Source organism: Xanthobacter tagetidis, from assembly GCF_003667445.1.
Lineage (GTDB): Bacteria > Pseudomonadota > Alphaproteobacteria > Rhizobiales > Xanthobacteraceae > Xanthobacter > Xanthobacter tagetidis.
Genome location: NZ_RCTF01000006.1, coordinates 1 through 55,535 on the forward strand (window position 1 = coordinate 1; position 55,535 = coordinate 55,535).

Genomic DNA, 55,535 nt, shown 5'->3' on the forward strand with positions numbered 1-55,535 from the left:
GGGCAGCGGAACGCAGAAAACCCGCACCGCCGTCATGCTCCGGCTCGACCGGAGCATCCACGCCCCCTCCCCGCCTCCCGCCCGGCCGCCGGATGGGCCCTCCGGTCAAGCCGGAGGGCGACGGCGGTGAGGGGGGCAGCGGAACGCAGAAAACCCGCACCACCGTCATGCTCCGGCTCGACCGGAGCATCCACGCCCCCTCCCCGCCTCCCGCCCGGCCGCCGGATGGGCCCTCCGGTCAAGCCGGAGGGCGACGGCGGTGAGGGGGCAGCGGAACGCAGAAAACCCGCACCACGTCATGCTCCGGCTTGACCGGAGCATCCAAGCAACCTCCCCGCATCGCGCCCGGCCGCCAGATGGGCCCTCCGGTCAAGCCGGAGGGCGACGGCGGTGAGGGGGCAGCGGAACGCAGAAAACCCGCACCGCCGTCATGCTCCGGCTTGACCGGAGCATCCATCGGCAGCGGATGCAGGCGCAATGGGGGGAATGGGAGCGAGGCGTCGGACGAAGACCCGAGACCGGGCTCGTTGGGGCTCGATCCTTCCGGACATGGCCTGAGTTGGCGCGTGGCTCGTCCACCGCCAACCTCCCACTCGCTATATGGCAGGGGGAGGGCCTTGCAGGCAGGTTGCATCCGAGCAATTATTCCAACCCTGAATCGAACCTGCTTACCAGGGCGGCATTATGGTCAGCGCAATTGGGCTCAGAGTTTATAAGATCGGGGCTCATCCCCGCAGGGACGCTACTCCATTGCCTCTAGTCGATAAAAAGTCGGGCATCGACGTCCCATCATACATAGCCTCTTTCGTTAATCAAAACAAAACACAAAACAAGAAAGACTCAGCCGAACGAAGCTGGTATTTCGAAAAGATGGAGGAAACTAAGCCGGGATGCTGCCGGGGATATATACATTATGGGACCTTTGGGTTTGAAAGCAATTTTGTTGATGGAAAAACAAAAGCCAAAAAATACAAAAGATCTGTAACCGATGTAGAAGAAATACCACTTTATTTTGAGTTTTGGACCTCTAACGACAATCGAACCGCGCTTGCAGCCTTCCAATCTTTTCAGGGGCGTTCTTGTATAAATATTTTATTTTCTGATATACAGGAAGATTTCGAAAAGAAAACTAATAATATACTCACGTTCAAAAAACTACTTCCTAGTGACTCGAGGGGATCTGTATACAATACAGCTCCTGTCAAAAATATAAAACTTATAAAAAGAAATGCTGGAAACGATATTACTGATACATACATAGAGACAGACGGAACGAGTCTTGTCGATTTTGAGATTTCAATATCAGCAAAAAGAAAAAGTAGCCTCGGTGCTCTATCAGACGTCTATTCTCGCTTTAAGAAATCTGAAGAAAGTGCGCTTATTTATGATGGCGTTGAATTTTCAGAGGCATACGCCGAAGTCAGAGTCGGAAATAAATTGAGAAAGATTGGATTATTTGGCGCCCATGGCGATGCAGGAGTTATTGACTTAACAGGACAGGTAAAAAGGGGGATAAATGGCCACCCAACATTTGATTCAATGAAAAATGAAACAAAATCAATCCTCGACTCCATATATAAATCAATTTATGGAGCTAAACGATGAAAATAAATATATACATTATATTTAGAGATCATATAAATACATTTTATGATTATGAATCAAATAGTAAAAGTTTGTTTGATTTTGTACTATTTTATGGACTTCCTATAGTATTATCACTTTTATCTTTTTATTTCTCGATCACAATGAAGTCCGATTATTATAATCTATCTATAACATTTTATGGAATATTTTTAGCTCTTTTGCTAAATATACAAGTAGCGATATTTTCCATTTATCAACGTGAATGGAGGCGCGAAGAAAGTGATAGAGATGAAGAGCGGGTGCGCGAGAAACGAGAAAATAAAAGAATCATACTGACTGAACTGAATTCCAATATATCTTATATGACAGCCCTAAGCTGCATCGCATTGGCCGCATTCTTAGTATTTTATGCTTTGGAAATTAATAATAGTATAACCGCAGCAATTTCGATATTTTTTTACAGTCATTTTATACTAACATTCTTGATGGTAATAAAAAGATCGCATGCGCTTTTTTCGCATGAGTATAAGGTTGATTGATTTTTCGGAATCGAACGCTGATCGGTTGTTGGCTGCCTTCGATTCTCACCAACATGGACCACGTCCCGGCAACCCCCTTTCCACCTCCCCCCCAAACCGCTCACCCCCCATCCACCCCCGCCGCAGCGCACAACCCCCAACCCCCTGAAATCCCACACCCTCCCTCTCTGGCACACCCCTTGCTGAAACGGTTCCAATCCCCCGGCCTCGACGCCGGCGGGGAGGACAAGTCAGCCAAGGGGGGACGCCTTTATGGCCCTCGAGACGTTCTATGAGGTCATGCGGCGGCAGGGCATCACGCGCCGTTCGTTCCTGAAATACTGCTCGCTCACGGCGGCGGCCCTCGGCCTCGGGCCGGAGTTCGCGCCGCAGATCGCCATGGCCATGGAGACCAAGCCGCGCACCCCGGTGCTGTGGCTGCATGGGCTGGAATGCACCTGCTGCTCGGAGAGCTTCATCCGCTCCGCCCATCCTCTGGTGAAGGATGTGGTGCTCTCCATGATCTCGCTCGACTATGACGACACCCTCATGGCCTCCGCCGGCCATCAGGCGGAAGCGATCCTCGACGAGGTGATGACCAAGTACAAGGGCAACTACATCCTCGCGGTGGAGGGCAACCCGCCGCTGAACGAGGATGGCATGTATTGCATCATCGGCGGCAAGCCGTTCGTCGACCAGCTGAAGAAGGTGGCCAAGGACGCCAAGGCCATCATCTCCTGGGGCTCCTGCGCCTCCTATGGCTGCGTGCAGGCGGCGCGGCCGAACCCGACGCGCGCCACCCCGGTGCACGAGGTGATCTTCGACAAGCCGATCATCAAGGTGCCGGGCTGCCCGCCCATCGCCGAGGTGATGACCGGCGTCATCACCTACATGCTCACCTTCGGCCAGTTGCCCGCGCTCGACCGCCAGGGCCGGCCGCTGATGTTCTATTCCCAGCGCATCCACGACAAGTGCTACCGCCGGCCGCACTTCGACGCCGGCCAGTATGTGGAGCACTTCGACGACGAGGGCGCGCGCAAGGGCTACTGCCTCTACAAGGTCGGCTGCAAGGGCCCCACCACCTACAACGCCTGCTCCACGGTGCGTTGGAACGACGGCGTCTCCTTCCCCATCCAGGCCGGCCACGGCTGCATCGGCTGCTCGGAAGACGGCTTCTGGGACAAGGGCTCGTGGTACGCGCGCCTCGCCGACCTCAAGGGCTCGGGCTTCGGCGTGGAAGCCAATGCCGACCAGGTGGGCCTGGTGGCCGCCGGCGTCGTGGGCGCGGGCGTCGCGGCGCATGCCGCGATCTCCGCCCTCAAGCGCGCGCAACACAAGAACACGGACAACGGCACGGACAACGGCGCCGGTAAGGGAGGCGAGCAGTGACCATCCAGACGCCGAACGGCTTTTCCCTCGACACCTCCGGCAAGCGCATCGTCGTCGATCCGGTCACCCGCATCGAAGGCCACATGCGCTGCGAGGTGAACGTGGACGCCAACAACGTCATCCGCAACGCGGTCTCCACCGGCACCATGTGGCGCGGGCTGGAGGTGATCCTCAAGGGCCGTGACCCGCGCGACGCCTGGGCGTTCGTGGAGCGCATCTGCGGCGTGTGCACCGGCTGTCATGCGCTGACCTCCGTGCGCGCGGTGGAAGACGCGCTCGCCATCAAGATCCCGAACAACGCCTTCCTGATCCGCGAGATCATGGCCAAGGTGCTGCAGTGGCACGACCATGTGGTCCACTTCTATCACTTGCACGCGCTCGACTGGGTGAACCCGGTGAATGCGCTGAAGGCGGACCCGAAGGCCACCAGCGTTCTCCAGCAGTCCATCTCGGCCCATCCCATGTCGTCGCCGGGCTATTTCCGCGACGTGCAGAATAGGCTGAAGAAGTTCGTGGAGAGCGGCCAGCTCGGCATCTTCAAGAACGGCTATTGGGACAACCCGGCCTATCTGCTGCCGCCGGAAGCCGACCTCCTCGCGGTGACGCACTATCTGGAGGCGCTCGACTTCCAGAAGGAGATCGTAAAGGTCCACACCATCTTCGGCGGTAAGAATCCGCATCCGAACTATCTGGTGGGCGGCGTGCCCTGCGCCATCAACATGAACGGCGACATGGCCGCCGGCGCCCCGCTCAACATGGAGCGGCTGAACTTCGTGAAGCTGAAGCTTCAGGAAGCCTTCGAGTTCTCCAAGAACGTCTATGTGCCTGACGTGATCGCCATCGCCTCTTTCTATAAGGGGTGGCTCTATGGCGGCGGCATTTCCGGCCAGAACGTCATGGACTATGGCGACTACGAAGCCATCCAGGGCCAGAAGAAGAGCGAGCGCCTGCCCGGCGGCGTGATCCTCAACGGCAAGTGGGACGAGGTGCACCCCATCGACCCGCGCGACCCGGCGCAGGTGCAGGAGTTCGTGGCGCACTCCTGGTACACCTACGGCGAGGGCAACAACGACAAGGGCCTGCACCCGTGGGACGGCGTCACCGACCCGCAGTACAAGCTCGGCCCCGCCGCCAAGGGCACCCGCACCAATATCGAGGCGGTGGACGAGAACGCCAAGTATTCCTGGATCAAGGCGCCGCGCTGGAAGGGCAATGCGGTGGAGGTGGGCCCGCTCGCCCGCTACATCCTCGCTTATGCCCAGGGCGTCGATTATGTGAAGGGGCAGGTGGACGAGGCGCTCGGCACGTTCAACACGCTGGCCGGCACGAACCTGACGCCCAAGCAGGCGCTGCCGACCACCATCGGCCGCACGCTCGCCCGGGCGCTGGAGGCGCATTATTGCGCCAAGATGATGCTGGACGATTTCGACCACCTCATCGCCAACATCAAGGCCGGCGACACCTCCACCGCCAACATGGAGAAATGGGACCCCGCCACCTGGCCGAAGGAGGCCAAGGGCGTCGGCACCGTGGCCGCGCCGCGCGGCGGTCTCGGCCACTGGATCAAGATCAAGGACGGGCGGATCGAGAACTACCAGTGCGTGGTGCCCACCACCTGGAACGGCGGGCCGCGCGATCCCAAGGGCAATATCGGCGCGTTCGAGGCCTCCCTCATGAACACGCCCATGCAGCGCCCCGAGGAGCCGGTGGAGATCCTGCGCACCCTCCACTCCTTCGACCCGTGCCTCGCCTGCTCCACCCACGTCATGTCCCCAGAGGGCGAGGAACTCGCCCGCGTCACCGTGCGCTAGGGAGGCGAAAATGACCGACGCCTCCCTCCCCGCCGCGCCCGCGGCCCCCGCCCGCCCGAAGCCCGGCGCCGATGCCGTCGCCAAGGCCGCGGCAGGCGGGCGCAAGCTCACCACCGTCTATGTCTACGAGGCGCCGGTGCGCCTGTGGCACTGGGTGAACGCGCTCTCTATCGTCGTGCTGTGCGTCACCGGCTACTTCATCGGATCGCCGTTCCCGACGCTGTCGGGCGAAGCGAGCGCGCACTATCTGATGGGCACCATCCGGTTCGTGCACTTCTCGGCGGGCTACATCCTCGCGGTCGCCTTCTTGGGGCGTATCGCGTGGGCGTTCATGGGCAACCAGTGGTCGCGCGAGCTGTTCACCTTCCGCTTCTGGCGCAAGGACTTCTGGCGCGGCTGCTTCACCGAGATCCAGTGGTATGCGTTCCTGAAGCCCCGGCCGCTGAAGTTCGTGGGCCACAACCCGCTGGCCCAGTTCTTCATGTTCTGGGTCATGGTGGTGGGCCTCGCCTTCATGATCGTCACCGGCTTCGCCCTCTATTCGGAGGGCGCCGGGCCGGGCTCGTGGCAGGACGTGATGTTCGGCTGGGTGATCCCGCTGCTCGGCGGCTCCATGCAGGTGCACACGCTGCATCACCTCGGCATGTGGGCGATCATCCTGTTCGTCATCATCCACGTCTATTCGGTGATCCGCGAGGACATCATGTCGCGCCAGTCCATGGTCTCGGCCATGACCTCGGGCTACCGTTCCTTCAAGGACGACGATCCGGAATGAGCAGTCGACCGGCCGGGCGTCAGGGCGCCCGGCCGGTCGTTTGCCTCAGGCGGCGCGGGGCGCCAAGGCGGGGCGCCCGGTCTCTGCGGCGAGGCGCCGGGCGAGCGCCACGAACTCGATCGCCGCGCACAGCATCAGGCCGTAGCCGAACAGCTCCAGGCACTCCTCGCTCATGTCCTTGATGGGGCGCAGATAGTCGTCCTGCATCACGGCCTGCCAGAAGCGGCCCATGCCGAACAGGCGGGAGAACACATAGGTCGTCAGCAGCGAGCCGACGAACAGGCCGAACGCCGTGCTCTCGGTGAACGCCTTCTGCTCGGCGAGGAAGGCCGCGCGGTGCCTGAAGGTGTAGAACAGGCCCGCGGCGATCACCGGCGTGACGGCGATCTGCCAGCCCTCCTCATGCAGCATGTCGAGCCAGATGTCGTTCTCGCGGATCAGCGAGGCGGCGACGAAGGTGGCGAGCAGCCAGGCCGAGCGTGTGAGCGCGGAAATCCTGAGCGCGCAGGAAACGAAGATCGCGGTGATGACGAAGAGGGTGACCGACTGGGCGATCTCCACCAGCGACGTCTCGCCGAACGTGCCGGTGGTCACGGCATCCACATACATGAGCAGGAACAGGAAGGCGGTGATGCCGGCATAGAGCGCGACGCGCAGAATGCCGCGCACGAACGGCTGGTAGTCCTCGGGCAATGGGGAATCTCCGGGCTGATTGCGCAGCGGCCCGACCGCCGCGCCAATGCCCGACACCCCGCCCCCGGAGCCGTCGCCATACTGTCATAATTAGCGAACGCAGGCCATACCGCGTCGCGCCGTCCGGGCTGCCCCGGCGCGCGACGACCGCGCCGCAGCTTGAAACGCGAGGCCCCGCGGGCCTGCGCCATGCCGCAGCGGGCGCGTCGCCGCGCCCGCTTCCCCGTCTCACCGCGGCCCAGGAAAGGCTCCCTCTTCCGGGGCCCGCATCCGGCCGGCGACCGGCGGCCCGTCAGAGCGAGGCGCGCAGCATGGCCTCGTAGTCGGCGGGGCTGGCCTCGCGCGGATTGGTCTTGTGGGTGTGGTCGGCGAGCGCGCGCTCGATGATCTGCGGGAACATCTCGGCGCCGACGCCGATGGCGGCGAGGCCCTCCGGCAGGCCGATGCGCCGGTTGAGCGCACGCACCGCGTCGGGCAGCGACGCCGGGTCGGCGACGCCGATGGCGCCGGCGATGCGGGCCATGCGGTTCTCCGCCTTCACGCTCGGCGCCTCGGCGTTGAACGCCAGCACCACCGGAAGCAGGATGGCGTTGAGCGTGCCGTGATGGGTGCGCGGATCGAGCCCGCCGATGGCGTGGCTGAGGCTGTGGACGCAGCCGAGCCCCTTCTGGAACGCCATCGCCCCCTGCATGGAGGCCGCCAGCATGTGCTTGCGCGCCTCGCGGTCGGCGCCGTTCTTCACCGCCGTCTCGATATGCGCCCAGCCGCGGGCGAGGCCGTCGAGCGCGATGCCGTCGGCCGGCGGGTTGAAGGCGGAGGCGAGGAAGGTCTCGATGCAGTGCGAGATGGCGTCCATGCCGGTGGCGGCGGTGAGGCGCGGCGGCAGGCCGAGGGTCAGCTCGGGGTCGCAGATGGCGAGCTTCGGCACCAGATACGGCGAGAGGAAGCCGAGCTTGCGCCCGTCATCGACGATGATGATGGCGCCGCGCCCCACCTCGCTGCCAGTGCCGGCGGTGGTGGGGATGGCGATCAGCGGCGCCACAGCGGGCGTGATTCGCGCGACGCCGCCCTCGATGGCGGTGTAGGGCAGCAGATCCCCGGCGTGCGTGGCGAGCAGGGCGACGCCCTTGGCGAGGTCGATGGGCGAGCCGCCGCCGATGGCGATGATGCCGTCGCAGCCGCCGTCCTTGTAGGCCGCGACGCCGGCGCGGACCGCCGCCTCGGTGGGGTTGGGCGGGGTGGCGTCGAACACCTTCAGCGCGGAGGGCTCGGGAAACAGCAGCGCGAGACGGTCCACGAGGCCGGCGGCGCGCACGCCCGCATCGGTGACGATGAGCGGCCGCGTGATGCCGAGCCGCGCGCATTCCTGCGGCGCCAGCGCCAGCGCGCCGAAATCGAATTGCACGGTGGTGATGTAGTTGATGATCGCCATGGGCACGTCTCCCCTAATCCTGGTCTTGCCGGCGCGCGAGCCGCTGCCGTCGGACGGCGGGCGAGGCGATCGGAAGGATGGCGCCCGCGCGTTCCGCGCCCTGGTACCGGCAGGGATAGCAGCACCCCATTTTGTATGCAATGCGGTCGGCAACGCCCTAGCCGAGGTCGGGCGGAGGGGGCATGCCCAGCACCGCGAGGCCGTTCAGATAGTGCTGGCTCATGACCTCCGACAACGCCGCGCCGTCGCGCGCGGCGAGGGCGTCCACCATGGCCTGGTGCTCGGCCACGGCCGACTTCCATCGCTCGGGATAGAGCTTGGTCATGGAGCGGGCGCGGTCCACCTGGGGCGCCAGGATGTCCCAAAGTTCGAGCAGCGAGGCATTGCGGGCCGCGCTGACGATGGTGCGATGGATGCGGCGGTTGAGGTCCAGATAATTGGTGAAATCGTTCTCGAAATAGAACGATATCATGCGGTAGTGCATGGCGTGGATCTCGCGCACCTCGGCTTCGCTGGCGCGGGCGCAGGCGAGGCGCCCGCCCAGCGCCTCCAGATGGCCGATGGTCTCCAGCAGGTCCCGCGTCTCGTCCACGTCGATCTCGGTGACGACCGCGCTGCGGTTGGGCGAGAGCCGGACCAGCCCCTCGCTCGCGAGCGTGCGGATCGCCTCGCGCAGGGGCGTGCGGGAAATCCCGAGTTCGGAGCACAGATCCTTTTCCCGCAGCGGCGCACCGGGGGGAAGCCGGCTCGACACGATCATGCCGCGCAGCGCCTCCACGGCGGCGCTGTGAAGCTGGCCGCGCCTTCTGCCGCCTGCCGGCGCCTCCGCACCGGGCGCGCTCGCCTCGTCCAACATGCCGCCTCCTCGCTGCGGCCTAGTTAAGCACGCGACAGGCCGCTGGCAACACGGGGCCGGGCGCGCGCCGGCGCGGTCCGGCCTTGACGATCAAAATCTTGTATGCAATCTCGATGCTAAGGCGCCGGGCGAAGTCCATCGGTTTCCCGACCCGGCCGCCGCGGAGGACGCCATGATGGCTTCGACAGGCGCAGCCGTGAGCGCAAGGAGTCTGCGATGAGCACCGCCGCATCCGCGCCGTCCCAGGCCCCGGCGGGGCCTCAGCCGCTCCAGCGGCTGCGCGTGCTCGATGTCAGCCAGGTGATGGCAGGCCCGTTCTGCTGCATGCTGCTAGCCGACATGGGCGCCGACGTGATCAAGGTGGAGCCGCCCGAGGTCGGCGACCAGACGCGCCGCGCCATGGGCTTCCGCCTGAAGGGCGCCGACAGCGGCGGCTTTCTCGCGCTCAACCGCAACAAGCGCAGCGTCGCCCTCGACCTGAAGACCGAGCGCGGGCGCGACGTGTTCTACGCGCTTGTGCGCACCGCCGACATCCTGGTGGAGAACAACCGGCCGGGCGTGACCGCGCGCCTCAAGATCGACTATCCGACCCTTGCGGCCATCAATCCGCGCCTCGTCTATGCGAGCATTTCCGGCTTCGGCCAGACCGGGCCTTGGGCGCACCGGCCGGGATTCGACCTCATCGCTCAGGCCATGTCGGGCGTCATGAGCGCCACCGGCCTGCCCGGACTGCCGCCGGTGAAGAACACCGTGCCCATCGCCGATCTCGGCGCCGGCATGTTCGCGGTCTACGCCATCCTGAGCGCGATCATCGGCCGGGACGCCACCGGGCGGGGGCAGTATATCGACGCCTCGCTCTACGAGACCGCCGCGGCGCTCTCCATCTGGGAGACGGCGGAATATTTCGGCACCGGCCACGTGCCGAGCCCGATCGGCAGCGCCAACCGCATGAGCGCGCCCTATCAGGCGGTGCAGGCGAAGGACGGCTACCTGGTCGTCGGCGCCGCGAACCAGAAGCTCTGGCTGAGCCTGTGCGGGGTGATGGAGCGGCCCGACCTCGCCGCGGACCCGCGCTTCGCCACCAATGCCGACCGCCTCGCGAACCGGCACGAACTGATCGCCGAGATCGAGCAGGTGTTCGCGACCCGCACCGCCGAGGAATGGGCCGACGCGCTGCTCGCCGCCGGCGTGCCGGCAGCGCCGATCTACACTTATGCCCAGTCGCTTGCGAGCGAGCAGGCCAAGGCCCGCGATCTGGTGGTGGAGATGGAGCATCCCGTCGAGGGGACGATCAAGCTTCTGGGCTTCCCGGTGAAGCTGAGCGACACGCCCCAGCAGTTGCGGCGCCCGCCGCCACTGCTGGGGGAGCACACCGGCGAAATCCTCGCCGAGCTCGGAATGTCCGAGCCGCAGGACACGCCGGCCGCAGCGCCGGCGGGAGCGCCGGTGCCATGAGCGCGCCGGCCGCGGACGACCAGGGCTCGGTCCACTACCGGCGCGACGGCGCCATCGCGCGGGTCGTGTTCGACCGCCCGCACGCCCACAACGCCATGACCTGGACCATGTATGAGCGCCTCGCGGAGATCTGCGCGCAGATCGCCGGCGAGGACAGCGTTCGCGCCGTGATGTTCTCGGCCACCGGAGGCAAGGCCTTCATCGCCGGCACCGACATCGCCCAGTTCGCGGACTTCACAGGGGCCGAGGACGGCCTCGCCTATGAGGAGAAGGTGGCGCGCTTCATCGGCGCGGTGGAGCGCCTGCCCATGCCGACGCTGGCGGTGATCGAGGGCTGGTGCGTGGGCGGCGGCCTCGCCATCGCCGCCGCCTGCGACCTGCGCATCGCCACCCCCGCGTCCCGCTTCGGCATTCCGATCGCGCGCACCCTGGGCAATTGCCTGACGCCCGCGGTCTATGGCCGCCTGATCGCCGAGTTCGGCGTGGGGCGCGTGAAGCGCATGCTGATGTTCGCCGATTTGCTCGACGCCGATGAGGCGCTGACGGCCGGGTTCCTCAGCGCCGTCGTGGCGCCGGACGAGATCGGCGCGCGCGCCGAGGCGCTTCTGGAGCGCATCGCCTCCCACGCACCGGTCACCCTGCGCGTGGGAAAGGAGGCGGTGGCCCGCATCCTTGCCGCGACGACCGCGGATGGCGAGGACCTCGTGCGTGCCGCCTACGGCAGCGCCGACTTCCAGCATGGCGTGCGCGCCTTCCTGGAGAAGCGCAAGCCGGAATGGAGCGGCCGCTGAGGCGGGCCAGCCGTGCGACGCCGGCCGGACCTTGCCACCTCCGGTATCACCCTATGTTGCATACAAAAATTGGCCTTTCCGCTGCATCGTCCGGCCTCGCGGCCGGGCCATGGCCCCGCGCTGCAGCAGCGTTTCCTTGCGCTGCAAAGTGAATGGCCGGCGGGGCCATCCGGCTCCCGGCAGCGGCAAAAGAGGCTTCCCACCCACATTTTTGCATGCAAGAATGATGGTTCTTCACAACCGCCCCTTTGAGGACGGGACAAGAATGACAGAGCGGGAGGGTCCCATGCGCCATTCAGTCCTCCGGGAGCCCCGCGCGGGGTGGCACGACCGGCACCGCCGGGCGCCCGGCGCACGCCGGTGGCCCTGCCCGCGGCGCGCGTGCGGGCGCGGCTGACCCGCCCCGAGACGACCCGCTGCCCGACGGCGCAGCCGCTGCCGGCACATCATGCGATCAGGGATGGCGCAATGCTCCAGTCTTATCGAATCGTCGGGGCCGCCACGGCCGCGATCGGCGCCGCTGCCTTCTACGGCGGCTCGCTCCTTCCGCCGGTGCCGGGACAGAATGTCGGCCCCAACGTCTTCCCCATGGTGACGGGCGGCGGCCTGTTCCTGTGCGGCATGCTGATCGCGCTCGGCGTGGGCCGGCGCTACGAGCAGGAGATCGAGGCCGACGTGGCCGCGCACGCCGCCGTCCATGTCGGCGCCCAGGCCGCAGCCCAGATCGGCGCCCAGGTTGGCGCACAGGCGGGCGCAACTCCGGCGCCGACACAGGTCCGGCACGGGCCGCTTCATGCCCTGCGGGTCCTGGTCCCGCCCGGGCTGCTGATCTTCTATGCGCTCGCCGCCGACAGCCTCGGCTTCGTGCCGACCGCGGCGATCATCGCCCTGACGCTGTGCCGCGCGCTCGGCGCGCCCTGGCGCAGCGCAGTCCTGGTGGCGCTGCTGGCGCCGCCGGCGGTCCACTTCGCCTTCGCCGACCTGCTCCGCGTCCCGCTTCCGCCGGGACTTCTGCCCATGCCCTGGTAGGGAGGCGAACCCGTGTCGAACCTCACGCAAGCCTTCGCGCTCGTCGCCCAGCCCGACGTCATCCTCGCGATCCTGCTGTCGTCGCTCTACGGCATGGTGGTGGGCGCCCTGCCCGGCCTGACGGCGACCATGGCGACGGCGCTCCTCGTGCCCGTCACCTTCTACCTGTCGCCGATCGCGGCCATCGCGGCGATCATTTCCGCCTCGGCGATGGCGATCTTTTCCGGCGACATCCCCGGCGCGCTGCTGCGCATTCCCGGCACGCCCGCCTCCGCCGCCTATACCGACGAAGCCTATGCCTACACCCGCAAGGGGCAGCCGGAGATGGCGCTCGGCATCGGCCTGTGGTTCAGCGCCATCGGCGGCATCATCGGCACCGTCGCGCTGCTGGTGATCGCGCCGGCGCTCGCCGAGTTCGCGCTCAGCTTCTCCACCTTCGAATACTTCTGGATGGCCTGCCTCGGCCTGATGTGCGCCACCATCGTCGCCCGCTCGTCGCCGGTGAAAGCGCTGGCCTCGATGTTCTTCGGCCTGCTGGTGTCCTGCATCGGCATCGACAATCCCGGCGGCACGCCGCGCTTCACCTTCGGCATGACCGACCTCATGGGCGGGGTCGACGTGATCGCCGCCATGGTGGGCATGTTCGCGGTCTCCGAAGTGATGCGCTTCATGCTGGACCAGGCGCCGCCGCCGCTGCCCAAGCGCCGGTTCGGCAGCATCCTCGCCAACCAGTGGAAGCTGACCCTCGAATTTCCGAAGAGCTGGTCGCGCGGCAGCGTCGTCGGCATCATCGTCGGGGTGCTGCCGGGCGCGGGCGCCGACATGGCGGCCTGGATCTCCTACGCCATCGCCAAGCGGTTCTCGCGCGAGCCGAAGAAGTTCGGAACGGGCCATCCCGAGGGCCTGATCGAGGCCGGCGCCAGCAACAATTCGAGCCTGGCGGGCGCCTGGGTGCCGGCGCTGCTGTTCGGCATCCCCGGCGACACCATCACCGCCATCGCCATCGGCGTGCTGTACATGAAGGGGCTCAATCCGGGCCCGACGCTGTTCACCAACAACGCGCCCTCCATGTATGCGCTCTACTTCATCTTCTTCATCGCCAACCTGCTCATGATCCCGCTCGGCATCATGGTCATCCGCATGTCGAGCAAGGTGCTGCGGGTGCCCTATTCCATCGTCATGCCGATCGTCATCCTGTGCTGCGCCGTGGGCACCTTCGCCATCACCAACTCCACCTTCGGGGTGATCGTCGCGGCGGCGTTCGGGTGCATCGGCTTCATCCTCCAGCGGTACGGATTCCCGATCGCCGCCATGGTGCTCGGCATCGTCATGGGCACGCTCGTGGAGCAGTCGTTCGTCGCCTCGCTCATCAAGTCGGGCGGAAGCATCCTGCCGTTCTTCAACCGGCCGGTGGCGCTGGCGCTGGCGAGCATCACGCTCCTGTGCGTCGCCTGGCCGGTCATCGGCTGGGCGCTCCAGCGCTCGCGCCGGCTCAGCTCGGCCGAAACCTGAGGCCGCGCCCCGGCCGCCTCAGGCGGCGGCCGGGAGGGCGATGCGGTAGAAGTCGGCCGCATTGCCGGCGAAGAACCGCGCCTGGTCCGCGCGCGGCAGGTGCGCGAGCATCCGCGCCATGGACCGGACCAGCGCATCGTAGGAGATGCGCAGCCCGGCCACGGGGAAGTTGCTCGCGAACATGCACCGCTCGATGCCGAAGATGGCGATCGCCTCAAGCACCACGCGGCGGTTCGCCTCATAGTCCCAGGCGGTCCCCGGCAGGCCGAACTCGGACACCTTCACGTGCACGTTGGGCGCGCGCGCCAGCGCCTCCATGCCGCGCCGCCAGAGGGCCAGGCCCTCCTCGCTGCGGTCGAGCGGCAGGCCGGTGTGATTGAGCGCGATGGGGGTGCCGGGAAACGCGCGCGCCACCTCCGCCGCCTCCGCCAGATGCCAGAACGGCACCCGCAGGTCGTAGGACAGACCGTGCACGCCGAGCCGCGCGAAGCCGTCGAGCCAGCGCCGGTCCTGCATGGTGCCGGGCGCGCCGGGCACCATGGCGCCGGGCGCAGGCGATGTCACCGGCTTCGAGCGGATGCCGCGCACCAGCGGGAAGGCGGCCTGCGCGGCCAGCACCTCATCGGCGTCGGGCGTGTCGAGCCAGGCATGGGCGACGATGGCATTGGGAAAGCCGTGGCGCGCGCTCACGCCGCTCACCCAGCGGGTTTCCGCGACCGGATCGTCGCGGCGCCATTCCGCCTCGCAGTGGACGGTGGCGACCACCCGGTGGCCGGCGGCGTCGCGGCGATAGTCGTCGGGCAGGTAGTCGCGCCGGATCGCCGCATAGTCGCCCAGGAAGAAGGCTGGCTCGATCTTGTCGCACAGCCAGGGATAGGACCTGTCCGAGAGGTCCCACAAATGATGATGGGCGTCGATCAGCGCAAGCGCGTCCTCCCCGCCGTCCCACCCGCCATGGATCGTGCCCGTCAACCGCGCCTCCCGGATCGTGCCCTTCGGCCGACCTTAAGGCGGCGCGGCGGCGCGCATCGGGAATATTGGTCACAAGCCATGTGCCGGTGGGGCGGCCCCCGCGCGCGGCCGCATTTGGTAGCCTTGCCGCGGCCGCCGGCCCCCGCCGCGCGCACCGCGCCGCGGCCACCCACCGACCAGATCGGGAACCATCCGCGATGTCCTCCGACCCCTTCAAGTTCCACGTCTCCTTCGCCAAGGACGGAAAGTTCGAGCCGCAGGGTCTGTGGTCCCACTTCGAGTACCGCGATCTCGGCATCGCGGCGGCGACCGGCGGGCGCTTCGGCGCCCATGTCATCCGCGCCAAGGAGGCGCGCGAGGGCGGCTTCAAGCGCCACAAGCACGAGCTCGAATTCCAGATGTTCTACATGCTGAAGGGCTGGTTCAAGTTCGAGTGCGAAGAAGGCGGCGTCATCACCGTGCATGCCGGCGACTGCGTTCACCAGCCCTCGCAGATGCCGCACATCACGCTCGCCTGCTCCGACGACCTCGAACTGATCGAGATCACCTCGCCGGCCGAATTCCCCACCATCGAGGTCTGACGCCATGGTCGCCTATGTGATCGTTGAGCCCATGGAGGTGAGCGACGCCGAGGCATTCCAGGCCTACCGTCCGCTCGGCGCCGCCGCCGTGAAGGCGCACCAGGGTCTCTATGCGGCGCGGGGCGCCGACGCGGTCCCGCTCGAAGGCGACTGGACGCCACAGAAGCTGACGCTGCTCCAGTTTCCGTCCCTGGATCTGGCTCGCGGCTGGTACGATTCGCCCGAATATCGTGCGGCGCGCGCGGTGCGCGCGGGCGCGGCGCGGCTGCGCCTCGTCGCCTTCGACGGCACGGGCGGCTGAGGCGCGCCGGGCGGAGACGCCGCCGGGACGCGCCGGAGCGGGAGCCCGGCACGCCCCGGCGCCGCTCACGCCGGCAGCTTGCCTTCCGCCACCAGCAGAGCGCGGTAGGAGCCGTGCTCCACGTCCTCCACCAGGCCCGGCCCCTTCGGGTTCCACCCCAGCATGGCGCGGGCCTTCTGCGCGCTGACGCGGCTGTTGGAGGCGAAGGTGGCCTGGGCCGAGATGCCCCAGTCCTTCAGCGCCTCCTCCATGGGCCAGCTCTCGGTGCGTCCGCCATGGCCGAGCAGCCGGCTGATGGCTTCGGCGATGGTGCGCATGCTGCACTCGCCATTCTCGGCGAAGAACAGCGATCCGGGCGGCGCCATCTCCAGGGCGAGCAGATACAGGTCGACCACGTCGTCGATGTGGACGTTCGACCAGACGTTCTCGCCCTTGCCGATGTGCAGCGCCTTGCCCTTGGCGAGGGCCAGATCGAGCATGCGCGGCACCTGGATCGAGCTTTTGTGAAGGCCGGCGCCCTGGCCGTAGATGAGGGTCGGGCGCACCACCACGCTCCGCACGCCGCGCTGGCCGTAGGACAGCACGAGGCGCTCGACGGCGGCGCGGCCCTGGCGCTCCGGCAGCGCGACGAACGGGGTGTCCTCGTTGAACACCAGATCGCTGCGCTCGCCGCCGCCGCGATCGGCGATGATGCTCGACCCGCTGGTGTGGATGAACGACTTGCCGGTGCCTTCGAGCACCGGGAGGATGGCCTCGACCACGAACGGATCGTCCGAATTCGCGGCGTTGATGACCGCGTCCACGCCGGAGGCGACCTCGGCCAGCGTGCCGAGGGCGACGAGCGAGCCGACCACCGGGGTGACGCCGGTCTCGCGCAGACGCGCGGCGCTCTCAGCGCTCCGCGTCAGGCCGACCACCTCGTGCCCGCGCGCCACCAGCCTGGCGGCGATCGAGCCGCCAATGTACCCGGTCGCACCGGTGACGAAAATCCGCATCGACATAAACTCCAGCCCAAGTTTGCGCACTGGCTTCACTATCGGCGCCGCGCGCGGATTGCTGAAGACCCGGCGACGGCATAGGATTTGTGCGTGCCGGTCACAGGGCGGGAAACAAATCGGGAAATAAAGAATGGCCGACAAATCGGGGGAGATGGAGCTGTTCGTGCGGGCCGTGGCCCTCGGCAGCTTTTCGAGCGCCGCCCGCGCTTTGACCATCACGCCCTCGGCGGTCAGCAAGGCGGTCGGACGGCTGGAGGACCGGCTCGGCGTGCAGCTCCTCGATCGCTCCACGCGCTCGATCCGGCTGACGGCGGAGGGGCAGGTCTATTATCTCGACTGCCTGCGCATCGTGAACGAGATCGACGAACTGGAACGCACGCTGCTCGCCCGCCGCAACGTTCCGCACGGCCGGCTGCGGGTCAATTCCTCGGTCCCGATCGCGCGCCGTCATTTGCTGCCGATCCTTCCCGAGTTCCTCGCGCGCTACCCCGAGATCGAGCTTGATCTGTCGACCAGCGACGAGGTGCTCGATCTGATCGAGAGCAGCGCCGACGTGGCGGTGCGCATCAGCCCGCTGCAGAACTCCTCGCTTCGGGCGCGCAAGATCTTCGACTTCCGCCGCATCGTCGTGGCCGCGCCGGACTATCTCGCGCGCCACGGAATGCCGGCGCGCCCTGCCGACCTTTCGGCCCACAATTGCCTCGCCTTCAATCTGAAGATGAGCCTCAACGAATGGCCCTTCATCGAGGACGGGCGGTCCTTCACCCTGCCGGTGCAAGGCAATTTCCGCGCCGACAAGGGCGACACGCTGCACGAACTGGCGGTGGCGGGGCTCGGCATCGCCCGGCTCGCCAACTTCATGATCGACGATGACCTGCGCGACGGCCGGCTGGTGCCGCTGCTGGAGGACTTCCATCCGAACGACACCATGGGCGTCTACGCGGTGTTCTTCCCGCAGAAGCACATGCCGGCCCGCATCCGCTGCTTCGTCGACTTCCTGATCGAGAAGCTCGGCCGCTATACCCTGCGCGTGCCGCAGGAGCCGGCCCGCCGGCCCGCGTCGCCGGTCGCGCACCGCGTCGCCTGAGGCGCCGCGCGCACGCCTTCGCATCGCCCGCCCGAACCCGCCGACCGGTCACGCCGACCCCGGCGCCGGACGCGCGCCGGCGCTTGCGCGCGCTGTCGCGGCGCGCGCTGTGCCGTATGGGCACAACCCCTGTGACGGCTATGCACGTCAACGGCTGTTATTGTTGCTCCCGCCGTATTCTTGTTGCGGTGCGCCATCAATACAAAGAACACCAAATAGAGAGGAACCCCATGCTCAAGCGCTGGAAGATATTGCTGTGCAGCCTTGCCGTGGCCGCGCTCGGCGGACTGGCCGGGCCGGCGCCGGCCACGGCCGCGTTCCCCGATCGTCCGATCACGCTGATCGTTCCGTGGGCGGCGGGAGGCGGGACCGACTCGGTGTCCCGCATGATCGCCGCGCTGCTGGAGAAGGACTTCGGCCAGCCGGTGAACGTGGTGAACCGCACCGGCGGCAGCGGCGTCGTCGGCCACACGGCGATCGCCCAGGCCAAGCCCGACGGCTACACGATCGGCCTCATCACGCTGGAGATCAGCATGATGCACTGGGTCGGCCTCACCGACCTCACCTATGAGGGCTTCACGCCGCTGGCGCTGATGAACGTGGACCCCGCCGCCATCCACGTGAAGGCCGATTCCAAGTACAAGACGATGGCGGACCTGATCGCGGCCATCAAGGCCAATCCCGGCAAGATCACCTCTTCGGGCGCCGGGCAGGGCGGCGGCTGGCATCTCGCCATGGCGGGCATGCTGCGTTCGCTCGGCATCAATCCGAGCACCGTCACGTGGGTGCCGGCGACCGGCGCCGCGACCTCGCTGACCGACCTCGCCGGCGGCGGCATCGAGTTCGTCTCCTGCTCGCTGCCGGAGGCCGACGCGCTGACCAAGGCCGGGCGCGTGCGCACCCTCGCCTACATGGACGACAAGCGCTCGCCGGTGGCGCCCGACGTGCCGACCCTGAAGGAGGCGGTGAACTCCGAATGGACCCTCGGCCTGTGGCGCGCCATGGTCGGGCCCAAGGGCATGCCGGCGGACATCGCGCAGAAGTACGAGGCCGCCTTCAAGAAGATCTTCGAGAGCAGCGAGTTCCAGGGCTTCATGAAGAACCGCGGCTTCGGCGCGGTCTACATGAATGCCGCCGACCTGAAGGCCTTCATGGCCAAGGACGACAAGGGCGCGGGCGAGGTGCTCAAGGACATGGGCCTCGCCAAATAGGCCCCAAATCCACGGACCGGCCACCTCGGCCGTCCCGGAACGCGGCCCGAGCGAATTGAAACGATTTGATCGGGCAATCGCCCTCTAAAGTATTGGGAGAGAACGCGGTTTCCGTGTTCTCGCATCGAGGGATAAGGCCCGCCGCCCGGCGGGCCTTTTCTTTTGGCCGGACCGAAGGCAGGCCATGCCGATGCCGGCGCGTACCCAACTTGGAAGCTTATCTTCCATTTTTACGGAATCTGATTAGGTTCTTTCCGACCCTTGGAGGGGCGGTCGAACGCGCCCGGTGGCAGGCAAGCAGCCAAGATCAACGCGCGGCGGTCGGAGACCGACCGCCTGGCGCGGGTGGCACGCTCCTTGAATTGAGCACTTCCAGACAGGCGGCGGCAGACCGCCAGAGGAAATGCGAGGGAGGAAAGCGCCCATGGACGGCGAGCGCATACTCGTGCTCGGCATCGGCAACATCCTGTGGGCCGACGAGGGATTCGGCGTGCGGGTGGTGGAGGCGCTCCACGCCGGCCACGACTTCCCCGAGCGCGTCAGCCTGCTGGATGGCGGCACCCAGGGCCTCTATCTGCTGCCCTATCTGGAGGAGGCCGACGGCGTCGTCATCGTCGACGCCGTGGATTACGGCCTGCCCCCCGGCACGCTCCACATCCTCGCCGACGGCGACGTTCCGGCCGTGCTCGCCGCCCGCAAGGTGAGCCTGCACCAGACCGGCTTCCAGGAAATCCTGGCGCTGCTCGCGCTGCGCGGGCACACGCCGCGCCGCATGGTGCTGGTGGGCGTGCAGCCGGCGCTCCTGGACGATTACGGCGGCGGCCTCACCGACATCGTCGCCGCCAAGGTGCCCGACGCGGCGGCCGAGGTGCTGGCCGTGCTGGCGCGCGACTTCGGCGTCCATCCGACACCGCGCCCGGCCCCAGGCCGCGACGCCCTCATCACCCAGGCGGTGGCCCGCGCGCCCTACGAGGCCGGCCGCCCCTCGCCGGAGGAGGCGTGCCGCATCGGCGATCCGCGCGTCCTTGCCGGCGCGCGGGACTGACCGGCCATGTGCATCGGCACCCCCATGCGCCTCCTTGCCCGGGAGGGCCTGTCGGCCCGCTGCGCCGACGCCGCCGGACGGGTCGAGACCGTCGACCTGTCGCTGGTGCCGGAGGCCGCCGACGGCGACCACCTCCTCGTCTTCCAGGGCGCCGCGCGCCGGCTGATGGACGCCGAGGAGGCCCGCCTCGTCGCCGCCGCGCTCGAAGGCGTCGCGGCGCTCATGGCGGGCACCGCCGACGCCGCCGTGATCGACGCCGCCTTCGCCGACCTCGCCCACCGCGAGCCGGCGCTGCCGCCCCACCTCGCCGCCGCCTTCGCCGCCGGCCGAAAGGAAGCCTGATGACCACCCTCGACACTCCTGCGCCCCGCGCGGCCGCCGCTGCCGCCCTCCACCCCTTGGTGCGGCGGCTGATCGAGGACCGCGGCTATGCCTTCGTCGAGACCGACGAGGCGCTGGCCGGCCTCGATGGGCGCGACCATTTCCTGTTCCTGCCGGCCCACGGCAAGACGCACCTGGAGACCCCCGACATCGCCGTGGTGCTGCCGGAACTGATCGCCGCGCTCGGCGGCGCCGCGCAGATCGGCGGCGCGGTGGCCGGGGCGAAGCTCGAAGCCAAGCTGCGCGACCGGCTCCAGCTCGCAGTGCCCGCTTTGGTGGTGGTGCGGCGCGGCGAGGCCATCGGTTCGGTCGCCCGCATGCGCGACTGGGATGAGTATCTCGCCCGGCTCGGCGCCGTCCTCGCCGCCCCCGTCCCCGCGACCCATTGAGGACCGAGCGATGCCCTCCAGCCCCTTCGCCACCCAGCCGCCGGTCGGCTTCGGCCCCGGCAGCCAGATCGGCGCCGACGACGGCCTCGAATATCTGCCGCTGCCCTCGGGCATGCGCACCTTCTCCGCCCACCTGCCCGAGGTGGAGGACCCCGCCCGCTTCGCGCCTGCGCTCCAGGCGGTCGCCGACATCCTCGCCGCGCTGAAGGACTGGACGGCGGGCACCACCGCCACCGTCCCGCTCTCCCATCTCGACGCCGCCAACCGCGCGCTGGTGAACGAGACCTTGGGCGAGGGCGAGGTGGCGGTGAAGGTCGCGGGCGAGGGCCGCGCCGTGGAGATCCAGGAGGCGACCTTCGCCGGCGTCTGGCGCCTGCGCGCCGCCGACGGCACCGAGCGCGTGGAGGTGGGCGCGTTCCCGAAGGGCGCGCTGCTGCGCGCCTTCCCGGCGCGCTGGGAGGTCGATCTTGCGGCTCTGGAGCAGCCCATGCCCGGCATCTTCAACGCCCCGCCGCTGCTGGTGGAGATCGCCCACCGCTCCGCCACCCGCCGGCCGGGCGACGCGCCCCACATCATCAACCTCTCGCTGCTGCCGCACACGCCGGAGGACCTGGCGCTGATCGAGCGGACGCTGGGCGAGGGCGCAACCACCATCCTCTCGCGCGGCTACGGCAACTGCCGGATCGACGCCACCGCGACGCGCGATGTCTGGCGCGTGCGCTACTACAATTCCACCGACATGCTGATCCTCGACACCATCGAGGTCTCCGACGTGCCGGAGGTGGCGCTGGCCGCGCCCGAGGACATCGCCGATTCCGCCGAGCGCCTCGCCGAGGTGCTGGCGGCGATCTCGTGACGGCGTGAGGGCACCATGAACCTGCATCGCGGCTTCGAAGGCTCCTATATGGGCGACAACGCCCGCCTCGCGCCCACCGCCCGGCTGGAGTGCAAGATCTGCTGGCACGTCTACGACCCGACGCAGGGCTGCGACACCTGGGACGTGCCGCCGGGCACGCCGTTCGCGGCGCTGCCGGACCACTGGCGCTGCCCGGTGTGCGACGGCGAGCGCACCCAGTTCATGGTGCTCGACCCCGGCCTGCCGCAGGAGGCCGCGCCCACGCCGGCCGCCGCCGCGCCGCAGGTCGATCCGCGCCTCGCGGCGCTGGTGGCGGCGGCGCCCGGGCGCTTCGAGGCGGCGTTCCGCGAGATCCATGCCGGCAAGATGAAGGGCGTGCCGTTCGTCAACGAGACGCTCTCGGTCAAGGCGCTCGGCTTCCGCATCCATGACGGGCGCGGGCTCGGCGTGCTGGTGACGCCCTGGTTCATGAACCTGATCCTGCTGCCGGGGCCGGACGAGGACTGGTCCGGCGCGAAGACCGGCGAGAAGAGTCTGATGGACTTCGCCTCCGGCACCTACGAGTTCCTCGCCGCCGACCGTCCCGAGACCGGGCCCTACCGGGCCTGCTCGCTGTTCTCACCCATGTTCGACTTCACCTCCATGCTGCAGGCGGTGGAGACCGCCGCCGCGGTGATCCCGGCTTTGCTCGACCCCGCCAACCGGGAGGACGGCACGCGCGCAGGCGAGATCCGCCGCCGCGCGGAGCGGGCGGAGGCCGAGACGGACGACGCGCCGCCGCCCGACGCCGGCGCGGTCCCCGCCGACCTGTCGCGCCGCGCCATCATCTTCGGCCCCCGCGCCGACGCGCCGGAGGCGGACGCGTCATGATCCACGCCCCCGCCGTCCTCGCCGCCATCGCCGTCGCCCCGTCCGCTCCGGACGGAGGATGGCGCGTGGCGCGGCGGATGGCGGCGGACCCGGCGCAGGTGCTGGTCGGCCGCGCGCCGCAGGAGGCGGCGACGCTCGCGCCCTTGATCTTCAACCTGTGCGGCGCCGCTCATGCCCGCGCCGCCGCGGCCGCGCTCGGCCTCGACCGGGAGGAGGACGCGCCCGCGCTCGCCCGGGCGGCGGCGCGCGAGCGCGCCCGCGACCATGCCCGTGCCGTGCTGGTGGAGTGGCCGCGGGCGCTCGGCGAAGCGCCGGACCGCGCCAGCCTCGGCCTCCTCGCCCGTCCGGACGGCGCGCCGGCTTTGGCGCTCGCCCTTGTGGGGGAGGCGCGCGACCTCTGCGCCTTCTCCTTGGCTGAACTGGACGCCTGGCTCGCGGCCGGCGCGACCCAGACCGTCCGCCTCCTCGCCCGCCTGCGCCGCGAGACCGACCCCGCCTTCGGCCGCGCCGGTCTGCCGGTGCTCACGCCGCAGACGCTCGGCGCGATGATGGCCGCTCCGGACGCCGACTGCCCCGACGCGCCCCCTCCCCCCTTGTGGGGGAGGGATGGGGTGGGGGGTGAAGCCGCCGCTCAAGTCCCTGCCGCCATGACTTCAGGCGGCCCGACAGCCCCCACCCTGCCCTCCCCCGCAAGGGGGGAGGGTGGCCGCGGTGCCCCGCCGGCCCAAAGCTCTCCGCCGCAAGCGGGAGAGGGAGACCTCGGCGGTGGACTGGCCCCGCTCCATTTCGAGACCGGCGCGCTGGCGCGCCTTGCGGAGACGCCGCTGTTCCGCGCTCTGCTGGCGCAGGAAGGCCCGACGCTGTTCGCGCGGCTCCTCGCCCGGCTGGCCGATGGCCTCGACGCGCTTTCCGGCGCGGCGGAGCCCGCGCTTTCCGCCCCGCCGGGCGTCGGCCTCGCCTTCGCGGCGCGCGGGCTGCTGGCCCATGGCGCGCGCGTTCACGCGGGGCGGGTCGCGTCCTATCGCGTGGTCTCGCCCAGCGCCTGGAACCTCGTCCCCGGCGGCCTCATGGAGCGCGCGCTGGCGGCGCTGCCGGCCGGAGCGGCGGGGGCGCGGCTCGCGCCGCTGCTGGTGTCGGCGATCAATCCGTGCGTCCCTGTGAGCTTCCCGGCGGCGGAGGCGGCCCATGCATGAGATGGCTTTGTGCGAGAGCCTGCGCAGCGCGATCGAGGAAGCCGCCGTGCGCGAGCGCTTCGCGAAGGTCTCGCGCGTGCGCCTTTCCATCGGCCGCTTCGCGGGCGTCGAGGTGGAGGCGCTGCGCTTCGGCTTCGACATCGTCATGGCCGGTTCGCCCGCGGAGGGCGCCGAGCTGGTGGTGCTGGAGGAGGAGGGCACCGGCTGGTGCTTCGACTGCTGCGAGACCGTGCCGCTGGCGCACCGGCTCGCCCCCTGCCCGCGCTGCGGCGGCGAGCGCCTGGTGCCCAATGGCGGCACGGAGATGAAGATCAAGGACCTGGAGGTCACCTGATGTGCACGGTTTGCGGCTGTGGCGGCGACGGCGCCATCCTCTCCGACGGGCAGAGCAAGCAGACTCTCGCCCCCGACCATGATCACCCGCACGATCACGCGCATGGGCACGTCCACACCCATGCGGACGGCACCACCCACAGCCACGGGCACGGGCACGACCATGTGCATCCGCACGGGCACGCACACACCCACGCGGACGGCACCACGCACGACCACGACCACGGCCACGGCCACCCCCATGGCGGCGGGCACGACCATCGCCACGCCCACGACCACATCCATGAGGGCGAGGCGCGCACGCTGGACTATGGCGCCGGCCCCGCCCGCGCCCATGCGCCCGGCCTCTCCCAGGCGCGCATGGTGGAGATCGAGACCTCGATCCTCGCCAAGAACGAGGCCCTGGCCGCGAAGAACCGCGCCCGCCTCGCCGAGGGCGGCGTGTTCGCGCTCAACCTGCTCTCCGGCCCCGGCGCCGGCAAGACGACGCTCCTGGTGGAGACGCTGAAGGCGCTCGCCGGCCGCCTGCCCGCCGCCGTCATCGAGGGCGACCAGCAGACCGACAACGACGCCCGCCGCATCCGCGAGACCGGCACGCCGGCGGTGCAGATCAATACCGGCAAGGGCTGCCACCTGGACGCCCACATGGTGGGCCATGCGCTCGACAAGCTGCCGCTGCCGCCCGGCGGCGTGTTGTTCATCGAGAATGTGGGCAACCTCGTCTGCCCGGCCGACTTCGACCTCGGCGAGACCCACCGGGTGACCCTGGTGTCGGTCACCGAGGGCGACGACAAGCCGCTGAAATATCCCGATATCTTCGAGAGCGCGGACCTCGTCCTCATCACCAAGGCGGATCTCGCGCCCTATGTGGACACGAACCCGGAGGTGCTGGCCCACAACATCGCCCGCATCAATCCGCAGGCGAAGGTGCTCCGTGTATCGAGCCGCGCCGAGGACGGCCTTGCCTCCTGGCTCGCCTGGCTGGAGGAGGCCCGCGCCGCCCGCCTCGCCCGGCTCGCGGCGGCGGCGGAAGCCAAAGCCGGCGCGCTGCGCGCGGCCGCGGGGGGTGCGCGATGACCCGCCGCCCCGCCATCCTGGTGGTGGACGACGAGCCGCGCTCGGTCGAGGTGATCGCGCGCGTGCTGGAGGAGGAGTTCGACGTCTTCACCGCCCCCGGCGCGGAGGAGGCGCGGCGCATCCTGGAGCACGAATGGATCCAGGTGATCTTCTGCGACCAGCGCATGCCGAAGACTTCCGGCGTCGCCCTGCTCACCGAGGTGCGCGAGCGCTGGCCCGACATCCTGCGCATCATCGTCACCGGCTACACCGAGCCGGACGACATGATCTCGGCCATCAACGAGGCCGGCATCTACCAGTTCATCACCAAGCCCTGGCATCCGGACCAGCTTCTGCTCGCCGCGCGCAACGCCGCGCATCTGTTCCACCTCCAGCGCGAGCACGAGCGCCTCAGCCTCGAAATGAGGCTCTCGCTGCCGGCGGCGGAGGCGCGCATCGCCGCGCGCCGGGCCGAGGTGGCGCAGAGCTTCCATTTCGACGCTTTGGTGCGCGCCCCCGGCAGCCCGCTGAGCGAGGCCTGCCTCAAGGCCGCGCAGGTGGCGACCTTCGACGTTCCGGTTCTGGTGGCGGGCGAGACCGGCACCGGCAAGGAGCTGCTGGCGCGCGCCATCCACTATTCCTCGCTGCGCTCCGAGAAGCCGTTCTTCGCGGTGAATTGCGGGGCGATCCCGGACGAGCTGCTGGAATCCGAGCTGTTCGGCCACAAGAAGGGGTCGTTCACCGGCGCCCACGTCACCCGCATCGGCCTGCTCGACCAGGCGGACGGCGGCACCATCCTCTTGGACGAGATCGGCGACGTCTCGCCCGCCTTCCAGGTGAAGCTGCTGCGCTTCCTCCAGGAGGGCGAGATCCGCCCGGTCGGCTCCAACGAGGCGAAGCGCGTGAACGTGCGCGTCATCGCCGCCACCCACCGCGACCTGCACGGCGAGGTGGGGCGCGGCCGGTTCCGCGAGGACCTCTATTACCGCCTGTGCGCCATGGTGCTGACCCTGCCGCCGCTGCGCGAGCGGCGCGCCGACATTCCGGTCCTGGCGCAGAGCCTGCTCGACGCGCTCGCCGCCCAGCACGGCAAGAAGGCGCGCGGCTTCACCGAGGAGGCGCTCGCCTGCATGCAGGCCTATGACTGGCCCGGCAACGTGCGCGAACTGCAGAACGAGGTGACGCGCATGCTGGTGCTGGCGCGCGCGGAGCTGCTCTCCGCCGATCTGCTCTCGCCCCACGTGGTGCGCGACGCCGCCGCCGCGACGCGTGCCGACCGCGATGTGGCCGCCGCCATCGCGGTGCCGGATACCGGCCCGCTGAAGGACCGCGTCGAGCGCATGGAGGCCACCATCCTGATGGAGACGCTGGTGCGCTGCCGTTGGAACAAGAGCCGCGCGGCGGAAGAGCTCGGCCTCTCCCGCGTCGGCCTCAGAGCCAAGCTCGACCGCTATGGCATCGCCCGCGGCGGCGCCTTCGCGAAATCGCATTGAGGGGGGACGAATGCCGGCCGCCCGTCCTTCTTGCTCCACGCCCCTCCCCGGCCCTCCCCCGCACGCGGGAGAGGGGGAACGCCGCTCGAAGACCCTTTAGGAGCCCTGCCATGTGCCTCGGCATTCCCGGACAGATCGTCGCCGTCGCCGACGCGGACGCCATGCTCTGCACCGTCGACGTCTCGGGCGTGCGGCGGGCGGTGGACGTGGCGTGCGTCGCCGCGCCCGGGCGCCCGCTCGACGAGCTCGTCGGCGCCTGGGTGCTGGTGCATGTGGGCTTCGCCATGAGCGTCATCGACGAGGACGAAGCCGCCGCCACGCTGAAGGTGCTCACCGAGATCGGCGAGGCGGAGGCCGAGATGGCAGCCCTGCGCCTCGGCCTCGACCAGAACGCGACCATCTGAGGAGACGCGCCATGCGCTACGTGGACGAATTCCGCGACCCGGCGCTCGCCGCCGCGCTCGTGAAGGAGATCGGCGCCGTGTGCGCGCGGCTGGAGCGCGGGCGCGACACGCCGCTCACGGTGATGGAGGTGTGTGGCGGGCACACCCACGCCATCTTCCGCTACGGGCTCGAAGGGCTGCTGCCCGACCTCGTCGAGTTCGTGCACGGCCCCGGCTGCCCGGTGTGCGTGCTGCCCATGGGGCGGGTGGACGACTGCGTCGCCATCGCCGAGCGCGCGGAGGTGATCTTCGCCACCTTCGGCGACGCCATGCGCGTGCCGGGCTCAAGCAAGAGCCTGCTCCAGGCCAAGGCCGAGGGGGCGGACGTGCGCATGGTCTATTCGCCGCTCGACGCATTGGCGCTGGCCAGGAAGAACCCGGACCGCGAAGTGGTGTTCTTCGGCCTCGGCTTCGAGACCACCATGCCCTCCACCGCGCTCACCGTGCTGCGCGCCGCGCGCGAGGGCACCTCCAACTTCTCCCTGTTCTGCAACCACATCACCATCATCCCGACCCTGCGGGCGCTGCTGGAGCAGCCGGACTTCGGCATCGACGGCTTCATCGGGCCGGGGCACGTCTCCATGGTGATCGGGACCGAACCCTACCGCTTCATCGCCGAGGAATTCGGCAGGCCGCTGGTGGTGGCGGGCTTCGAGCCCATCGACCTCCTGCAGTCGCTCCTCATGGTGCTGCGCCAGATGGAAGACGGCCGCGCGCGGATCGAGAACCAGTATGCCCGCGTGGTGCCCGACGCCGGCAACCCGGCGGCGCTCGCGGCCGTGCAGCAGGTCTACGAGCCGCGCGAGAGCTTCGAGTGGCGCGGGCTCGGTTCCATCGCCGGATCGGGGGTGCGGCTGCGCGAAGCCTATGCCGGCTTCGATGCGGAGAAGCGCTTCGCGCTCGCCGCGGCGCAGGTGGCGGACCCGGCCCAATGCCGCTGCGGCGCGGTGCTCACAGGGGCGGAAAAGCCCTGGGCCTGCCCGGAATTCGGCACCGGCTGCACGCCGGAAACCCCGCTTGGCGCGCTCATGGTGTCCTCGGAAGGGTCCTGCGCGGCCTACTACCAGTATGGCGGCATGCGGGGGGCGGCAGCGTGAGCGCGCCATTCGCCTCCTCCCGCCGCGCATTGCCCGCGCGCGTAACGCTGGCCCATGGCGGCGGCGGCAGCGCCATGCGCGACCTCATCGACGGCGTGTTCCGCGCCGCCTTCGCCGACGACGGCGCGCTCCCTGCAGCCGAGGACCAGGCGCGCTTCGACCTTGCCGCGCTCGCCGCGAAGGGCGACCGGCTCGCCTTCACCACCGACGGCTTCGTGGTGGACCCGCTGTTCTTCCCCGGCGGCGACATCGGCACGCTCGCCGTGTGCGGCACCATCAACGACCTCGCCGTGGGCGGGGCGGTGCCGGTGGCGCTCTCCTGCGCGGCGATCGTCGAGGAGGGGCTGCCGGTGGAGGTGCTCCGGCGCGTCGCCGCCTCCATGGCGCAGGCGGCGCGGGCGGCGGGGGTTCCCATCGCCACCGGCGACACCAAGGTGGTGGCGCGCGGGGCGTGCGACAAGCTGTTCGTCACCACCACCGGCATCGGCGTGGTGCGCGCCGGGCTCGACATCGGCATCGACAAGGCGCGGCCGGGGGACGTGATCCTGGTCAACGGGCTGCTGGGCGACCACGGCGCCGCCATCCTCAATGCGCGCGGCGACCTCGCCCTGGAGACCGCCATCGAAAGCGACTGCGCCGCCCTCGACGGCCTCGTCGCCGCCCTGATCGCGAGCGCCCCCGGCATCCGCATGATGCGCGACGCGACGCGCGGCGGCGTCGCCGCGGTGCTGAACGAGCTGGCCGAGGCGAGCCGCGTGGGCGTGAGCGTGCGGGAGCTGGACCTGCCGATCCGCCCCGAGGTGACGGGCTTCTGCGAGATCCTCGGCCTCGACCCGCTCTACCTCGCCAACGAGGGCAAGCTGGTGGCCGTGGTGCCGGCCGAAGAGGCGGACGCCGCGCTGGCGGCCCTGCGCGCCCATCCTCTGGGGCGGGGGGCGGCGGCCATCGGGCGGGTGAGCGACGGCCGGCCGGGGCGCGTGGTCATGGAGACGCGCTTCGGCGGCGCGCGGGTGGTCGACATGCTGGTGGGCGACCAGCTGCCGCGGATTTGTTGAGCGGGCGGGGCGTGGATGCTCCGGACAAGGCGGGAGCATGACGGCGGTTGGGCGGGCCGCCGCAGGCTCTGCGTCACCAACCTCGCCCCTCGCACCACCGTCGCCCTCCGACTTGATCGGAGGGCCCATCGCGCGGTGGGGTGTGATGCGGGGCGGCGGGCATGGATGCTCCGGTCAAGCCGGAGCATGACGGCGGTTGGGCGGGCTGCCGCAGGCGCTTCGTCAACGTCCTCGCCCCTCACGCCTTTCACCGTCGCCATATCCCGGCTTGATTCACTGCCGTCATCCCCCGGCTTGTCCGGGGGATCCACGCCGCGACTGGGCCGGCGCCGCGTTTTCCGGGCGCCGGGGAGCGGCAGGGTGGATGCCCCGGACAAGCCGGGGCATGACGGCGGCTTATGGGGATGCGGCTGGGCTTTTTCTGGCGGACTTTCAACCGCTGTCCTCGCCCTTCTCCCCGCCGTCGCCCTCCGACTTGATCGGAGGACCCATCGCGCGGTGGGGCGCGATGCGGTGAGGCGGGCATGGATGCTCCGGTCAAGCCGGAGCATGACGGCGGTTGGGGGACGCCCCCCTCACCCGCCGTTGGCGTTCACGCACTGGTTCACGCGCTCCCACGCGTCGGCGGAGCGCTTGCCGAGGTTCACCTTGCCGTCGTCCTCGCTGTCCATCAGCGACCATGTGAAGACGCCGGCGTTGGCGATGTCGGACACCGCCCCATAGTCCAGCAGGAACCACAGGCGCGCTCCGTTGGCCTCGGCGGTCACCGACCAGTCCGCCACGCCCTTCGGCTTGCCCGGAATCGCAACCACGGACCGCGGCCACTTGCCCTTGCGGCCCTCCCCCTTCATGCTGATGTAGGTGTGGCGGTCAGAGCGCATGGCGAGGATGTCCTCGCGACCGCCCGCCCTGCGCACCGCGCGGCAGTTGACGATGGTCTTCGACTCGCGGGTGGCCGTGAACTCCCAGCCGTCGAAGCCCGCGCCGAAGGGCTTGGTCTGCGCCTGGGCCACGGCCGGCGCCAGAGCCGGGGCGAGCAGCCCCGCGGCAAGCGCGAGGGCGGTCAGTACGTTGCGTCGCATGTCAGCTTCTCCCCTGGGTGGGCGCCGGAGGGCGCCACCGCCGTCAGTCCCAGATCTGGAATTCGTTGGCGCCTTCGCCGCGGGCACGCGGGTCGCCCATCATCACCCCACCGTGGCAATTGCCGTTGGCATCCACCGCGATCCAGGCATGGCCGGCATAGGTGCTCTGGGTCGCGTTGCTGTCAGGCTTCAGGCGGTGATAGGCCTTCCACTGGCCGTTGAAGTCGATCCACATGATGTCGAGCGGCACCTGCGTGCCGTTGTAGAACAGCACCTTCACCGGCACGTTGGTCGCGGGCGAGCGCACCGAGCCCGGCGGCGGGCAGCCGCGGCCCACGTCGGGGGCCGGGGGCGGGGGCGGCGGCGCGGGAGCGCGGTTCGGCTGAGGCGCGGCGGCCACCTGCCGCTTGCCCTGGTTGCGGGCGCACTGGCGCGCGAGGTCGATGGCCGCGGCCGCGCCATCGAGGTTGAACACCTGCAGGCCGCGGTCGAGATTGACGGCGAAGTCCGGCGCGTTGCGGAAGGCGTCGAGCTGGTCGCGGTCGATGGCCATGGAGGCCCAGCCGTCGCCCTCGGCGGCGAAGGCGCCCATCTCGGCCGCGTCGCCGAAGCCGTAATAGCCCTGCACCTTGCCGCGCCGGCCGTAATAGGGCACGCCGATCTGCCAGGAATTGCCGTCCGTGGCGATGCGGAACTGCACTTGGCCGTTGTCCGTATCGGCGGCGCAATAGCCGAACATCGGCCCGACCCACACCGACACCACGTTCCACCGCCCGGCGTTCTGATAGGCCTTCTCGTCCTGCGCCGCAGCCGGCACGGCAAGCCAAAGCCCCGCGAGGGCGAACAGCCCCGCGGCCAAAATGGAACGCCCCCGCATGGCTCCGCCCCCGGAAATGTCTGAAAAAGAGACTTCAACAAATCGTTATTTACAGTCCCCTCCCCTGTCAAGCTGGCGCCTTCGAAGCACTCCTGAAGAAAAGCGGCCATATCGGCCGGCCCACTTCTTCTGCCACGGCATGGAAAGGCCAGGGGCGACACGGAGCCGCGCGGTCCGCTATCCTCGCCGGAGGCATCCGAGTACGCGGGAGGAACAGGCGTGAGCGGCGATCGGCAGGACCGCCAATGGGATGACGGCAGGTGGCGCGCCGCGGGCATCGGCCGGCGCGCCTTCCTCAAAGGCGCGGGCGCGGCGCTGCTCGCCGGCCCCGCCATCGCGCGCCCCGCCCTCGCGCGCCCCGCCGCCTATCCGGCGCCCGAGCGCGAGCTGATGGTGCCCGTTGCGGGCGGGCGCATCTATGTGCGGGTCAACGGCGCCGGGCGCGGCCTGCCGCTTATCGCGCTCCATGGCGGGCCGGGCGGCACCCATTCATCGCTGCTCGATTTGCTGGAGCTGGCGGACGCCCGCCCGGTGATCCTCTACGACCAGCTGGACGGCGGCCGCTCGGACCGGCCGGACGATCCCGCCAACTGGCACGTCGCCCGCTTCGTGGACGAGATCGAGGCCATCCGCGCGGCGCTCGGCATTCCCCGCTGGCATGTGCTCGGCCACAGCTGGGGCGGCACGCTGGCACTCGAATACGGCGCGCGCCGGCCGCCCGCGCTCGCCGGACTGGTGTTGGCGAGCCCGCTCGTCTCCACGGCAAGCTGGATGGCCGACGCCAATGCCCTGCGGAACCAGTTGCCGGCGCAGGCGCGCGACGATCTCCTGCGCTGCGAGGGCGAGGCGCCGCCGCCGCAGGACGCCTGCGAGGCGGCGAGCGCGCTGTTCTACGGCGCCTTCAACCTGCGCGGGCCGCGTCCCGCCGCCATGACCGCCTACCGGAATCCGGACGACCGCGGCTTCAACGGCAGGCTCTACGGCACCATGTGGGGTTCGAGCGAATTCCGCTCCACCGGCACCTTGAAGGACTATGACGGCACGCCGCTGCTCGCCCGGCTCGACGGGCCGCGCACCCTGTTCCTGGTGGGCCAGTATGACGAGGCGCGGCCGCAGACCATCGCGGACTTCGCCGCGCGCGTGCCCGGCTCGGAGTACGGCGTCATCCCCGGCGCCGCCCACGGCACCTTTATCGACCGGCCGGACGAGACCGTCGGCCTGCTGCGCGCCTGGCTCGCGCGGCAGGACGCGCTCGGCTGAGGGGAGATCAGGCGATCTCCTCAAGCGCCATGAGCGACTCCGGCAGCACCTGCCCGCCGTCGATCACCAGCGTCTGGCCGGTGATGTAGGCCGCCTCCTCGGAAGCGAAGAACAAAGCGGCGTTGGCGATGTCGTCCACGCTGCCGAGCCGCTTCAGGGGAATGGAGGCCTCCATCTTCTCCAGATAGTCGGCACCGAGGCCGTCGAGGCCCTCGGTGCGGATGTTGCCGGGCAGCACCGCGTTCACCGTGATGCCGAACGGCGCCAGCTCCAGGCAGGCGGTGCGGATGAAGCCGAGCTGCCCCGCCTTCGAGGCGCCGTAATGCGCCCAGCCGGGATAGCCGGTGATCGGCCCGGTGATGGAGGAGGTGACGACGATGCGCCCCCAGCGCGCCGCCTTCATGGCCGGCAGCACCGCCGCCACCGAATGGAACGTGCCCTTCAGGTTGGTGCCGATCACCTGGTCGAAGTCGGCATCGGTCATCACGTCGAGCTTGGCCGCCGGGAAGATGCCGGCGTTCGCGCACAGGATGTCGAGCCGGCCATACCGCTCCAGCGCCGCGGCGGCGAACGCGGCGCAGGCCGCCCGATCGGCGACGTCGGCCGCGAAGGCCGAGGCGTTGGGGCCGATCTCGGCCGCCGCCGCTTCCGCGTCGGCGAGGCGCCGCGCCACCACCAGCACGTTGAGCCCGGCCGCGCCGAAGCGCCGGGCGATGCCCCGGCCGATGCCCTTGCTGCCGCCCGTCACCACCACCGTCCGCCCTTCGAGCGCCTTCAGCATCGGATTGCTCCTCTTTCCCGCCGGCCGGTTCTTGTGCGGCCCCGCGCTCTGGCGCGATATTGGGCATGCCCAAGAGTGCATCGACGGATCGAACTTGTGAAGGAGCCTGGATGACGATGGCTGAGCGCGCGCGGACCAGGACCGGCCCACCCCGCACAGGGGCCGGCCATGCTCTATGACGACGCCTTCCTCGCGCGCATCGGCGCCGGGCTCGGCGCGGCGCTGCCGCTGTGGGACCTCGCGCCGGACACGCGGCTGGAGCTTCTCACCATCTCCGAGAACGCCACCTTCCGCGCCACCGGCACCGGGCAGGGCGACATCGTCTTCCGCGTCCACCGGCCCGGCTATCACTCCCGCGCGGAGATCGCCTCGGAGCTCGCCTGGATCGCGGCGCTGCGGGCCGAAGGCGTGGTGACGACGCCGCGCCCCTTGCCGCTGAAGGACGGCAGCCTGATCGCCGACCTTGAGGATGGCGGCACGGTGCGCCACGTGGTGGCGTTCGAGTTCTTCCCCGGCCGGGAGCCCGGCGAAGGCGACGCGCTGGAGGGCTGGTTCCGCGAGCTCGGCGCCATCCATGCGCGCCTGCACGCCCATGCCCGGCGCTGGGCGCGGCCGGACGGTTTCTCCCGCAAGGTCTGGAACTTCGAGAGCACGCTGGGCGCCGCGCCGCTCTGGGGCGACTTCCGCGCCGGCCTCGGTCTCGATGCGCCGGGCCGCGCGCTGCTGGAGCGCACGGCCGGCATGCTCCGGCGCACGCTCGCGCCTTTGGAGGCGCCGGAGAATTTCGGCCTCATCCACGCCGACCTGCGCCTCGCCAACCTTCTGGTGGACGGGGAGCGCCTGGCGCTGATCGACTTCGACGATTGCGGCTTCTCCTGGTTCCTCTACGACTTCGCGGCCGCCATCTCCTTCATCGAGCACGAGCCTTTTGTGCCCGCGCTGCGGGCGGCGTGGCTCGACGGCTACCGCGCGGTCTCTCCGCTCGGGCCGGAGGCGGAGGGCCAGCTCGATCTTTATGTCATGCTGAGGCGCATCCTGCTCACCGCCTGGATCGCCTCCCATGCCGAGACGCCGACGGCGCAGGCCATGGGCGTCCCCTACACGGAAGGCACGCTCGCACTGGCGGACGCCTTCCTCGGCCGCCACGGCTGAGCGCGGCGCAGGAGCCGACCATGGAGCGCAAGAAGGAGATCCTCGCCCTCAACGCCTTCGCCCCCGCGCCGGGCGCGGACCTCGTCTCCGCCGGGCTGGGCGAAGACTTGGCGCACAGGGTCGAGCGCCGCCGGCGCAGTTTCGGCGCCACCTCGGTGCTGTTCTATGACCGCCCGCTGCATGTGGTGGCCGCGCGCGGCGCGACGCTCACCACCGCCGACGGGGCGCGCTATCTCGACCTCTACAACAACGTTCCCTCGGTGGGGCACGGCCACCCGAAGGTGGTGGCGGCGGTGCGCGCGCAGGTGGGGCAGCTCAACATCCATTCGCGCTACCTCATCGACGTGGTCGACGATTATGCGGAGCGGCTGCTGGCGCACTTCCCGGCGCCGCTGGCCAATGTCGCCTTCACCTGCACCGGCTCGGAGAGCAACGACCTCGCCCTGCGCCTCGCCCGGCTCGCGAGCGGCGGCAGGGGCGTGGTGGTGAGCGAGAGCGCCTATCACGGCAACACCGCCGCCGTGACCGAGGTCTCGCCCTCCTCCTACCGGAAAGGCGGCCCGCCTTCCTTCGTGCGCACCGTGCCGCCGCCCCACCCCGCGCACTATGGGGCGGACGTGGCGGGCGGGTTCGCGCGGGCGGTCGCCGCGGCCATCAACGCGCTGAAGGCGCACGGGCACGGCTTCGCGGCGCTTCTGGTGGACACCATCTTCTCGTCCGACGGGGTGCATGCCGATCCGCCGGGCTTTCTTGCGCCGGCGGCGGCGGCGGCGCGGGCTGCGGGCGGGCTCTTCATCGCCGACGAGGTGCAGCCGGGCTTCGGCCGCACCGGCACGAACATGTGGGGCTTCGCGCGCCACGGCGTGGTGCCGGACATCGTCACCCTGGGCAAGCCCATGGGCAACGGCATCGCACTCGGCGCCGTGGTCACGCGGCCGGACCTGCTGGCGCCGTTCGCCGACGCCTTCGGCTATTTCAACACCTTCGGCGGCAGCCCGGTGGCCTGCGCCGCCGGGCTCGCGGTGCTGGAGGCGCTGGCCGAGGACGGACTGATGGAGAATGCGCGAACCGTCGGCGCCCGGATCGCCGCGCGGCTGGCCGACCTGCGCCCCGCCTGTCCCGCCATCGGCGAGGTCCGCGGCGCCGGCCTCTATCTCGGCATCGACATCGTGGCGCGCGCGGACGGCCGCCCCGACCCCGAGGGCGCGAGCGGCCTCATCAACGCCTTGCGCACGCGCGGCATCCTGATCGGCGCCGCCGGCCCGCTCGGCCACACCCTGAAGGTGCGCCCGCCGCTGTGCCTGACAGCGGACGAGGCGGACAGCTTCATCGATGCGCTGGGGGCGATCCTGCGGGGGTGAAGGCGCCGCCGGACACAAGGCGCACCCACTGGTCTCCCGCGCGCCCCTCCCCCGTGTGGGGGAGCGAGACCTTCGGTCCAGGCCGGGGACGCGACTTGGCGGCGACCCGGAACGCAAAAAGCCCTTCCCCCCCCCGCGGGAGGAAAGGGCTCTGCGCATCCGGATCTTCGCCCGCCGCGCGGGCCGATGCTCAGCGGGTGGGGACCGGCTTCTCGCCGCGATAGTCGTAGAAGCCGCGCTGCGTCTTGCGGCCGAGCCAGCCGGCCTCGACATACTTCACCAGCAGCGGGCACGGGCGGTACTTGGAATCCGCGAGCCCCTCGTGCAGCACCTGCATCACGGCGAGGCAGGTGTCGAGGCCGATGAAGTCGGCGAGTTGCAGCGGCCCCATGGGGTGGTTGGCGCCGAGCTTCATGGCGCGGTCGATGCTGTCCACCGAGCCGACGCCCTCATAGAGCGTGTAGATCGCCTCGTTGATCATCGGCAAAAGGATGCGGTTGACGATGAAGGCCGGGAAGTCCTCCGCCACCGCATAGGTCTTGTGCAGCCGGGTGACGAACTGCTTGGAGCTCTCGAAGGTGTCGTCGTCGGTGGCGATGCCGCGCACCAGCTCCACCAGTTCCATCAGCGGCACCGGATTCATGAAGTGAATGCCGATGAAGCGCTCCGGCCGGTCGGTCGAAGCGGCGAGGCGGGTGATGGAGATGGACGAGGTGTTCGAGGCGAGCAGCGCCTCCGGCTTCACCACCGGGCAGAGCGAGGCGAAGATCTTGCGCTTCACCTCTTCCCGCTCGGTCGCGGACTCGATCACGAGGTCGCAGTCGGCGAGGTCCTCGACCCGGTCGGCGGCGGCGATGCGGCCGAGCGCCTGCTGGCGGTCGTCCTCCGAGACGGTGCCCTTCGACACCTGCTTGGCCATGTTGCCGTTGATGGTGGCGAGGCCGGAGCGGATGCGGTCCGGATCGGCGTCGTTGAGCGCCACGTCGTAGCCCGCCAGCGCGCAGACATGCGCGATGCCGTTGCCCATCTGGCCTGCGCCGATGACCCCGACCTTCTTGATCTCGAGCGGCATGGTTCTCTCGTTCTGCCTTGTTGCCGATGACCGGAGCGGGCGTGCCCGAAACTGCGGCCGGCCGCAAAGGCCGGCCGCAGCCAGTTGTATCCTATCCCTTGACCTTGGCGATCTCGGCCTTCAGCTCGGGGATGACGGTGTTGATGTCGCCCACGAGGCCGTAGTCGGCCACCTGGAAGATCGGCGCCTCCTCGTCCTTGTTGACGGCGACGATGACCTTCGAGTCCTTCATGCCGGCGAGATGCTGGATCGCGCCGGAGATGCCGAGGGCGATGTAGAGCTCGGGCGCCACCACCTTGCCGGTCTGGCCCACCTGCCAGTCGTTCGGCGCGTAGCCAGCGTCCACCGCGGCGCGCGAGGCGCCCACCGCCGCGCCGAGCGCATCGGCCAAGGGCTCGATCAGCTCGGCGAACTTCTCGCGCGAGCCGACCGCGCGGCCGCCCGAGACGATGATCTTCGCCGCCGTCAGCTCGGGACGGTCGGAGGCGGCGATCGCCTCCTCGACGAACACGGAGACCGCCGGATCGGCGGCGGCCGCAACAGCCTCCACAGGCGCGGAGCCGCCCTCGCCGGTGGCGGCGAAGGAGGCCGTGCGCACGGTGACGACCTTCTTGGCGTCCGACGACTTCACGGTCTGGATCGCGTTGCCCGCATAGATCGGGCGCTCGAACGTGTCGGGCGCGTCGACCTTGATGATGTCGGAGATCTGCATCACGTCGAGCAAAGCGGCGACGCGGGGCAGCACGTTCTTCACCATGGCGGTGGAGGGGCCGACGATGGCGTCGTAGCCGGGAGCCAGCGAGACGACGAGCGCCGCCAGCGGCTCGGCCAGACGGTGCGCATAGAGCGCGTCGTCCGCCAGCAGCACCTTCTCGACGCCGGCGAGCTTGGCCGCCGCATCGGCGACCGCCGTGGCGCCCTGGCCGGCGACCAGGATATGCACCGGCGCGCCGAGCGCGGCGGCGGCGGTGAGGGCCTTGGCGGTGACGCCGTTGAGAGCCGAATTGTCGTGTTCGGCGATGAGCAAGGTCGCCATCAGATCACCCCCGCCTCGTCCTTGAGCTTGCCGACGAGCTCGGCCACCGACCCCACCTTGACGCCCGCCTTGCGGCCCGCCGGCTCGGCGGTCTTGACGACGGTGAGGCGCGGGGCGACGTCGACGCCATAGGCGTCCGGCGTCTTCTCGTCGATGGGCTTCTTCTTGGCCTTCATGATGTTCGGCAGCGAGGCGTAGCGCGGCTCGTTGAGGCGCAGGTCCGTCGTCACGATGGCCGGACCCTTGAGGGTCACGGTCTGCAGGCCGCCGTCGATCTCGCGGGTCACGGCGAAGCCGCCGTCCTCCACCACCACCTTCGAGGCGAAGGTGCCCTGGGGCCAGCCCAGCAGCGCGGCCAGCATCTGGCCGGTCTGGTTGCAGTCGTCGTCGATCGCCTGCTTGCCGAGGATGACGAGGCCGGGGGCCTCTTCGCCCACGACGGCCTTGAGGATCTTCGCCACCGCCAGCGGCTCGACCACGCCGTCCACCTTCACCAGGATGCCGCGGTCGGCGCCCATGGCGAGCGCGGTGCGCAGCGTCTCGGAGGCCTGCGCCGGGCCGATGGAGACGACCACCACCTCGGTGGCCTTGCCGGCTTCCTTGAGGCGCAGCGCCTCTTCCACGGCGATCTCGTCGAACGGGTTCATGGACATCTTGACGTTGGCGAGCTCCACGCCCGACCCGTCCGACTTCACCCGGACCTTCACGTTGTAATCCACCACCCGCTTCACGGGCACCAGGATCTTCATCGAGGCGTGCTCCCCATCTCCCGACCTGAGGTCCGGCTGCGCGCGTGCGCCGAACATATATCCGCGGGCTCAAGGCCCGCTGCGTGCCGTCGCGGGCACCGCGGCCCCGAAGTCCGCGCGTCCGCTTGCGACCGGCATAAGCGCGCCGGGGGCGGTCGTCTGGTCTTGGGGAGAGGCGGGCCGGACCATCGGACGCCGGCAGCCTCGCCGGCATCCGAGAGACCCGCGCTCCAGGGCGGAACCCTCGTCATCTCAAGGCTCCCTGCAATGCAGCAAAACCTTGGGGCCGGCAACGTAGGAGCGGCCAGAATGAGTGTCAACGCTCGCCTTCCCGCATGCCGCGCGGCGTCGGGACGCCCGAAGGGTCGCGGTCGAACAGCGCCACGCCGGGCCGGCGCATGACCGACACCAGCACCGCGCCGGCGACGAAGCCGCCGATATGGGCCCACCAGGCGGTCTCCTCGTCGCTCGCCGCCACCACCTGGTAGACCTGGAGCGCGATCCACAGGCCGATGACCCAAAAGGCGGGCACCCTGAGCGGCAGCTTCATGAACACCAGCGCCCACAGGCGCACATGGGGGTGCAGCACCAGATAGGCCGCGATCACCCCCGCCACCGCCCCGGACGCGCCGATGAGCGGGGCTTCCGAGCCCGGCTGCGCGACCACGTGCGCGGCCCCGGCGAGAATGCCGCACAGGAGGTAGAAGGCGAGAAACCGCCCGTGGCCGAGCGCATCCTCCACATTGTCGCCGAACACCCAAAGGAAGGCCATGTTGCCGACGAGGTGCAGCCAGCCGGCATGCAGGAACATGTAGCTGACAAGCGTGAGCGCGGAGGGAAGGCGCTCATAGCCCTCGGGCAGCACCGCCGCGCCCGTTACCACCGCCGGGATGGTGCCGTAGGCGAGCACCCCCGCCTCGCTCACCGCGCCGAAGCCGCCGTGCTGGAGCACCACGAACACGAACAGGTTCAAGCCGATCAGCGCCCATGTGACGTAGGGGCGCACCACGTGCTCCAGCGGATTGGTGTCGTGCAGGGGAACGAACATCGGCGCGGATCATCCCGGCGGGCGGCGGCGCCGCGGCCTCAAGGCCCAACGTGAGCAGGATAGCGGAAGCCTCGGCGCCGCGCCAAGGCTCTTGCCGTTCCGGAAGCCGATGCGGAGCGCCCGCTACCGGCTGGCGCCCGGCACCCAGAGCACGTCGCCCTTGCCGCGGTCGTTGGCGTAGCGGCCGGCGACGAACAAAAGGTCCGAGAGCCGGTTCACATAGGCAATGGCCGGGGCGCCCACGGCCTCCCCCTCCGCATGGGACAGCTCCACCATGTCGCGCTCCGCCCGCCGGCAGATGGTGCGGGCGAGGTGCAGATGGGCCGAGGCCGCGCTGCCGCCCGGCAGCACGAAGGAGGTGAGCGGCGAAAGCTCAGCGTTGAGGGTGTCGATGTCGGCCTCCAGGCGCTCCACCTGGGACGGGACGATGCGCAGCGCGGCGCCGGGGGCCTCGCCGTCCGCCGGCGGCGTGCACAGGTCCGCGCCGAGGTCGAACAAATCGTTCTGCACCCGCTCCAGCAGGCGCGAGAGCGCCGGCTCGCCTTCAAGGTGCAGCCGGGCGATGCCGATGGCGGCGTTGGCCTCGTCCACCGCGCCATAGGCGGCGACCCGAAGGTCGTACTTGCGCACCCGCGCGCCGGTGCCGAGCCCGGTGGTGCCGTCGTCGCCGGTGCGGGTGTAGATCTTGTTGAGCTTCACCATGGCCGCGACTCAGCGCTGCATCGCGAAGATGGTGATCATGATGAGCACCAGCGCCCCGAACTGGAACAGCACGCGCAGGCGCATGAGCATCTGCGAGCGCTGCGGCGAGCCGCCCGAGGCGAAGTTGAACAGGCCGAGCAGCAGCACCCCCGCCACCAGGAACAGCGCGAAGGGGATGAAGAGATAGATGGACCAGTGGAGCATGGGACACCCGTGGGCGGCGCGCCGTCAGTTCATCACTGCGATCGCCGCATTGAGGGTGGAGGCGTAGCACAGCCAGGCCAGATAGGGCAGCAGCAGCCACGCGGCGATCTTGTCCACCTCCCGCGCCGCCTTGATGGCGAGCGCCAGCGTGGCAATGAGCAGCAGGATGATTGCGAGCGCCGGCCAGGGCGCCTGGAGGCCGAAGAACACCGGCGACCACGCGGCATTGAGCGCGAGCTGCGCCAGGAATAGGACGATGGCGCGCGTGCGGCCGGGCGTTTGCGGCGGTTTGCCCCACAGACGCAGCAGCGCCACGCCCATGAGCGCGTAGAGCGTGGTCCAGGCGATGGGGAACAGCCCGTTGGGCGGGGTCCAGAACGGCTTGGCGAGCCCCTGATACCAGCCGGGAATCTGCGGCGTCGTCACCGCCGAGCCCGAGAGCGCCACGGCGGTGATGAGGCCCGCCACGGCGAAGAATCGGATGAGGCGGGTGTTCGGAGCGGTATCGGCAGCCATGTTCGCCTCAGGCCGCGATATGCCGCTCGATCTCGTCGACCGGCAGCTTCACAAGGTCCTTGGCCAGTTCGCCGTCCACCACCGCCTTCACCTGCGCGCTCATGGCCTCGCGCAGCGTGCCGAGCGCCTTCGGCGGGGCGACGATGAGGATGCGGCCGGTCCCGCTCTGCACCAGTTCCGCCAGCCGGTCGGCGAGACGGCGCAGGAATTCGGCCTCGGCGATGGCGTGGAGGTCCGTGGCCTCGACCGCGCTGCGGGAGACACCCTTCGATTCGTGAACGCGGCCGGGCCGGTCGGTGCCGAGCTGCGAGGTCGGCGCGCTGGGGGCGGTGATGGTCTCCAGCACCTTCAGCCGCGGCTTCGGGGCGATGCCGCTGTCGGCCAGAAGGAGCGCCTTCGCCCCGTCGCACACCAGAACAAGGCGGTTGGCTTTGTCGGCATTCGGCATGGGTCTTCACCTCCCTGGTCGTTGGTCCGGGTTCCGCCGGGCGCGGTTCCCGAAAACGCTGGACGTTGCACTGTCGACGTTTCCCCGTCGAACTCTCATGTCGTCACCGCAGCCCGCGCCGAAGCGCGAAGCGGGGACCGGCGCGGCGCCGCCTTCTTAAGGTGTGCCGCAATCGCCCGCATGCAAGGTCTATCATGCAGGTGTGTGAATGCGACGCATTGACCGAAGGCCATGCCTTGCCGGCTTGGCCGGCTCATGAGACGATTTCACGACATCGGAGCCGCGCCGCCGCGGCAGCCGACGCCGCACCGACGGCCCGGAGGATTTGAGCCCATGCCCGTTCTCGTCCGCTTCCTTCTGCGCCACGCGGCCATCGGCATGGGCGTCGCCGCGGTGTTCGTCGGCGCGCTCGCCGCCTTCGACGTGTTCCATCTGGGCGCGCTCATGAGCGGCTCGCCGGATGGGCTTCTGGCGCTGGCGGTGCTCACCTGCGCTCTGGGAATCACCTTCGGAAGCGTGCAGATGGGCTTTGCCGTCATGCTGATGGGCGAAGACGAGCAGCCGCCGAATGGCCGGCGCGCCCCGCTCAACCGCCTGCGCCCCATCCCGGTCCGGGTGCGCGCGCGGCGCTGAGGCCCCGCCTTCCCTTCCTCCGCTTCCCCTTCATTTGCAGTGCCGCCCGACGGCCGGGCGGCGCGTGACGGCCATGCGCCGGCCGCGCTTTTGCTTTCACGGCTTTGCCGCTAAAGGAGGGCGCACGCCCCCGAACCCGCGCGCAAGGCCCCGCCCCATGTCCTCCCCCGCCTCCCAGGAAACCGTCCTCATCGTCGACTTCGGCAGCCAGGTGACGCAGCTCATCGCCCGGCGGGTGCGTGAGGAGGGGGTCTATTCCGAGGTGGTGCCGTTCCAGAAGGCGCAGGAGGCGTTCCGCGCCCTGAAGCCCAAGGCGGTCATCCTTTCCGGCGGCCCGGCCTCTGTGCCCGACGGCGACAGCCCGCGCGCGCCGCAGGAGGTGTTCGAGGCCGGCATCCCCGTGCTCGGTATCTGCTACGGGCAGATGACGATGGCCGAGCAGCTGGGGGGACAGGTGGAGAGCGGCCATCATCGCGAGTTCGGCCGGGCGACGTTGCAGATCGAGAGCACCTCCGACCTTTTCGACGGTCTTTGGCACCCGGGCGAGGGCCACACGGTGTGGATGAGCCACGGCGACCGCATCACCGCTTTGCCCCCGGGCTTCAAGGTGAAGGGCACCTCTGCCAACGCCCCCTTCGCCCTCATTGAGGACGAGGCGCGCCGGTTCTACGGCCTCATGTTCCACCCCGAGGTGGTGCACACGCCGGACGGCGCGCGCCTGCTCTCCAATTTCGTGCGCAAGGTGGCCGGCCTCGAAGGCACCTGGACCATGGGCGCCTTCCGCGAGCGCGCCATCGCCCGCATCCGCGCGCAGGTGGGCACGGGCCGGGTGATCTGCGGGCTGTCCGGCGGGGTGGACAGCTCCGTCGCGGCGGTGCTGATCCATGAGGCGATCGGCGACCAGCTCACCTGCGTGTTCGTGGACCACGGCCTGATGCGCCGGGCCGAGGCGGACGAGGTGATCTCGCTGTTCCGCGGCCACTACAACATCCCGCTGGTGCACGTGGACGCCTCCGACCTGTTCCTGAGGGAGCTGGAGGGCGTCGAGGACCCGGAAGCGAAGCGCAAGACCATCGGCCGGCTGTTCATCGACGTGTTCGAGGCGGAAGCCAAGAAGGTGGGCGGCGCCGACTTCCTCGCCCAGGGCACGCTCTACCCGGACGTGATCGAGAGCGTCTCCTTCGCCGGCGGCCCCTCGGTGACCATCAAGAGCCACCACAATGTGGGCGGCCTGCCCGACCGCATGAACATGAAGCTGGTGGAGCCCCTGCGCGACCTGTTCAAGGACGAGGTGCGCGCGCTCGGCCGCGAGCTCGGCCTGCCGGAAAGCTTCGTCGGCCGCCACCCCTTCCCCGGCCCCGGCCTCGCCATCCGCTGCCCGGGCGCGATCACGCGCGAGAAGCTCGACATCCTGCGCCAGGCCGACGCCATCTATCTGGAAGAGATCCGCTATGCCGGCCTCTACGACGTGATCTGGCAGGCCTTCGCCGTGCTGCTGCCGGTGCGCACCGTGGGCGTGATGGGCGACGGCCGCACCTACGACCACGTCCTGGCGCTGCGCGCCGTCACCTCCGTCGACGGCATGACCGCCGACTTCTACCCCTTCGACATGGCCTTCCTCGGCCGGGTCGCGACCCGCATCATCAACGAGGTCAAGGGCGTCAACCGCGTGGTCTACGACGTCACGTCGAAGCCGCCGGGGACCATCGAGTGGGAATGATCTGAGGTCGCTTTCACCCCAGCCGAGCCACTCTGTCGGTATGGCGCGGGATGGTCGATACGCGGGCTTTCGCTGCCAACAGGCCGTTCTTGGTAGGGCCTTTCAATTCCGGCCGCCTGAACTCGGCCCACGGCTCATCAGTGCGGTCGAGGGGGCAGAGCGGCTTGGCGCCGTCCACTTTTCCGGGGGCGCCGCGCACCTGGAGAGGACGGATGAGCGGTTTTCAGTCCATGAGAACCGAGATCTCACCCGCAACGTCTGAAGCGGTCCGTCTGAGCTGCTTCAGCGTCTGCACCGTTCTCCGCGCGCCCTCCTCTCCGAGGAAGAACATGTGGTTGCCCGGCAGCGTCGTGCTCAGCCGCTGGGCGGCGTGTCCGACCTGCTCGACCAGCAACGCCCATTTCTCGTCAGGAAGCGCGGCGAGCTTGTCCGCTTGCGAGAAAACGAGACCTTCGCACAGCCGCAGGGTGATGTAGACGCCCCAGGTGGAGCGGTCCGTGAGCGCGTGGCGGGCGTCGATCGCGGAAGCGTGCGTCATCAGGGCGAGTGGCGGAAAGGCGCGATATTGGGCGGTGCCGACCTCGCGCGCGTCTCCGGCCGGGTCGGGAACGAAAGCGCCGTCCCGGTAGCGCATGGCCGAGGCGGCCAGCCCGACCGGGAAATCGCCGGTCATCTCGCGGGCGAACAGGTCGGCATCGAGCACCGCGTGGCCGGCAGCCGCGTTCTGATCCGCGAGGCATCGGAGCAGCCAGTCGAGATAGGCGCCCCTGATCGCGGCGAGGCCGTTTGCGGCTGGCTTCATGTGGTCGAGGCCGGGCAGGGTATGGGGCAGCGCCGATGCCGCCGCCATCGCGATGAAAAGCTCGATGCCCTTTCCCCTGCCGCGCAGCGCGACATGAAGCGGCTCGGCAATTCGCCCCGCCATGCTCCAGCCGAGCACGATGGCATTGGCCGGCAGGCCATTGCGGTCCATGTGGCGGGCGATGATCTCGGCGCTCTGCTCCGCCCAGTCGGTGACCGAGAACAGCGGGAATGCGGTGTCGAACACACCCCTGCTGTCGATGGGATAGGACAGGACCAGCGACGGGAAGCCGTCCTCATGCAGCCAGTGGCACAAGAAATCGGTGGCCCTTCCCCCGGGTGGTCCGTAGGCGATGCGGCCGAGCACCCCTCCCCCTGTGACGAACACCACGAGGGGATGATCCGGCCGCCCCGGCTCGAACCGCACCAGAGCCGGATAGCCGGCCGCCTGCGTCAATTCCTCGCCGGGATAGAGCATGGGGGATCTCGTCTGTGCTTGGGCCGGAGCGCGCCCTGTCGCGGCCAAGGCTACGCCGAGCATCGCGACTTGACGACGATTGAGGTCGCAGACACCCACCTCGAACCTCCATGTCGCGTCCGGCCATCGGCGCCCATTAGCCCACGTTGCGGCGCGTCGCATAGCCCGCAGGCAGATCCTCCGGCGCGCAGGCGATCACGCTTTCGTCGTCGCGGCCGCACTCCTCCACGAAGGTGATATCGGCGAACTCGTCGACGAGCAGGGTCGGATAGGTCGGCCCCGCGTCGCGATACTGGCGCATCAGGTCGATCTTTTCGTTCTGGAAGCCGATGATCTTGTTCGGTTCCTGCTCGATCCAGCGCGGGAAGAAGGTGGCGCCGTGGGCGCGGTTCTCATTGAGATTGTAGGCGACGCTCACGCAGGTGCCGGTCGGCTCGTGCCAGGAGACCTTGTACACGCCGTCGGCGAGGCGGACGATGTGGACCTCCTGGCCCTTCACCCAGCGCCCGCCCACCAGGCCGCCATGCACGCGGTAGTCGATGGTGCGGTCGTTCTTGAAGTACATCTCATACTGCCAGCCATTGGCATAAGTATAGATGATGTGCTTGCCCACGAAGGCGGCGATCTCCGCCGGATGGGTGGAGTCGAATGCGTCGGTCATGGCTTTGCCTCTCCCTGGCGCCGGGCTGATGCCCCGACCACCGGCTGTTGACGTGGGGTGGATGGGGACGCTTACGTGAACCCGTATTCGCGCCAGCGCCGACGCACGCGGTCGACGATGTCCGCCGGATAGCCGTGGCGGAACGATGCCCGCATCGGCAGGGCTTCGCCCCATTCGTCCGGGGCAAGGCCGTTGTAGACGATCTTGCCGGTGTGGCCCGAGGCCTTCTCGCTCCTGCGCAGATAGGCGAGGAGCGGCGCGGCCTCGATGTCATCGAACACGGCATGGCCCAGCAGCGGGTGGCAGCGGGTGGCGAAGGCCCAGACCAGCTCCTTCAGGTCGGTCGGATCGACGTCGTCATTCAGCACGATCACCTTGGGGATCACCGCCCCCGCCTTGCTCGCGAACACCACCTGCCCGATCCGCCGGCAGAGCGCCTCGCTCTCGCCGACGCCGCTGCGCCGGCGCCAGTCGCGCGGAACAGTGACCACCAGCCAGTGCAGCGCCGACTGCAGCGGGATCCAGGCCGCGGTGGCCGGGATGCCGGCCTGGCGCAAATCGTGGAGGAGCTGGGCCGCGCTCGGCAGGCCCCAGGCGGTGTGGTTCTCTTCCACCGGCTCGCCGGCGACGACGACCGGCAGGATGGCGTTGTCGCGATGGCTGATGGCGCAGACCCGGTAGGTGGGCCGGCGCGCCGGCGTGTCGAGAGGGATGTAGCCGGCGAACTCGCCCATGGGGCCTTCCTCGACCAACTCGTCGAGATGCAGATGGCCCTCGATCAGAATCTCGGCGCTGGCGGGAGCATCAAGCTCGACCGTCCTGCACCGAACGGTCCTGATCGCGCGCCCCATCAGCGCGCCGAGGCGCCCGCTCTCGTTGACATGGGCCGGCAGCGGCATGCCGCAGATGAAGGGAACGGAGGGCTCCACCCCGAGCGCCAGCGCGAACGGCATCGGCCTGCCCAGATCCGCCCAGGCCTGCGCCACCATGCCGAGGTGCTGCTCCGGCGCCACGATCCCTGACAGGCGCTTGGCGTCGACCACCATCATCCGGGCGATGGACCAGTTGGTCCAGGTTCCGTCCGGCGTGCGCGCGACGATGCAGCCGAAGGTGTTGAGATAACGCCCGCCGTCCCCATAGTGCAGCAGCGGCGCGGGAAGCGCGGAAAGATCCACCGCGTCCCCGGTGAGCATGTTCTCGAACACCGGCGCATCGTCCACGACCACTGGATCGATGGCCGGCCTGTCGAGGCTCGCGACAATGGCCTCGGCGATCGCAAGGCCGCCCGTGGTCGGCGGCAGCTCCAGCGCGACGGCAACGCGAACGAGCTCCATGCCGGGCTGCGCGCTGGTGCCGCCCGGCGCACCGAGGATGCGGAAGCCACCGGGGTGGTCGGAGAGAACGTTGAACAAAGGCGCCGGCGCCCCGGTCTCGATGCAGCGCCGGATGACGGCGCCGAGTTCCAGATCGAGGGAGACCGGCGCGTCGATCTCCTGGATTTCCCCGAGGCCGCGCAGGGCCTCGACATAAAGGCGCAGGTCGGTGAGGGGCATCAGGCGTCGCCCCCGGCGCGAGCGGCGACGGGAGGAGCTGCGTCCGGCTGGCTGCCCCATCGATTCCCGGAGGCGCCGCTGATCCCGACGATCATGCGCCCGCGTGGCGCAGGAATGACGTTCTGTTGCATGGCGCGCATCCGGTCCCGGTTCGATTGAACGGAGCCTAGCCGGCGGGGCACGGCGCCTCATCGTCAGAACTGGCTATGCGGGAACGCGACCGGCGGGCCGGCGGATGTTCCTTCAGCGCAACTGCGGCACAAGCGCCCCGAGCGTCGCCATGGTGCGCTCGAAGTCGCGCAGATTCTCCGCTTCCGACTTGGCCAGGATCGAGCGGATCTGGCTGCGGACGGTCATGAGCGAGACCCCGCGTCCGCGCGCCACATCCTCGGCGCTGGCGCCGCCGCTGAGCGCGATGGCCACCTCCGCCTCGGCCCGGCTGAAGCCGAACATCTCGCACAGCATGTCCGCCTGCGGCACCGCCTTGCGATTGAGGGGGCGCAGGATGATGAGGGCCAGGGGCTCCCTGGCATCGCCTTCGTCCCGCCCGCTCACGTCATTGGCAAGGCCCAGCGGCGCCGGGGCGACCATCAGCGCCACGACCGCCCCGTTCCGCGAGGTCACGCGCATGGCGCCTCCCGAGCCCCCGGATGTGGCCGAGGCGACGAGCCGGCGGAGCACGCCGGCCTCTTCGCGGGACATGGCCGCGAGGTACACGCCGCTGCCGGCATAGGGGCCGGAGCGCAGGGAGAACAGGCCGGAATCGGGCCCGGCCAGGTATCTGCGGGCGAGATCGTTGATGAAGCGGATCTTCAGTCCCGCATCGACGACACTCACGCCCACGGGAAGCGCGTCGAGGGCGGCCCGCGTCAGGGCGACCGCCTCGTCCTCCCGCCCCAGCCGTGCGCGCAGCTCGATGGCGCGCTGGACGTGCGGCATGAGGGTCCTGAGCAGGCGGACATGGATTTCGTCGAATGCGCCGGCGTCGTCGCCGCGGGACACCAGTATCGGTGTCGCCTCGGTGATGCCGGCCATGCCGCCGATCACATGGCGCCGCTCGTGATGCCGAGCGAAGTCGAAGTAATATTCGCTGCGGAGGAGTTCGGTTTCGGCGACCAGCTCGGCGCCGAGCTTGGCGTTGCCGAGGTGGTGGGCCCGCGCTGTCGCAAAGTCGTAGCGGGCCTTGGCGGCGTAGGGGTCCCTGGCGTGGAAATAGGCCGAATAGGCGCTCTCGCTGCCGTCGGGCGGCATCAGCAGGTTGCGCGGCCCCCCGGAACCTCCGAGGACCAGCACAGCGCGCCGGGCATCCATGATGCGGCAGATGCGGTCGCCGACGTCCAGCCAGCTGCCGTCCCCGGCGCCGGCCTGATAGATGGCGCCGACGCAGTCGGCAAGATCACGCTCCGTGTCTTTCATCATGGGGCGGCCCCGAACGTAGCCGGAGAATGGCTGAGAATCTCAGCCCGTTCAACGCATCCCGGCCAGTGCGACAGGGCGTGGACCGGGGGCGGTGTTGAAAGCGACGTCATCCCCCTGCAATCACGGGGCGATGGTCAGATCGGTGAGGGGCACCGCCTGGCAGGCGAGGCAGGTGCCGGCATCCGCCGCCACCGGCACGCGGTGGGCGACCTGGCCGTCCATCAGCGCGACGGCGCAGCTTTCGCATTGGCCCACCCGGCACCCGCTGCGCAGCTGGATCCCCGCCGCCAGCGCCGCATCGAGCAGCGAGCCGGCTTGCGGCGTCCACTCGAAAGACCGGTCGGCTCCCATCACGCTCACGCGCCGCGGTGCGAGACGGGGCGGCATCTCGGCGGCGACCGAAAAAGCCTCGGTGAAGATGTCGAAGCCCGGTAACCCCCATCGCATCAGAGCGTGCCGCATGGCGGCGATGAAATCCGCAGTTCCGCAGATATATGCGATCGGCCTGCCCGCCGGCGCATCGGGCAGGGCACCGCTGGCGCGCAGGGCGTCGATGTCGAGGCGCCCCGCCACGACCCGGTGCGCTGCGCGGTCCTGTGCATCGGGACGTGAATAGGCCGTGATCCTGCGCAGCGACGGAATACGCGCCGCGAGGGCATCAAGCCGGTCGGCGAGCGGGTGTTCGGCGCGGCGGCGGCAGCCGTGCAGCAGCAGGACATCTCCGGCGCGTCCCACCGGCGCCTCCGCGAACGCTTCAAGGAGCGACACGAACGGGGTGATGCCGATGCCGTTGGCGATCAGCAGAAGCGGACGGGCCCCGTCGAGCGGGAGCGTGAACACGCCGGAGGGCGGCTCCAGCAGCAGCGTGTCGCCGGCCGCAAGCTCCTGGATGCGGTGAGAGAGAAAGCCGGCTTCCCCGCCATCCGCACACGCCGGATTGCGCCGCACGGCGATGGAGAAGGTCCGCGGCGCGGCGGGCGGCCCGGTCAAGGAATAGGCCCGCGCCGGACCGCCCGGCTTCAGGCGCACCACCACATGCTGACCCGGCAGGAAGGCCGGCAGCGCGCCGCCGTCCTCCGGCACCAGCGTCAAAGCGCGGGTCTGGGCATCCGCCGCATGCGCGGCGGCGACGATGAAGCGGCGCTCACCCTGCCATCGGCCGCGATTGGCCTCGGGCAGCGGCACGATCTCGCAGCGCACCGCCCGGAGCGGCACCGAGCCGCTGACCGGATCGCGGGCGGCATCGCTCAGGGCGGCATTGATGTTTGCGGTGTCCGGCCCATGGCTGCCGGTGCCGGCCCGGCCGAGCGGGCCGCACGCCTCCCACCAGCCGAAATCGGCCACCACGATCGCATCACCGAGCGCCTGGTTGATGCGCACCCGCAGGCGCGCGCCCCCGACCCGCGTGCGCACCTCAGCCCAATCGCCGGCCGCAAGGCCGCGGGCGGCGGCGAGGTGAGGGCTGATCTCGACCACGGGATCGGGTGCCTTGCGGCGCAGGGATGCCACATGGCGATGGGAGGTGTGGACGAACCATCCGCTCTTGGCGGTGGTGAGGATCAGCGGCAGCGCCGCGTCCTCGTCGGCATAGGGCTGCACGAAATCGGGCAGCGGATCGTGGCCGTGCTCCAGCAGGCGCTCGCTGTAGAGCTCCACCCGGCGGGTCGGGGTATCGAAGCCGCGCACCGTGCCATCCGCCTCCTGCGCCGCAAACTTCGCATGGGCGAACGGCTGCGGCACGCGCACCCCGTCCGGCGTGCCGCGCAGGTCTTCCACCGTGAGGCCGAGCGGCTGCAGCTGGTAGTTCCAGCCGGCCTCGATGTCGCCGCCGAAGAACTGGGCTGCCATGCCGAGGCGCGTCGCCAAGGCCATCACGATCTCATGGTCCGCCCGGCTCTGCCCCAGGGGTTCGAGCACCTTCCGGCGGAACTGGATGGTCTCCGCCGCCGCCTGGGTGATCTCGAAGCCGATGCGCAGGCCGTCGCGCTCCCAGGGCATGTTCACCGGAAGCACGATGTCCGCACGCGCGGCCGTGGGGTTCATGAACATGTCGGCGTGGACGTGGAACTCGAGCGCATCCAGCGCCGCGAGATTGCGCGCCGTGTCGGCCTGCGACACCACGAAATTGGTGCCGAAGCTCATCAGCGCGCGCACCTTGTAGGGCACGCCGTCGATGGCGGCGCGGGCGAAGTCGCGGGCGGTGATCCAGCCGTGAGCGGGCGGGCCCAGCGGCAGATCGGCAAGGCCGAGCGCCTTCTCCTTCTGTCCGGGCGGCAGCAAGGCGAGGTCGTTCAGCGTGTTGGCCGGCGGCGGCACGGTCCAGACGTTGCCGCCCTCCCGGTCGCAGGAGCCGACGAGGGCGAACAGGGTGGCGATGGCGCGCTCGGTCTGGGTGGCGTTGGCGTGCTGGCCGACGCCGGTCCAGGTGTAGTAGGCGGCACGCGGCGCCCCCTCCAGCAGCGCGTAGAAGGCTTCCACCTCTGCCGCGCCCAGCCCCGTCAGGGCGCAGACGCGGGCGAGCGAATACAAGCGGGCGCGCTCGGCGAGGCGGCGGAAGACGGTCTCCGCCTCGATCACGCGGCCGTCCGGACCGCGCATCCGAACCGCCCCGTCGAGCAGCCAGCGCGCCGCATCTTCGGGCGCGCGGGCGGTGTCGCAGGACTGCGGACGGCCTTGCGCGTCCAGCACGAGGAAGTCCTCCCCCTCCCCCGCGCCTGCCGCCTCGGCGCGCAGGAACCGCCCGGTTTGTGTGTCCACAAGCAAGGCGGCATTGGTCCACGTCCGCACGAAGCGGTCGGCGAAGCGCCCGCTCTCGATCAGATGGTGGATCGCGCCCATGGCGAGGGCCGCGTCCGCACCCGGCCGCATCCGCAGCCACAGGTCCGCCTGCTGGCCTGAGCCATCGGGCTTGGGGTCGATCACCACCACCTTCGCGCCGCGCCGGCGGGCCTCCGCGACCCGGCTCGCCTGCGCCAGCCAGGTCCGCGCCGGATTGTGCCCCCACAGGACGATCACATCGGCATGGTCGTAGTCCGGCACGCCGAGCCCGCGCCCGAACGTGAGCGCGTGGGCATAGTCCTTGTGCCAGCCGCACACCTCGATGGCATAGATGAGGTTCGGGCTGCCGAAGCAGCGCACGAAGCGCTCGATCCATTCATAGCTGTCGACGATGGGCGAACCGCTGAAGGTGGTGGCGGCGAACGCCACCGCCTCCGCGCCGGATTGGTCCCGGATGGCGCCGAGACGGCCTGCGATCTCGTCCAGCGCCTCGTCCCAACTGATCTCCTCCCAGCGCGCCCCATCGCCCTTCGGGCCAATCCGGCGCAGCGGCGTGGTGAGGCGGTTGGGGCTGTGCACCAGCTCCGGCGCGGCGCGGCCCTTGGCGCACAGCGCACCGCCGGTGGGATGGTCCTGGCGCGGCTCGACACCGACCATCCGCCCGTTCTCCACCAGCGTGATGGAGCCGCAGCGCGAGCGGCAGAGGGTGCAATAGCATTTGTGTCGTTCAGCCATGGTCCGTCTTTCGCGCGCTGAAGGGCGCGCGGCTTCTCCGGCCGCGAAGACGGCCGTCGGATGGAGCGTGAGGGTCGGGCGCCTGATGCGGCGCGGTGCGAGCGCTCTAGAACAGCATCGGCGCATCCGCCGGCCAGGAGGCGACAACCGGGTCTCCCGGCCGCAGGTCGTCGCGGCCGCTGTCGGCATTGTGCAGATGCGCCGCAAGCCTCGCGCCCGAGGCGGTGCGCACCACGACCTCGGTGAGGGCGCCGCGATAGATCACGTCCTCCACGGTCGCCTCCAGAGTGCACGCGCCGCCCGGCGCGGGGGCACCCCGCTGCAGGCTGACATGCTCGGGGCGGATGGCGAGCGCCGATGCGTTGGACGGCGCGTCCGCGTTCCCGAAGGCGAAGCGCTCACCGCTCTCGCTCCGGAACCGGCCCGGGCCGTCCAATCCGCCGGGAAACAGGTTGGTGCGGCCGATGAATTCCGCGACGAAGCGCGTCGCCGGCCGCTGGTAGATCTCGCGTGGGGTGCCCACCTGCTCCACCCGCCCCGCCGACATCACCACGATGCGATCGGCGACGCTGAGCGCCTCGTCCTGGTCGTGCGTGACGAAGATGGTGGTGAGCCCGAGCGCCGACTGCAGCCGCTTCAGTTCGGTGCGCACCTCGGTGCGCAGTTGCGCGTCGAGGGCGGAGAGCGGCTCGTCGAGCAGCAGCACCTCGGGCTTGTAGACGATGGCCCGCGCCAGCGCGACCCGCTGCTGCTGGCCGCCGGAGAGTTCCTTCGGCAGGCGGCCGGCGAGGTGCGCTAGCTTCACGAGGGACAGCACCTCGTCCACCCTGCGCCGCGCCTCCTCGCGGTCGACCTTGCGCATCTGAAGCCCGAAAGCGACGTTCTCCGCGACGCTCATGTGCGGGAACAACGCATAGCCCTGGAACACAAGACCGGCGTCGCGCAGGTACGGCGGCAGGTGGGTGACCTCGCGCGTGCCGAAATGGATCGAGCCGGCGCTCGCGGGGGTGAGACCGGCGATCATGCGCAGGGTCGTGGTCTTGCCGCAGCCGGAGGGGCCGAGAAAGGCGATGAACTCGCCTTGGCCGATCTCCAGCGAGACCCGGTCCACGGTCACCAGCGCGCCGTGGCGCTTGATGAGATCCCGGATGAGGATGTTCGACATCTGAGCCCCTTCAGAATGCGCGCGCGAGCTTGAAGTAGCGGTCGGTCAGGACGAGGCCGGCCGAGATGACGGCGATCTGGACGGTCGCGACCGCGGCGATGGTCGGGTCGATGCTCCACTCCAGATAGTTGACGATGACGATGGGCAGGGTCGTCACCCCCGGCCCGACCAGGAACAGCGACTTCTCCAGGTCCACGAACGAGGCGATGAAGGCGAACAGCGCCCCTGCCACCACGCCTGGGCGGATGAGCGGCCAGGTCACGAGGCGGAACGCCGTGAGCGGCCGCGCGCCCATGGTGAGGGCGGCCTCCTTCAGCTGCGGGTCGAGACCCACCAGCGAGGCGGTCACCAGCCGCACCGTCCACGGCAGCGCGATCAGGCTGTGGGCAAGGGCGAGGCCCCAGAAAGTCATGGCCACCTGCACGCCGCTCGCCAGTTCCACCTCGATGAGGAACATGTAGAGCGCCGCGCCGGCGACGATGCCGGGGACGATGAGGGGCGCGAGCAGCAGCGACTGGATCGCCTCGCGTCCCGGGAAGCGCCCGCGCGCCAGCACCAGCGCCGCCGGCACGCCGGCGATGAGGCTCACCAGTGTCGCCACGACTCCCAGTTTCAGGCTGGTGACGAAGCCGTCGCGGAACTGCGGCATCGCCGCGGCGGCGCGGTACCAGTCCAGGGTGTAGCCCGTGGGCGGAAAGCTGATGATCTTGTTTTCAAAGAAGCTGATCCAGACGATGGCGACCAGCGGAGAGAGCACCATCACGAAGGCGGCGACGCAGCCGCCGACCATGACCGGCCGGAACGATCCGTCCGACAGGGAGCGCGGAGAGGGGGAGCGCGTGCCGGCCATGATCAAAGCACTCCGTAGCGCTTCTGCAGCGCAAGGCTGGAGGCGACGCTCAGCACCAGCGTCACGGCCATCAGCACCAGAGCGATGGTGGCGGCGAACGGCCAGTTGTACACCTTGATCGCCTGCTCGAAGACCTTCGGCGCCATCATCTGGAATGACGGGCCACCGATGAGGACCGGCGTCGCATAGGCGTTCATCGCCAGCACGAAGCACAAGAGGCAGCCGGAGAAGATTCCCGGCATGGCGAGCGGAAGGGTCACGCGGAAGAACGCCGTCCACGGCGGCGCACCCATGGTCTGGGCGGCTTCCTCATAGGCCGTGCCGATGTTCTCGAACACGCTCTCCAGCGAGATCACCATGAACGGCAGCAGCACGGCGATGAGGCCGATCACCACCGCCGATCCAGTGTAGAGAATGCGGACCGGCTCGGCGATCAAGCCGGCGGACAGCAGCGCCGAATTGATCAGTCCCTTGTCGGCGAGCAGAACCATCCAGCCCGCCGCGCGCACCGCGTTGCCCATGAGCAGCGGAATGATCGTGGCGAGGATAAGCACCGTCTTCAGGGCGCGGCTCTCGACCCGGCTGATGACGAACGCTGCGGGGACGCCGAGGACCAGGCAGATGGCCGTGCAGCTGAGCGCGACCACCAGCGTGCGGGCGAGGATCATCAGATAGAACGGCTCGCCGAAGAAGCGGGCATAGTTTTCCAGCGTGAAGCCCACGAGGTCCGGTGAAGCGGCATCGAAATGGGCGACACTGGTGCGGGCCATGAGGGCTAGCGGCAGCACCAGCCCCGCCAGCACCAGCGTCAGGCTGGGAAACAGCAGCCAGCCGGCGCTGGACCGCCGGCGCCGGCGGTCCGTGGCGCCCGGCGCAGGCAGCCCGCCGGTCAGGCTGTCTTCGCCGGTGAGGGCGAGCGCGCTCACGCCTTGAATTCCTTGTTCCACCACTCGATCCACTGGGCGTCGCTCTTCGCCGCATAGGGGTAGTCGACGAAATTGAGCTTCGCGATCTGGTCGGCGGTGAATTCGAGGCGCTTGCGATCCTCCACGGGGACGTCGGCATTGTCGGTGGCGACGGCATAGGAGGTGGCGAGGGAGATGGCGCCCATGGGCTTGGGCTGGAGCATCGCCTCCAGATAGGCGTAGGCGCCGTCCACGTTGCGCGCCCGCTTCGGAATGCCCGCGCCGAACGAGATGGCGACGGCCCCTTCCTTCGGATAGGACCAGCGCAGGGGCAGACCTT

Annotated in this window: 54 protein-coding genes (1 of these 54 running past the window's edge); 29 read left to right on the plus strand and 25 right to left on the minus strand. The window is 69.4% G+C overall.

Going from position 1 to position 55,535, the window contains the following annotated elements; all coding sequences use genetic code 11:
* Nucleotides 1–684 precede the first annotated feature (684 nt).
* From D9R14_RS22890 to cybH, 4 genes are all read left to right on the plus strand, one after another.
* Nucleotides 685–1,605: a hypothetical protein gene (locus D9R14_RS22890; RefSeq protein ID WP_147452992.1), complete on the plus strand. Its 921-nt coding sequence runs from the start codon at nt 685–687 to the stop codon at nt 1,603–1,605.
* Between the two features lie 773 nt (nt 1,606–2,378).
* Complete coding sequence (locus D9R14_RS08770) at nt 2,379–3,494, plus strand: hydrogenase small subunit (RefSeq protein ID WP_121622953.1); 1,116 nt, start codon at nt 2,379–2,381, stop codon at nt 3,492–3,494.
* Nucleotides 3,491–5,305 (plus strand): nickel-dependent hydrogenase large subunit, encoded by a 1,815-nt coding sequence (locus D9R14_RS08775; RefSeq protein ID WP_121622954.1) that lies wholly within the window; start codon nt 3,491–3,493, stop codon nt 5,303–5,305. Before D9R14_RS08770 ends, D9R14_RS08775 begins: the two co-directional genes overlap by 4 nt.
* A gap of 10 nt (nt 5,306–5,315) precedes the next feature.
* Entirely contained in the window at nt 5,316–6,080 is a 765-nt protein-coding gene (cybH, locus tag D9R14_RS08780) for a Ni/Fe-hydrogenase, b-type cytochrome subunit (RefSeq protein WP_121622955.1), read from the plus strand.
* 45 nt (nt 6,081–6,125) lie between these two features.
* Here the strand turns inward: cybH and D9R14_RS08785 are convergent, their stop codons facing one another.
* The 3 genes from D9R14_RS08785 to D9R14_RS08795 form a co-directional block, all read right to left on the minus strand.
* Nucleotides 6,126–6,773, minus strand: coding sequence for a hypothetical protein (locus tag D9R14_RS08785; RefSeq protein ID WP_121622956.1), 648 nt, complete (start codon nt 6,771–6,773; stop codon nt 6,126–6,128).
* Between the two features lie 292 nt (nt 6,774–7,065).
* Nucleotides 7,066–8,205: a 4-hydroxybutyrate dehydrogenase gene (gbd, locus tag D9R14_RS08790; protein WP_121622957.1), complete on the minus strand. Its 1,140-nt coding sequence runs from the start codon at nt 8,203–8,205 to the stop codon at nt 7,066–7,068.
* A gap of 157 nt (nt 8,206–8,362) precedes the next feature.
* Nucleotides 8,363–9,061, minus strand: a complete 699-nt coding sequence (locus D9R14_RS08795) for a GntR family transcriptional regulator (RefSeq protein ID WP_121622958.1) — start codon at nt 9,059–9,061, stop codon at nt 8,363–8,365.
* 216 nt (nt 9,062–9,277) lie between these two features.
* Between D9R14_RS08795 and D9R14_RS08800 the strand changes: the two genes are divergently transcribed.
* The 4 genes from D9R14_RS08800 (at nt 9,278) to D9R14_RS08815 (ending at nt 13,848) form a co-directional block, all read left to right on the plus strand.
* Nucleotides 9,278–10,516: a CaiB/BaiF CoA transferase family protein gene (locus D9R14_RS08800; RefSeq protein WP_121622959.1), complete on the plus strand. Its 1,239-nt coding sequence runs from the start codon at nt 9,278–9,280 to the stop codon at nt 10,514–10,516.
* Complete coding sequence (locus tag D9R14_RS08805; RefSeq protein WP_121622960.1) at nt 10,513–11,307, plus strand: enoyl-CoA hydratase/isomerase family protein; 795 nt, start codon at nt 10,513–10,515, stop codon at nt 11,305–11,307. The genes D9R14_RS08800 and D9R14_RS08805 overlap by 4 nt, the downstream gene beginning before the upstream one ends.
* 468 nt (nt 11,308–11,775) lie before the next feature.
* The gene (locus D9R14_RS08810; protein ID WP_121622961.1) at nt 11,776–12,336 is read left to right on the plus strand and encodes a tripartite tricarboxylate transporter TctB family protein; all 561 of its coding nucleotides are present in this window, start codon (nt 11,776–11,778) and stop codon (nt 12,334–12,336) included.
* 12 nt (nt 12,337–12,348) lie between these two features.
* Nucleotides 12,349–13,848: a tripartite tricarboxylate transporter permease gene (locus tag D9R14_RS08815; protein ID WP_121622962.1), complete on the plus strand. Its 1,500-nt coding sequence runs from the start codon at nt 12,349–12,351 to the stop codon at nt 13,846–13,848.
* A gap of 18 nt (nt 13,849–13,866) precedes the next feature.
* Here the strand turns inward: D9R14_RS08815 and D9R14_RS08820 are convergent, their stop codons facing one another.
* The gene (locus D9R14_RS08820) at nt 13,867–14,820 is read right to left on the minus strand and encodes an amidohydrolase family protein (protein ID WP_121622963.1); all 954 of its coding nucleotides are present in this window, start codon (nt 14,818–14,820) and stop codon (nt 13,867–13,869) included.
* Between the two features lie 197 nt (nt 14,821–15,017).
* Here D9R14_RS08820 and D9R14_RS08825 point away from each other — a divergent pair, with 197 nt between their 5' ends.
* Together D9R14_RS08825 and D9R14_RS08830 are read left to right on the plus strand one after the other, a co-directional pair.
* The gene (locus D9R14_RS08825) at nt 15,018–15,401 is read left to right on the plus strand and encodes a cupin domain-containing protein (protein ID WP_121622964.1); all 384 of its coding nucleotides are present in this window, start codon (nt 15,018–15,020) and stop codon (nt 15,399–15,401) included.
* Between the two features lie 4 nt (nt 15,402–15,405).
* Complete coding sequence (locus tag D9R14_RS08830) at nt 15,406–15,702, plus strand: DUF1330 domain-containing protein (protein WP_121622965.1); 297 nt, start codon at nt 15,406–15,408, stop codon at nt 15,700–15,702.
* A 65-nt stretch (nt 15,703–15,767) separates the two neighbouring features.
* Here the strand turns inward: D9R14_RS08830 and D9R14_RS08835 are convergent, their stop codons facing one another.
* Complete coding sequence (locus D9R14_RS08835) at nt 15,768–16,703, minus strand: NAD-dependent epimerase/dehydratase family protein (RefSeq protein WP_210210829.1); 936 nt, start codon at nt 16,701–16,703, stop codon at nt 15,768–15,770.
* 127 nt (nt 16,704–16,830) lie between these two features.
* Between D9R14_RS08835 and D9R14_RS08840 the strand changes: the two genes are divergently transcribed.
* From D9R14_RS08840 to hypE, 14 genes are all read left to right on the plus strand, one after another.
* Nucleotides 16,831–17,787, plus strand: coding sequence for a LysR family transcriptional regulator (locus D9R14_RS08840; protein WP_121622966.1), 957 nt, complete (start codon nt 16,831–16,833; stop codon nt 17,785–17,787).
* 230 nt (nt 17,788–18,017) lie between these two features.
* A complete protein-coding gene (locus D9R14_RS08845; RefSeq protein ID WP_121622967.1) occupies nt 18,018–18,998 on the plus strand; it encodes a Bug family tripartite tricarboxylate transporter substrate binding protein in 981 nt (326 codons plus the stop codon).
* 424 nt (nt 18,999–19,422) lie between these two features.
* Nucleotides 19,423–20,043, plus strand: a complete 621-nt coding sequence (locus tag D9R14_RS08850; protein WP_121622968.1) for a HyaD/HybD family hydrogenase maturation endopeptidase — start codon at nt 19,423–19,425, stop codon at nt 20,041–20,043.
* A 6-nt stretch (nt 20,044–20,049) separates the two neighbouring features.
* Complete coding sequence (locus tag D9R14_RS08855) at nt 20,050–20,385, plus strand: HypC/HybG/HupF family hydrogenase formation chaperone (protein ID WP_121622969.1); 336 nt, start codon at nt 20,050–20,052, stop codon at nt 20,383–20,385.
* Entirely contained in the window at nt 20,385–20,813 is a 429-nt protein-coding gene (locus D9R14_RS08860) for a thioredoxin domain-containing protein (protein WP_121622970.1), read from the plus strand. The genes D9R14_RS08855 and D9R14_RS08860 overlap by 1 nt, the downstream gene beginning before the upstream one ends.
* 10 nt (nt 20,814–20,823) lie before the next feature.
* Nucleotides 20,824–21,669, plus strand: a complete 846-nt coding sequence (locus D9R14_RS08865) for a hydrogenase expression/formation protein (protein WP_121622971.1) — start codon at nt 20,824–20,826, stop codon at nt 21,667–21,669.
* Nucleotides 21,670–21,684: 15 nt separating this feature from the next.
* Nucleotides 21,685–22,539 (plus strand): [NiFe]-hydrogenase assembly chaperone HybE, encoded by an 855-nt coding sequence (gene hybE / locus D9R14_RS08870; protein ID WP_121622972.1) that lies wholly within the window; start codon nt 21,685–21,687, stop codon nt 22,537–22,539.
* Complete coding sequence (locus D9R14_RS08875) at nt 22,536–23,732, plus strand: nickel-dependent hydrogenase large subunit (RefSeq protein WP_121622973.1); 1,197 nt, start codon at nt 22,536–22,538, stop codon at nt 23,730–23,732. Before hybE ends, D9R14_RS08875 begins: the two co-directional genes overlap by 4 nt.
* The gene (locus D9R14_RS08880; RefSeq protein ID WP_121622974.1) at nt 23,725–24,066 is read left to right on the plus strand and encodes a hydrogenase maturation nickel metallochaperone HypA/HybF; all 342 of its coding nucleotides are present in this window, start codon (nt 23,725–23,727) and stop codon (nt 24,064–24,066) included. Before D9R14_RS08875 ends, D9R14_RS08880 begins: the two co-directional genes overlap by 8 nt.
* On the plus strand, nt 24,066–25,142 hold the full coding sequence (hypB, locus tag D9R14_RS08885; protein WP_121622975.1) for a hydrogenase nickel incorporation protein HypB: 1,077 nt from the start codon (nt 24,066–24,068) through the stop codon (nt 25,140–25,142). Before D9R14_RS08880 ends, hypB begins: the two co-directional genes overlap by 1 nt.
* Nucleotides 25,139–26,614, plus strand: a complete 1,476-nt coding sequence (locus D9R14_RS08890) for a sigma-54-dependent transcriptional regulator (protein ID WP_121622976.1) — start codon at nt 25,139–25,141, stop codon at nt 26,612–26,614. The genes hypB and D9R14_RS08890 overlap by 4 nt, the downstream gene beginning before the upstream one ends.
* Nucleotides 26,615–26,724: 110 nt before the next feature.
* Nucleotides 26,725–27,018 (plus strand): HypC/HybG/HupF family hydrogenase formation chaperone, encoded by a 294-nt coding sequence (locus D9R14_RS08895; protein ID WP_121622977.1) that lies wholly within the window; start codon nt 26,725–26,727, stop codon nt 27,016–27,018.
* An 11-nt stretch (nt 27,019–27,029) separates the two neighbouring features.
* Complete coding sequence (hypD, locus tag D9R14_RS08900) at nt 27,030–28,154, plus strand: hydrogenase formation protein HypD (RefSeq protein ID WP_121622978.1); 1,125 nt, start codon at nt 27,030–27,032, stop codon at nt 28,152–28,154.
* On the plus strand, nt 28,151–29,209 hold the full coding sequence (gene hypE / locus D9R14_RS08905; protein WP_281041997.1) for a hydrogenase expression/formation protein HypE: 1,059 nt from the start codon (nt 28,151–28,153) through the stop codon (nt 29,207–29,209). Before hypD ends, hypE begins: the two co-directional genes overlap by 4 nt.
* 575 nt (nt 29,210–29,784) lie before the next feature.
* Here hypE and D9R14_RS08910 read toward each other — a convergent pair.
* Entirely contained in the window at nt 29,785–30,291 is a 507-nt protein-coding gene (locus D9R14_RS08910; RefSeq protein WP_121622979.1) for a hypothetical protein, read from the minus strand.
* A 43-nt stretch (nt 30,292–30,334) separates the two neighbouring features.
* The gene (locus tag D9R14_RS08915; protein WP_147452993.1) at nt 30,335–31,168 is read right to left on the minus strand and encodes a VHL beta domain-containing protein; all 834 of its coding nucleotides are present in this window, start codon (nt 31,166–31,168) and stop codon (nt 30,335–30,337) included.
* Between the two features lie 219 nt (nt 31,169–31,387).
* Between D9R14_RS08915 and D9R14_RS08925 the strand changes: the two genes are divergently transcribed.
* Nucleotides 31,388–32,428 (plus strand): proline iminopeptidase-family hydrolase, encoded by a 1,041-nt coding sequence (locus D9R14_RS08925; RefSeq protein WP_210210830.1) that lies wholly within the window; start codon nt 31,388–31,390, stop codon nt 32,426–32,428.
* A gap of 7 nt (nt 32,429–32,435) precedes the next feature.
* Here D9R14_RS08925 and fabG read toward each other — a convergent pair whose 3' ends face one another.
* A complete protein-coding gene (fabG, locus tag D9R14_RS08930) occupies nt 32,436–33,209 on the minus strand; it encodes a 3-oxoacyl-ACP reductase FabG (protein ID WP_121622981.1) in 774 nt (257 codons plus the stop codon).
* Nucleotides 33,210–33,377: 168 nt separating this feature from the next.
* On the opposite strand from fabG, the gene D9R14_RS08935 reads away from it, so the two are divergent.
* Nucleotides 33,378–34,361 carry a phosphotransferase enzyme family protein gene (locus tag D9R14_RS08935; RefSeq protein ID WP_121622982.1) on the plus strand — a complete coding sequence of 328 codons (984 nt, stop codon included), beginning with the start codon at nt 33,378–33,380 and terminating at the stop codon, nt 34,359–34,361.
* 20 nt (nt 34,362–34,381) lie between these two features.
* Nucleotides 34,382–35,722: an aspartate aminotransferase family protein gene (locus tag D9R14_RS08940; protein WP_121622983.1), complete on the plus strand. Its 1,341-nt coding sequence runs from the start codon at nt 34,382–34,384 to the stop codon at nt 35,720–35,722.
* 190 nt (nt 35,723–35,912) lie between these two features.
* Here the strand turns inward: D9R14_RS08940 and D9R14_RS08945 are convergent, their stop codons facing one another.
* From D9R14_RS08945 to D9R14_RS08980, 8 genes are all read right to left on the minus strand, one after another.
* On the minus strand, nt 35,913–36,794 hold the full coding sequence (locus D9R14_RS08945) for a 3-hydroxybutyryl-CoA dehydrogenase (protein WP_121622984.1): 882 nt from the start codon (nt 36,792–36,794) through the stop codon (nt 35,913–35,915).
* A gap of 91 nt (nt 36,795–36,885) precedes the next feature.
* Complete coding sequence (locus D9R14_RS08950; RefSeq protein WP_121622985.1) at nt 36,886–37,830, minus strand: electron transfer flavoprotein subunit alpha/FixB family protein; 945 nt, start codon at nt 37,828–37,830, stop codon at nt 36,886–36,888.
* Nucleotides 37,830–38,579 carry an electron transfer flavoprotein subunit beta/FixA family protein gene (locus D9R14_RS08955; protein ID WP_121622986.1) on the minus strand — a complete coding sequence of 250 codons (750 nt, stop codon included), beginning with the start codon at nt 38,577–38,579 and terminating at the stop codon, nt 37,830–37,832. Before D9R14_RS08955 ends, D9R14_RS08950 begins: the two co-directional genes overlap by 1 nt.
* A 316-nt stretch (nt 38,580–38,895) precedes the next feature.
* Nucleotides 38,896–39,627, minus strand: coding sequence for a rhomboid family intramembrane serine protease (locus tag D9R14_RS08960; RefSeq protein ID WP_121622987.1), 732 nt, complete (start codon nt 39,625–39,627; stop codon nt 38,896–38,898).
* Nucleotides 39,628–39,750: 123 nt separating this feature from the next.
* The gene (locus tag D9R14_RS08965; RefSeq protein WP_121622988.1) at nt 39,751–40,329 is read right to left on the minus strand and encodes a cob(I)yrinic acid a,c-diamide adenosyltransferase; all 579 of its coding nucleotides are present in this window, start codon (nt 40,327–40,329) and stop codon (nt 39,751–39,753) included.
* Between the two features lie 9 nt (nt 40,330–40,338).
* Nucleotides 40,339–40,533, minus strand: coding sequence for a twin transmembrane helix small protein (locus D9R14_RS08970; RefSeq protein WP_121622989.1), 195 nt, complete (start codon nt 40,531–40,533; stop codon nt 40,339–40,341).
* Between the two features lie 24 nt (nt 40,534–40,557).
* Nucleotides 40,558–41,049: a TspO/MBR family protein gene (locus D9R14_RS08975; protein ID WP_121622990.1), complete on the minus strand. Its 492-nt coding sequence runs from the start codon at nt 41,047–41,049 to the stop codon at nt 40,558–40,560.
* 7 nt (nt 41,050–41,056) lie between these two features.
* Nucleotides 41,057–41,497, minus strand: a complete 441-nt coding sequence (locus tag D9R14_RS08980) for a host attachment protein (protein WP_121622991.1) — start codon at nt 41,495–41,497, stop codon at nt 41,057–41,059.
* A 333-nt stretch (nt 41,498–41,830) separates the two neighbouring features.
* On the opposite strand from D9R14_RS08980, the gene D9R14_RS08985 reads away from it, so the two are divergent.
* Together D9R14_RS08985 and guaA are read left to right on the plus strand one after the other, a co-directional pair.
* Nucleotides 41,831–42,130 (plus strand): hypothetical protein, encoded by a 300-nt coding sequence (locus tag D9R14_RS08985; RefSeq protein WP_121622992.1) that lies wholly within the window; start codon nt 41,831–41,833, stop codon nt 42,128–42,130.
* Between the two features lie 157 nt (nt 42,131–42,287).
* Nucleotides 42,288–43,850 (plus strand): glutamine-hydrolyzing GMP synthase, encoded by a 1,563-nt coding sequence (guaA, locus tag D9R14_RS08990; protein ID WP_170168559.1) that lies wholly within the window; start codon nt 42,288–42,290, stop codon nt 43,848–43,850.
* Between the two features lie 223 nt (nt 43,851–44,073).
* Here the strand turns inward: guaA and D9R14_RS08995 are convergent, their stop codons facing one another.
* The 9 genes from D9R14_RS08995 to D9R14_RS09035 all read right to left on the minus strand — a co-directional run.
* On the minus strand, nt 44,074–45,129 hold the full coding sequence (locus tag D9R14_RS08995) for a hypothetical protein (RefSeq protein ID WP_121622994.1): 1,056 nt from the start codon (nt 45,127–45,129) through the stop codon (nt 44,074–44,076).
* A 136-nt stretch (nt 45,130–45,265) separates the two neighbouring features.
* A complete protein-coding gene (locus D9R14_RS09000) occupies nt 45,266–45,790 on the minus strand; it encodes a phenolic acid decarboxylase (protein WP_121622995.1) in 525 nt (174 codons plus the stop codon).
* Between the two features lie 71 nt (nt 45,791–45,861).
* Nucleotides 45,862–47,343, minus strand: coding sequence for a UbiD family decarboxylase (locus D9R14_RS09005; RefSeq protein ID WP_170168560.1), 1,482 nt, complete (start codon nt 47,341–47,343; stop codon nt 45,862–45,864).
* Nucleotides 47,344–47,586: 243 nt separating this feature from the next.
* The gene (locus D9R14_RS09010) at nt 47,587–48,762 is read right to left on the minus strand and encodes a PAS domain-containing protein (protein WP_121622997.1); all 1,176 of its coding nucleotides are present in this window, start codon (nt 48,760–48,762) and stop codon (nt 47,587–47,589) included.
* A 120-nt stretch (nt 48,763–48,882) separates the two neighbouring features.
* Nucleotides 48,883–52,275: a molybdopterin-dependent oxidoreductase gene (locus tag D9R14_RS09015; protein WP_121622998.1), complete on the minus strand. Its 3,393-nt coding sequence runs from the start codon at nt 52,273–52,275 to the stop codon at nt 48,883–48,885.
* Between the two features lie 106 nt (nt 52,276–52,381).
* On the minus strand, nt 52,382–53,440 hold the full coding sequence (locus tag D9R14_RS09020) for an ABC transporter ATP-binding protein (protein WP_121622999.1): 1,059 nt from the start codon (nt 53,438–53,440) through the stop codon (nt 52,382–52,384).
* A gap of 10 nt (nt 53,441–53,450) precedes the next feature.
* Nucleotides 53,451–54,290: an ABC transporter permease gene (locus D9R14_RS09025; RefSeq protein ID WP_121623000.1), complete on the minus strand. Its 840-nt coding sequence runs from the start codon at nt 54,288–54,290 to the stop codon at nt 53,451–53,453.
* Between the two features lie 2 nt (nt 54,291–54,292).
* Nucleotides 54,293–55,216, minus strand: coding sequence for an ABC transporter permease (locus tag D9R14_RS09030; RefSeq protein WP_245420658.1), 924 nt, complete (start codon nt 55,214–55,216; stop codon nt 54,293–54,295).
* Nucleotides 55,213–55,535, minus strand: partial view of an ABC transporter substrate-binding protein gene (locus tag D9R14_RS09035; RefSeq protein WP_121623001.1) — the 3' portion only. 739 nt of this gene lie beyond the right edge of the window; 323 of the gene's 1,062 nt are visible here — the last part of the coding sequence; the start codon falls outside the window, past its right edge; its stop codon occupies nt 55,213–55,215. The genes D9R14_RS09030 and D9R14_RS09035 overlap by 4 nt, the downstream gene beginning before the upstream one ends.

What these genes read in the sequence shown, in the direction of transcription:
- D9R14_RS22890 (WP_147452992.1), top strand. Translation starts at nt 685, where the DNA reads ATGGTCAGCGCAATTGGGCTCAGAGTTTATAAGATCGGGGCTCATCCC.
- D9R14_RS08770 (WP_121622953.1), top strand. Translation starts at nt 2,379, where the DNA reads ATGGCCCTCGAGACGTTCTATGAGGTCATGCGGCGGCAGGGCATCACG.
- cybH (WP_121622955.1), top strand. Translation starts at nt 5,316, where the DNA reads ATGACCGACGCCTCCCTCCCCGCCGCGCCCGCGGCCCCCGCCCGCCCG.
- gbd (WP_121622957.1), bottom strand. Translation starts at nt 8,205, where the DNA reads ATGGCGATCATCAACTACATCACCACCGTGCAATTCGATTTCGGCGCG.
- D9R14_RS08795 (WP_121622958.1), bottom strand. Translation starts at nt 9,061, where the DNA reads ATGTTGGACGAGGCGAGCGCGCCCGGTGCGGAGGCGCCGGCAGGCGGC.
- D9R14_RS08800 (WP_121622959.1), top strand. Translation starts at nt 9,278, where the DNA reads ATGAGCACCGCCGCATCCGCGCCGTCCCAGGCCCCGGCGGGGCCTCAG.
- D9R14_RS08805 (WP_121622960.1), top strand. Translation starts at nt 10,513, where the DNA reads ATGAGCGCGCCGGCCGCGGACGACCAGGGCTCGGTCCACTACCGGCGC.
- D9R14_RS08810 (WP_121622961.1), top strand. Translation starts at nt 11,776, where the DNA reads ATGCTCCAGTCTTATCGAATCGTCGGGGCCGCCACGGCCGCGATCGGC.
- D9R14_RS08825 (WP_121622964.1), top strand. Translation starts at nt 15,018, where the DNA reads ATGTCCTCCGACCCCTTCAAGTTCCACGTCTCCTTCGCCAAGGACGGA.
- D9R14_RS08830 (WP_121622965.1), top strand. Translation starts at nt 15,406, where the DNA reads ATGGTCGCCTATGTGATCGTTGAGCCCATGGAGGTGAGCGACGCCGAG.
- D9R14_RS08835 (WP_210210829.1), bottom strand. Translation starts at nt 16,703, where the DNA reads ATGTCGATGCGGATTTTCGTCACCGGTGCGACCGGGTACATTGGCGGC.
- D9R14_RS08840 (WP_121622966.1), top strand. Translation starts at nt 16,831, where the DNA reads ATGGCCGACAAATCGGGGGAGATGGAGCTGTTCGTGCGGGCCGTGGCC.
- D9R14_RS08845 (WP_121622967.1), top strand. Translation starts at nt 18,018, where the DNA reads ATGCTCAAGCGCTGGAAGATATTGCTGTGCAGCCTTGCCGTGGCCGCG.
- D9R14_RS08850 (WP_121622968.1), top strand. Translation starts at nt 19,423, where the DNA reads ATGGACGGCGAGCGCATACTCGTGCTCGGCATCGGCAACATCCTGTGG.
- D9R14_RS08855 (WP_121622969.1), top strand. Translation starts at nt 20,050, where the DNA reads ATGTGCATCGGCACCCCCATGCGCCTCCTTGCCCGGGAGGGCCTGTCG.
- D9R14_RS08860 (WP_121622970.1), top strand. Translation starts at nt 20,385, where the DNA reads ATGACCACCCTCGACACTCCTGCGCCCCGCGCGGCCGCCGCTGCCGCC.
- D9R14_RS08865 (WP_121622971.1), top strand. Translation starts at nt 20,824, where the DNA reads ATGCCCTCCAGCCCCTTCGCCACCCAGCCGCCGGTCGGCTTCGGCCCC.
- hybE (WP_121622972.1), top strand. Translation starts at nt 21,685, where the DNA reads ATGAACCTGCATCGCGGCTTCGAAGGCTCCTATATGGGCGACAACGCC.
- D9R14_RS08875 (WP_121622973.1), top strand. Translation starts at nt 22,536, where the DNA reads ATGATCCACGCCCCCGCCGTCCTCGCCGCCATCGCCGTCGCCCCGTCC.
- D9R14_RS08880 (WP_121622974.1), top strand. Translation starts at nt 23,725, where the DNA reads ATGCATGAGATGGCTTTGTGCGAGAGCCTGCGCAGCGCGATCGAGGAA.
- hypB (WP_121622975.1), top strand. Translation starts at nt 24,066, where the DNA reads ATGTGCACGGTTTGCGGCTGTGGCGGCGACGGCGCCATCCTCTCCGAC.
- D9R14_RS08890 (WP_121622976.1), top strand. Translation starts at nt 25,139, where the DNA reads ATGACCCGCCGCCCCGCCATCCTGGTGGTGGACGACGAGCCGCGCTCG.
- D9R14_RS08895 (WP_121622977.1), top strand. Translation starts at nt 26,725, where the DNA reads ATGTGCCTCGGCATTCCCGGACAGATCGTCGCCGTCGCCGACGCGGAC.
- hypD (WP_121622978.1), top strand. Translation starts at nt 27,030, where the DNA reads ATGCGCTACGTGGACGAATTCCGCGACCCGGCGCTCGCCGCCGCGCTC.
- D9R14_RS08910 (WP_121622979.1), bottom strand. Translation starts at nt 30,291, where the DNA reads ATGCGACGCAACGTACTGACCGCCCTCGCGCTTGCCGCGGGGCTGCTC.
- D9R14_RS08915 (WP_147452993.1), bottom strand. Translation starts at nt 31,168, where the DNA reads ATGCGGGGGCGTTCCATTTTGGCCGCGGGGCTGTTCGCCCTCGCGGGG.
- fabG (WP_121622981.1), bottom strand. Translation starts at nt 33,209, where the DNA reads ATGCTGAAGGCGCTCGAAGGGCGGACGGTGGTGGTGACGGGCGGCAGC.
- D9R14_RS08935 (WP_121622982.1), top strand. Translation starts at nt 33,378, where the DNA reads ATGCTCTATGACGACGCCTTCCTCGCGCGCATCGGCGCCGGGCTCGGC.
- D9R14_RS08940 (WP_121622983.1), top strand. Translation starts at nt 34,382, where the DNA reads ATGGAGCGCAAGAAGGAGATCCTCGCCCTCAACGCCTTCGCCCCCGCG.
- D9R14_RS08945 (WP_121622984.1), bottom strand. Translation starts at nt 36,794, where the DNA reads ATGCCGCTCGAGATCAAGAAGGTCGGGGTCATCGGCGCAGGCCAGATG.
- D9R14_RS08950 (WP_121622985.1), bottom strand. Translation starts at nt 37,830, where the DNA reads ATGGCGACCTTGCTCATCGCCGAACACGACAATTCGGCTCTCAACGGC.
- D9R14_RS08955 (WP_121622986.1), bottom strand. Translation starts at nt 38,579, where the DNA reads ATGAAGATCCTGGTGCCCGTGAAGCGGGTGGTGGATTACAACGTGAAG.
- D9R14_RS08960 (WP_121622987.1), bottom strand. Translation starts at nt 39,627, where the DNA reads ATGTTCGTTCCCCTGCACGACACCAATCCGCTGGAGCACGTGGTGCGC.
- D9R14_RS08965 (WP_121622988.1), bottom strand. Translation starts at nt 40,329, where the DNA reads ATGGTGAAGCTCAACAAGATCTACACCCGCACCGGCGACGACGGCACC.
- D9R14_RS08970 (WP_121622989.1), bottom strand. Translation starts at nt 40,533, where the DNA reads ATGCTCCACTGGTCCATCTATCTCTTCATCCCCTTCGCGCTGTTCCTG.
- D9R14_RS08975 (WP_121622990.1), bottom strand. Translation starts at nt 41,049, where the DNA reads ATGGCTGCCGATACCGCTCCGAACACCCGCCTCATCCGATTCTTCGCC.
- D9R14_RS08980 (WP_121622991.1), bottom strand. Translation starts at nt 41,497, where the DNA reads ATGCCGAATGCCGACAAAGCCAACCGCCTTGTTCTGGTGTGCGACGGG.
- D9R14_RS08985 (WP_121622992.1), top strand. Translation starts at nt 41,831, where the DNA reads ATGCCCGTTCTCGTCCGCTTCCTTCTGCGCCACGCGGCCATCGGCATG.
- guaA (WP_170168559.1), top strand. Translation starts at nt 42,288, where the DNA reads ATGTCCTCCCCCGCCTCCCAGGAAACCGTCCTCATCGTCGACTTCGGC.
- D9R14_RS08995 (WP_121622994.1), bottom strand. Translation starts at nt 45,129, where the DNA reads ATGCTCTATCCCGGCGAGGAATTGACGCAGGCGGCCGGCTATCCGGCT.
- D9R14_RS09000 (WP_121622995.1), bottom strand. Translation starts at nt 45,790, where the DNA reads ATGACCGACGCATTCGACTCCACCCATCCGGCGGAGATCGCCGCCTTC.
- D9R14_RS09005 (WP_170168560.1), bottom strand. Translation starts at nt 47,343, where the DNA reads ATGCCCCTCACCGACCTGCGCCTTTATGTCGAGGCCCTGCGCGGCCTC.
- D9R14_RS09010 (WP_121622997.1), bottom strand. Translation starts at nt 48,762, where the DNA reads ATGATGAAAGACACGGAGCGTGATCTTGCCGACTGCGTCGGCGCCATC.
- D9R14_RS09015 (WP_121622998.1), bottom strand. Translation starts at nt 52,275, where the DNA reads ATGGCTGAACGACACAAATGCTATTGCACCCTCTGCCGCTCGCGCTGC.
- D9R14_RS09020 (WP_121622999.1), bottom strand. Translation starts at nt 53,440, where the DNA reads ATGTCGAACATCCTCATCCGGGATCTCATCAAGCGCCACGGCGCGCTG.
- D9R14_RS09025 (WP_121623000.1), bottom strand. Translation starts at nt 54,290, where the DNA reads ATGGCCGGCACGCGCTCCCCCTCTCCGCGCTCCCTGTCGGACGGATCG.